Source organism: Bradyrhizobium sp. cir1, from assembly GCF_014198245.1.
Taxonomy (GTDB): domain Bacteria; phylum Pseudomonadota; class Alphaproteobacteria; order Rhizobiales; family Xanthobacteraceae; genus Bradyrhizobium.
The window spans coordinates 1-55395 of sequence record NZ_JACIHE010000027.1; the positions used below are offsets into that span (position 1 = coordinate 1).

Sequence of the window (55395 nt, forward strand, 5' to 3'; positions counted from 1 at the left end):
CTCCATCTCCGCTGCCGCCAGGCCACGCCTTGACGGCCGCAAGCACGGCGTCATGCTACCCTCAGCGATCGGGCGAATCTAATGGTTGCTACGAGGCCGGTGCCGAGTTGTTAGAGCGGAGCTGCAACCACCGTCATTGCGAGCGCAGCGAAGCAATCCAGAGTCTTTCCGCGGAGGCAGTCTGGATTGCTTCGCTGCGCTCGCAATGACGGGATCATCTACCAGGCTTCATTTATCGCCGTCACCCTGAGGTGCGCGCTCTGCGGCGCATCGCGCCGCGGAGCGCGCCTCGAAGGGCGACGGCCCGACTGCATCTCGGCCGCTCATCCTTCGAGGCTTCGCATGCGCCGCTTCGCGCCGCATGGCGCGCACCTCAGGATGACGGAATCGGCGGCGTTGTCATTGGCTCGGTTACGCTGGCCGCAATCATCATCAGCAACAAAAAACGCGGCGTTGCCGCCGCGTTTTTCGATTTCATCTGCCGCTCCGCGATCAGGCCTGCGGCTGCGGCTCCAGGCCGGGATCCGGATCGGGCCGCGGGCGCGACTTGCCGGCCGGGGGCACGGCGGAGGCGCGGGGCGTGGTCGGCTCGAGCACGGACTCGCGGTTCGGCTTCTTGCCCTTGAGCAGGTCGACGATCTCGTCGCCGGAGAGCGTTTCGAACTCGAGCAGGCCCTTGGCCAGGGCTTCGAGGTCTGCGTGCTTCTCGGTGAGGATGCGGGTCGCTTCCTTGTAGCCTTCCTCGACCAGACGGCGGATCTCGGAGTCGATCTTCTGCACGGTCGCTTCAGAGGCGTTCTGCGTCCGCGACACCGACATGCCGAGGAACACCTCGTCCTGGTTCTCGCCGTAGGAGACCGTGCCGAGCTCTTCCGACAGGCCCCAGCGCGTCACCATCATGCGGGCAAGGCGCGTGGCCTGCTCGATGTCGGAGGCCGCACCCGAGGTCACCTTCTCGCGGCCGAAGATCAGCTCTTCGGCGACGCGGCCGCCCATCATGATGGCGAGGCGCGAGGTCATCTGCTCCAGCGACATCGACAGCTTGTCGCGCTCGGGCAGTTGCATGACCATGCCGAGCGCACGGCCGCGCGGGATGATCGTCGCCTTGTGGATCGGATCGGTCGCGGGCACGTTGAGGCCGACGATGGCGTGGCCGCCCTCGTGATAGGCCGTGAGCAGCTTCTCTTCCTCGGTCATGACGAGCGACTTGCGCTCGGCGCCCATCATCACCTTGTCCTTGGCCTCCTCGAACTCGGCCTGCGTCACCATGCGCTTGTTGCGACGGGCGGCGGTCAGGGCAGCCTCGTTGACGAGATTCATCAGGTCGGCGCCGGAGAAGCCCGGAGTGCCGCGCGCGATGGTCTTGAGGTTGATATCGGGAGCCAGCGGCACCTTGCGGACGTGGACTTTCAGGATCTGCTCGCGGCCGACGACGTCGGGGTTCGGCACCACGACCTGGCGGTCGAAGCGGCCCGGACGCAGCAGCGCGGGATCGAGCACGTCGGGGCGGTTGGTCGCGGCGATCAGGATCACGCCCTCGTTGGCCTCGAAGCCGTCCATCTCGACCAGCAGCTGGTTCAGCGTCTGCTCGCGCTCGTCATTGCCGCCGCCGAGGCCGGCGCCACGGTGACGACCGACCGCATCGATTTCGTCGATGAAGATGATGCAGGGCGCGTTCTTCTTGGCCTGCTCGAACATGTCGCGGACGCGGGAAGCGCCGACGCCGACGAACATCTCGACGAAGTCCGAACCGGAGATGGTGAAGAAGGGCACGTTGGCTTCGCCCGCAACCGCACGCGCGATCAGGGTCTTACCGGTGCCGGGAGGGCCGACCAGCAGCACGCCGCGCGGAATGCGGCCGCCGAGGCGCTGGAATTTGCCGGGGTCGCGGAGGAATTCGACGATCTCCTGCAGGTCCTGCTTGGCCTCGTCGACGCCGGCGACGTCCTCGAAGGTGACGCGGCCATGCGCTTCGGTCAGCATTTTTGCGCGCGACTTGCCAAAACCCATGGCCTTGCCAGCGCCGCCCTGCATCTGCCGCGACAGGAAGATCCACACGCCGATCAGCGCGATGAAGGGGAGCCAGGAGACCAGCAGCGAGACGAACCAGGGCACGTTATCGCCCGGCGGCTTCGCGGAGATCTGGACCTTGCTGTCGTAGAGGCGCTTGACCAGCGTCGGGTCGTTCGGCGCATAGGTCTGGAAGCTCGAGCCGTTGGTGAAGGTGCCGTGGATGTCCGGGCCCTGGATCACGACGTCGCGCACATTGCCGCGGTCAACTTCGCTCAGCAGCTGGGAGAAGGCGATGTCCTGCGAGGAGGCGCGCTGACCCGGATTCTGGAAGAGCGTGAACAACGCCAATAGCAACAAGACAATGATGACCCAGAGGGCGAAGTTGCGCAGATTGGCGTTCATCGATCTTCCTTCGTGGTCGCGCGGATCGCGGCCCTGATCCTTCAGGAGTTACTCGACCCAGTTACTTGGTCAGTTACTTGGGCAATTCGAGGAAATCCCCAAGGAATCCTCATCGTTAGACGCATACAATTTAGGTGCCGCCCCGGTCGCTGCCAAGGGAACGAGATGGGACTATTTAGCCCATCTTAGATCGATTCCCGCTGAAATAATGGCGCCCGAAGCGGGGTTTTTCCTGCCTGGTTAAGGTGTCCTGACGGCTCGCAACGGAAGCGGCCGGTGTCATGATCCGCCCTCATCCGCCCTTCAAGTCCCCTTTCGGGACCGCCGCGCCGGCGCAGGCGCGATGTGGATACGCCCGCCGGCAAGGCTGATCAAGGCTCCCGCAAGGGTCTGCTTCAGGACCGGCCGGCCATTTGCGGCTGCGCGAGGGCTCCGACCCAGGGCCTGATCGAGCACGGACAACAAAGTTTCGACCTTGCCGAGTTCCACCGGCCCTTCATGCCCGAGGGCGTTGATGGCCCGCAGCAGGAGCCGCAGCCGGACCTCCTCCGGCAGGCTGGCGAAGGCGGCCCCGTCGAAACTTCGCACGCCCGGCCCATGCGGCGCATCGTCGCGATCCGTCAAGCGGAGAAAGCGCTCGGCACCGTCAGTCAGCACCTCCACCGCCGCATTGGCGCGCGCCAGCCGGCCCGCGAGCCGCGCCAGGCTCCTGGCATCGCCGCCCTCGGCCGCGAGCTGCGGCAGCAGCGTGCGCAGCCGCGGCCGGGTGAAGGCGGTGTCGCGGTTGGTGGGATCATCGGCAAAGCCGATCTTCGCCCGCCTGAGGGTTGCGATCAGCTGGGACTTCGGGACGTCGAGCAGCGGACGCGCCAGCACGACGCCGTCGCGCGCCGAAAGGCGCGCCATCGCCGACAGCCCGGCCAGCCCGCTGCCGCGAAGCATGCGCATCAACAGTGTCTCGGCCTGGTCGTCGCGGGTATGGGCGGTCAGCACATGGCTGGCGCCCGCCTCGCGCGCGGCCTGCGCCAGCAGGCGGTAACGGGCTTGCCGCGCGGCCGCGGGCAGTCCCGTCTTCGGCTTGGCGCCGCGCCAGCGCAGGGTCCGGTGCGGCAGGCCGAGCTCGGCCGCGAGCCGCTTGACCTCGCGCGCCTCGCGCGCCGCCTCCACCCGCAGCCCGTGATCGACGGTGACGACGGTGAGACGCGGGCCGCGCGAAAGGCTGCGCTGCCAGCGTGCCGCGAGCCACATCAGCGCGACGGAGTCGGGCCCGCCGGAGACCGCGAGCACCAGGGCCGGCGCGCTCCTGAGGTCGGCGAAGAGCTGCTTCGCCGCGCGCGCCGAGATCGGTGAATTGTCGTCGCCTGACATGACGCTGCAAATCGTCCGCGGATGGATCGACTGTTTAGCGCAAAGCCATTCGCTTTGTCAGCGCCTGGACGCTCTGGATCAGATGCCTGCCAATGGTTCACCTCTCCCGTAGGGGAGAGGTGAGCCACCGTCGGCCAGCCAAGTCTCACTCGCTAGCACTTCACCCGCTTCTGCTCGCGGTCGACCGCGGCTTTGACGCCGGCGGAAGCGCGCGGATATTTGCGGCCGATCTCGCCGAAGGCGGCGCAGGCGGCTTCCTTCTCCTTCAGGGCGGCGAGCGACTGGCCGAGCCGCAGCAGCGCATCGGGCGCCTTGGCCGATTTGTCATATTTGGTGGTGACGGCGAGGAAGGCTTCGGCGGAATCGCGATATTGCTGGCGCTGGAAATAGCTCTCGCCGAGCCAGTATTGCGCGTCGCCGAGCAGCGGGTCGTTCGGATATTTCTGCGCAAAATTCTTCATGGTCTGCTCGGCCAGCGCATAGTCCTTGCGCTGCATGTAGCCGATGCCGAGGTCGAACTCGTCGCGCGGCGTCGCCGAGGGCGGCAGCGTCGCAAGGCCAGTCCCGCCGCCTTGCGCCGGATAGCCCTGCTGGGCCGGCGGATAGCCGGGCTGGGCTGCCGGCGGCACGCCTTGCTGATAGCGCGGGGCGGTGTTGGCGAGATCGAGCGGCTCGCCGGCGTTGCGTCCGCCTGGCGCGCCGGCTCCCGACGGCATCGGCTGCTGTCCGCCGCCGAGCGCGCGCGGCGCGCCGGGCGCACTCGGATTCTGGTTCGGATCGAAGGCATCGCCGCGGCGGCGCATGCCGGGGGCGCCTGGCGCCGGCTGCTCCTGCACGATCGGCGCGGGGCTTGCGGTCTGCGGCTGCTCGTAATTCGGCTGTGCGGCCTGCTGCTGCTGGCGATAGGCCGGCGCGACCTGCGCAGGCGGCACGGCCGCGACGCCGGGCTGGACCGGCTGCTGTCCAGGCGCGGTCTGCGCGCCGCCCTCGAGTGCGCGCAGACGCTCCTCGAGCTGGCGGTTGCGGTATTGCAGCTCCTCGTTCTGGCCGGTGAGCTGGCGCAACTGGTTCTCCAGCCGCTCGATCCGCATCTCGGGATCATCATCCGTCTGCGCCAAGGCGGGCGAACTCAGAACGACGGGCGCGCACAAGGAGAGCAGCGCGGCGATCGCCGCGGTGCCGGTAAAAACCTTAAATCTGGATGACATCTTGCCCTGACGACGAAAGCGAAATGGCCTGCGACGGAACATGCGACGCGCCACACATTGAAGCGGAGTACGCCAAAAATGTGACTGGCACCACGGGGATTCTGTCACAGAATGCTGAAACGAAACCGGCGCCCGTAAGGGCGCCGGCATGATCGTTCTCTGAAGATGAACGGCGGCTGACCAATCGTCAGGAGCTCGCGTTCAGCACGGTGACGGCGCGGCGGTTCTGCGACCAGCAGGAGATGTCGTTACAGACGGCGACCGGCCGCTCCTTGCCGTAGGAGATCGTGCGCATGCGGTTCGGATCGATGCCGCGCGAGGCGAGGAACGAACGCACCGACTGGGCGCGGCGCGCGCCGAGCGCGATATTGTATTCGCGGGTGCCGCGCTCGTCGGCATGACCTTCGATGGTGAAGGAGTAGCGCGGATAGGTCTGGAGCCACTGCGCCTGCTTCTCCAGGGTCACGATCGCCTGCGGGGTCAGATCGGTCTGGTCGCTTTCGAAGAACACGCGGTCACCCACGTTCACGACGAAGTCCTGCTGGCTGCCCGGCGTCGCCGCATTGGCCATCGCATCCGTCGCAGCATTCTTGTTGGCGCAGGCGCCCATCGACAGCGCGACGGCAAGCACCGCGGCCAGCTTCAATCCCTGGAGGATACGCATAGGATGTTTCATTCCGGAGCCTCCACGCTCACGTTAGTCCACTGCTGTCCGGTCTACAGGGGGTTGGTTAAGCGAACGTTCCGTCAACCTTGACGGAACCTTGCCTCAGCCGGTCAAATGCCCCCAACCAGCGAAAAGCAACCGTCATGGTTAATGGGTTGTAAATGTGGCGCGAGGGTGAAGGCAAGCCGCGTTAACCGGCAAAATCACTGGCTTTGCTTGAATTTTGGGCCTGAGGCCGGAGTTACAGCAGAGCGTTCAGTCAGGCGTGAACGGCGTCCGCCACCAGCACCCGCCGCTGCGGGACCTGACGCTGGCCGCCGCGCCCGAACAGCATGCGCCGCTCGAAGGCGGTGGAGCGCATGATCGGATAGCGCTCGAACACCTTCTTGCGGAAGGTCGGGAAGTCCGCCGCCATCAGTCCGAACGGCTTGGTGAGACCGGGGACCAGCCTCGGCTCGGCGATGGTCTCGTGCAGGAACACCCGCCGGTAGAAGGCCTGGTGCTCCGGGCGCACGATCGCAAGGCCGAGATCGGCATGGAAATGCTCGCACGCCATGTAGGCGAGCCGGGTCGTCAGATAGGGCAATTCCGGGACGCGCTTGACCTGGTCGGGATCGGCGACGAAGCGGGTCGGATCGATCATGATCTCGCCGCGATCAAGCCGCGGCAGAAGGATATCGGGAAAGACGTCGGCCGAGGTCGACTGGCGCCATTCCGAGTTCAGCACGCTGATGCGCACCGAGCTGCAGAGCTTGCCTCGGAGATAGACGCCGAAGGTCCACGCGTTCGGCAATTCGTCATACTGGTCGGTGACGCGCGCGTCCGGAGATTCCTTGACGGCGCCCTCGCGCAGATAGGCGCGATAGCGGAGATTGTAGATCTCCTCCTTCTCCGCGGCCGTTTCCGCAAGTTGGTAATCGACGTCGGTCAGGAGCTCGGCACCCCGTCCAACAGCCGAAATGATCGCTCTGGCTGAGGACTGCATTCCAACTCCTTACCCGCCACCGCACACCGCATCCGCACGGGACAACTTCCACGCGCGTGATGATTTATTAACAGCTTCTTAACAATGAAGCAAAGCAATCGAAGTGTTAGGGTTAATCCCCCGTAGCACTACGGTACCGGGCAACAGTCTGAAACGACGGGAGATTTCGAGAAGCGGAATCAGCCGAAGGAGCGCGAGCCCACGACCTGGAGCAGGCTCTCGCCGCGCCGCCCGTGCGAGGCGTTAAGGAGCTGGCGCATCCGCACGGCGGGCACCGGACGGCTGAACAGATAGCCCTGCGCCTCGGTCACGGTGCCGTCGGCGCTGATCAGCTCGAGCTGCTCGTTGGTCTCGATGCCCTCGACCACGACCGACATGCCGAGGTCGGCCGACAGGCGCGCCACGCCGCGCAGCAGCGTCAGCGGCCGGTCGGTGTCGATGCCCTCGAGGAAGGAGCGGTCGATCTTCACCTTCTGCATCGGGAAATTGTGCAGGTAGCTGAGGCTGGAATATCCGGTGCCGAAATCGTCGAGCGAGATGCGCACGCCGAGCGCATGCAGCTGCGACAGGATATCGTGGGTGAGCTGGGTGTTGCGCAGCAGCGAGGACTCGGTGATCTCGATCTCGAGCCGATGCGCCGGAAGCCCTGAGACCTCCAGCGCGTAGCGGATCTCGCTCAGGACGTCGCGCTGGTGGAATTGCTGCGGCGAGAAGTTGACGGCGACGCTGACGCTCTCCGGCCACTTCATGCATTCCATGCAGGCGCGGCGCAGGATCCAGCGGCCGAGATCGACGATCAGGCCCATGTCCTCGGCGACCGGGATGATGTCAACTGGCGAAACCGTGCCGCGCACCGGATGATTCCAGCGCAGCAGCGCCTCGCAGGTCGTGATCTTGCCGGACTTCAGATTGACCAGCGGCTGGTAGAACAGCTCGAACTCCTCGTTGGCGAGCGCCTTGCGCAGGTCGAGCTCGAGGATGCGGCGCGCCTCGACGGTCGCCGCCATCTCGTCGCGGAAGAAGCAGAAGGTGCCGCGGCCGTCGGCCTTGGCGCGGTACAGCGCCATGTCGGCGTTCTTGAGCAGGGTGTCGGCGCTGACCTTGCCGTCCGGCGAGGTCAGCGCGATGCCGACGCTGGCGCCGATCTCGACCAGGTGATTGTCGATGCGGTAGCGCTCGCTCAGGCGCTCGACGATACGGCGGGCGAGGCTCGCGGCGTCCTCGGCCGAAGAGATGTTCTGCTGGAACACGACGAACTCGTCGCCGCCGAAGCGGGCGACGAAATCTTCGGGGCGCAGCATCTCGCGCAGGCGATTGGCAACCGCGCACAGGAGCTGGTCGCCGCAGGGATGACCGAGCGTGTCGTTGACCTGCTTGAACTGGTCGAGGTCGACGAACAGCAACGCCGAGAGCCGCTCGGCGTTGTGGGCATTGGCCAGCAGCCGCTCGATCTCGTCGCGGAAAGAGACCCGGTTGGGCAGCGCGGTGAGCTCGTCATAGCGGGCGAGATGGCTGATGCGGGCTTCGGCGCTGGTGCGTTCGGTGATGTCTTCCAGCAGCAGCACGGTGCCGCCGCCGGTCATCGGCTGGAACGTCCAGGCCAGGGTGCGGCCGCGCGAGGAATCCGGATCGGCGGTGACGATCTCGCAGATCCGCGCATGGGCGATCTCGGCCAGGATCTGGTTGCCGCTCTCCGCCGAGATGGAGCCCGCGGAGATGCAGGCCGACACGATGTCGGCCGCGGTGGCGCCGCGCTTGACCAGATCCTCGGGCAGGCCCATCAGATCGCCGAAGCGATGGTTCATGACCGCAAGGCGCCCGTCGGCGCGGAACATGCACAGGCCATGCGGCATGTTGTTGAGCGCGGTGTCGAACTGGCTCGCCAGCGCGGATTCGCGGAAGCTCGAGGTCAGCGCCTTGACGAAGATCGCATGCAGGCTGAGGTTGATGTTCTTCAAGCCGAAGAAGAAGAATATGAGCAGGATCGCAAGACCGATGTGGTAGGAGCCGCCGTGCAGCAGCAGCGCGAGCGACATCGGGCCGCAGGCGAGCACGACGTGCCACTGGATCACCCGGGGCTGGCCGTAATTGCGGGCGGCGCCGCCGGCGGTGTAGCCGATGCCGATGGCGACAGCGAGCATGTCGGCCACCGGATCCTCGTTGTTGTAGATGACGACGAAGGACCACAGGCCGAGCACCGCCGCATAGCTGAGCGCGCCGAGCCAGTAGCGCGGCTCCAGATGCTTGGCCTCTTCGAACGACAGGGGCTGCACACGGTTTTCGTATCCGCGCATCTGGAACGCGCGCGCGGTGCCGATGGCGATCAGCAGAAACGCAATCGGCCACAGCCAGACGTCGCCGGTCTTCAGCGCAGTCATGACCGCGGCCACGGCGGCGGAGGCCGAGCCGAGGAAGATCGCCCAGAAATTCTGCACCATAGAGTTGATGAGAGCGGCGTAGAGTATCGGCTCCAGCTCGTCTCGATCGCTCTGCTTCTGGTCGGCCAGCTGCATTGGCTAATTACGCGTCCTGTTTAGCGCGTACTTTTACCCAGCCCAGGTGAAGCCTTTCTGAGGGAACATCGTTAAAGTCGAGTTGTTTTCGGCAATAGCGAACCGAATTCTGCTGAAATATCAAGCAACTAGGCAAGCCTTGCCCGGCACAAGGTGAAGGAAAGCTTGCTTTCCCCACCGAACGCGAAAAAATCGGCGCGTTTTTTCGATAACATCGCGCGTCTGAAGACGCGGTCTATTGACCTGCCGTCGAGGACAATAGCGGCGACCATGCCGGGTCGGAGGCGAAGCCCGGCGTCGGCACCTTCAGCTCGTTGCGGCCGGAGATGTCGACCGAGTAGAGCGACGGTCCGCCATTGCCGCCGGGATCGCGGAAGAACATCAGCACGCGGCCGTTCGGCGAGAAGGTCGGCCCCTCATTGTGGAAGCCGGAAGTCAGCAGCCGCTCGCCGGAGCCATCCGGCTTCATGACGCCGATCGAGAACTGCCCGCCGCCTTGCCTGGTGAAGGCGATGTAATCGCCCTTCGGCGACCACACCGGTGTCGAATAGCTGGCGTTGGTGTCGTCCTTGGAGAAGGAGATGCGCTGCGCCTGACCTCCGCCCGCCGCCATCACGTAGATCTGCGACCTGCCGCCACGATCGGATTCGAAGCAGATGCGGGTGCCGTCCGGCGAGTAAGACGGAGACGTGTCGATCGCCGGCGTGTCGGTGAGGCGCGTGGTCGAGCGCGAGCGCAGATCCATCACGAACAGGTTGGAGTTGCCGCCCTGCTGCAGGCTCATGATGACGCGCTGGCCGTCCGGCGAGAAGCGCGGCGCAAAGGTCATGCCGGGGAAGTTGCCGACGATCTCGCGCTGGCCGGTCTCGATGTTGAAGAGATAGACCTTCGGATCGCCCTGGCCGAACTCCATGTAGGTGATCTCTTGCGAGTTCGGCGAGAAGCGCGGCGTCAACACGAGGTCGGAGCCGCGGGTCAGGTAGCGCACATTGGCGCCGTCCTGGTCCATCATGGCAAGCCGCTTGACGCGGCGCTCCTTCGGCCCGGTCTCGTCGACAAACACGACGCGGCTGTCGAAATAGCCCTTCTCGCCGGTCATGCGCTCGTAGATCTGGTCGGAGATGATGTGGGCGATCCGGCGCCAATATTCCGGCGAGGTGAAATATTGCTGGCCCGCGAGCTGCTGGCCGGAAATCACGTCCCACAGGCGGAATTCGGCCTTGAGCCTTCCGTCCGGCTGCCGCGTCATGCGGCCGGTTACGAGGGCCTGCGCGTTGAGGGTTTTCCAGTTCTGGAATTGCGGCGCCACGTCGATGTTGCTGATGCGCTCGATGAAGGCGGCCTGGTCGATCGGCGCGAACAGGCCCGAGCGCTTCAGGTTGTTGGTGATGACCTGCGTGACGCCGTTGCCGACGTCGCCGTCGGACGGCGAGCCCGGCACGAAGCCCGTGATCGCGATCGGGATCGGCTGGAATTCGGTGGGATCGATGCGAAGCCGCGGCTGGGCCTGGGCAAAGGCGTGCCCGCCCCCGAGCATGGCAAGCGCCGATCCGGTGACGGTCATGAAGCGGCGGCGGGTGATCGATCGGGCGTCATTCATTGCAAAGTTCTTTTGTTCGGATGTCACAACATATCTTTCAGGCCGAAAGTCATCGGGATGAGCTTCCAGCTCTCGTACTGCTGCTTCGGCATGAACGAATAGACCTGGCACTGCACGATGGCGCGCTTGGCGCTCTCCGCCACCGCCTGTGCAATCGACCGCGACGGTCCCCTCACCGCGACGACGATCGGCTCGGACGCGAGCGATCCATCGATCTTCATGGGAATGTCGATGTCGGCTTCGTATTGATCGGCGTCCTGCCCGTTATAGGTGGGTGTGAAGCAGCGCTTGACCGCGCCTTGGAATGCACCGCGCCAGGTCGCAACATTGTTTGCGGCCGTCCCGGTCGCCGCTCCCAGCGAGGCCGACGCATTCAGCGCCGAGCCTGCGAGCTCATGCCGGGTCGCGGCGCGCTTGTCGAGGTCGCGCTGGATCTGCGCGGGGTCGAAGGTGCGCTCCTTCGGCTTCGGCTGCTGCTGAGGCTGCACCGCCGCGACCTTCTGCTCGACCGGCTTCGGCGGCGGCTTCTTGGTGTCCAGCTTCTTCTGCAGCTCGGCGATCGGATCTTCCTTGGCCGGATCAGGCTTCTTTTCCTGCGGCTTCGGCTCTTCCTTCGGCTTGGTCTCGGCGACGGGCTTCGGCGGCTCGGGCTTCTTCTCGACCGGCTTCTCGGCGGGCTTCGGCGGCGGCTCCGGCTGCGAATTGGTCTTGATCAGCTCTTTCTTCTCGGTGACCTTGCCGACGGCATCTTCCTCGGGCTTGGGCTCGGCGATCTTCTCGACCTTGGGCTTCGGCTCTTCCTTCTTGCCGGTCTTCTGCCCCGCCATCATCTTGGCGAGCTGATCGGTGGAGATGATGTCGACCGGAAGCGACTCCTCCGGAGCGATGTAGGCCTTGCTGCTAAAGGTGACGAGGCCCCATCCCAGCACGAGGACATGGAGGGCAATCGACGCAACGAGTGTCTTGTCGACGTTCACCTTCACCGGCTTACCCCTGATCAGCCTCGGTCACGAGCGCCAGCTTCTTGAAGCCAGCGCCGGACAACAGGCCCATCACCTTGGCCACCGTGCCGTAATCCGCCTTCTTGTCGGCACGCAGATAGATACGCTCCTCAAGCCCGCCGCGGGCATCCGTGATCGCCTTCAGCTTCGGCACGAGCTCGTTGATCGCGACCTCGGCATCGTTGATGAAGACCTTGCCCTTGATGTCGACCGACATCTGCAGCGGCTTCTGGTCGTTGTTTTCGAGGCTCTTGGCCTGGGTCTGCGGCAGGTCGAGCGGCACGCCGACCGTCAGCATCGGCGCCGACACCATGAAGATGATGAGCAGCACCAGCATCACGTCGACCATCGGCGTGACGTTGATCTCGGCCACGACGGGCTTGCGCCGGCCACGGCGCCCGCCGCCTCCGGACGAACTCGCAACGTTCATGGCCATGATCGCGTGCCCAAATTGCCCTTCACACTATACATGCCGTCCCTCAGCCCCGCTCGTCGATCTGACGGGACAAAATGGCTGAAAATTCATCAGCGAAGCCCTCGAGCCGCTGGGCCTGCCGGTTCACCTCGGACGTGAACTTATTGTAGAAAATAGTGGCAGGAATGGCGGCGATGAGGCCGACGGCGGTCGCAAACAGCGCCTCGGCAATACCGGGGGCCACCACCGCCAGGGAGGTATTTTTCGACGCCGCGATCGACTGGAAGCTCGACATGATGCCCCAGACCGTGCCGAACAGGCCGACGAAGGGGCCGGCGGAGCCGACGGTGGCGAGCACCAAAAGGCGGCGTTCCAGCCGCTCGACCTCGCGCGCGATCGAGACGTTCATCACCTTGTCGATCCGCATCTGGAGGCCCGCGACCGAGCGGGCGTGGCTCTCGAACGAGCGCTTCCACTCGCGCATCGCCGCCACGAAACAGGCGGCCATCGAGTGAGTCGGCTTGGCCGAGAGGGTGCGATAGAGCTCCTCGATCGACTCGCCCGACCAGAAGGCCTGCTCGAAACGGTCCATCGAGCGGCGGGTGCGGGCGAACAGGAAGATCTTGTCGATGGCGATCGCCCAGACCCAGACCGAGCAGGACAGAAGTCCCAGCATCACCGCTTTCACGATCCAGTGAGCCTGCCAGAACAGCGCGATCAGCGACACGTCCGCGGAAGCGGCAACCGGGAGGGCTGACTGAGCCACGTCGGCCGGATTCATAAGCGATATCCTCTCAAGGCGATCTTCAACCTCATGTGCCGGCCGGTAAATGACCGCCGGTTCCCCAACCGTCGCGCCAACCGCGCAGCCGGCAAGCCCGCTCAAAGCCTTGTCTTTCTGGGGTGCAGGGCTCGTCCAAAGCCGGCCGCCTGCATTCCCTGCCAAGATGTCAAAACTAAGGGGCCTCGACCCCAGGCCTTGACTTCGGGCTCCGGGCACGCCTGTCCGCCCTTACCAGAGCCCGCCGATGGTTAATGCGGGGTTACCGGCGGCGAATTTGGCTGCGGGAAAGGTAGGCGGTGCAGGGGGATGGCCCGGCGAGCAGGCCCCGGCTCCCCGAGCTCCGCGGCGTCAGGCCGGGAACCCAGAGCCAGCCGCCCCGGGGCCGGAACGCGATTGCAGGCTCCACCTGCCGTGGGACGACCCGGCACTCAGGCCGCATTCGTCGCCGCGCTATTCCGCCTTGCCTCAAGCGCCTGCTGCAACGCAGCAACGAACGCCGCCACGCGCGCTGCGTAATTGGCCGATGCCACGTCGCGGGCCGTGACTGAGAGACAATCGACGGGATGCTTGCCCGCGATCTCCCGCATCTGGCCAAAAACCTGATCACTGCCGGCTCCGCCAAGCGTACAAAAGAAAGCGACCGCAGGAAGCCTCGACTTGTTTGCAAGCAAGTAGGCGCGAACCGGCGAAGACAGCGACCAACCCCAGACTGGTGTCCCGATCACAACGAGATCGTAGAGCGACGGATCCCTGATCGCCTCGGCGATGCGCGACGGAATCTGTCGTCGCGCTTCGATCGCCGAGCGCAGATAGCCGAACATCCCGCTCCGGCTGCCCGCCTCAGTGATCTTCGCAGTCACAGGATAGCGCAGCCGTGAGAGATTGGGCCATTTTGCGCGTCGTGCCGGTCCGGGAATAATAGACCACAAGAATCCTCGCGTTCGCCATTGTCATGCTCCATTGCCTGACGAACTACATCGCGATAGCCGCGTGGACGGATTGATTCACGTCAACTCGCAGCGAGTTTGGTCGCATCGGCGCAACCAGGCAGGATCGATCAAGCCAAATTTCCTGCCGTGCCGCGGCACTGCAGTGCATCCTCGAACGGGGGTCCGGGCACGAGAGTTCCGTCCCCTTCCGAACGCAGCATGAGCAACACGACCCGGCGCTGCCGCACCCGAGGAACCAGCCCTCGCGCAGAAAATTGTCCCGAAAATCACTTTCGGCGAGGCATTGCCATGAGCATCAACCCCAAGACGACCGCCGCCATCGGCGATCACCCGCTTCACCCCATGATCATCCCGTTCCCCGTGGCGTTCCTGGTCGGCGCGCCCATCGCCGATCTCGTCTTCATTGGAACCGGCGACGGCTTCTGGGCCAGGGCCGCCATGTGGCTGATCGGCGCCGGCATCGTCATGGCGCTGGTTGCAGCCATCGCCGGCTTTACCGATTTCCTTAGCGAGCCCCGCATCCGCAACCTCAACGATGCCTGGTACCACATGGTCGGCAATCTTGCGGCGGTCGTGCTGGCACTGGTCAACTTCTATCTGCGCTATGCGCAAGGCAGCGAGGCCGCGATCAAGCCGTGGGGCGTGGTGCTCTCCCTGATCGTGGTCGGCATCCTGCTGTTCACGGGATGGAAGGGCTGGGAGATGGTCCATCGCCATCACGTCGCGGTGCTGGATGCTCCCGGCCAGACCAGCTCGGAGCCGGTCACGCCGCCTCATGGCGGCGAGAGCCAGCGCCACGCCGCCTGATGGCGTGATGACGTCTCAAGCCGCCGAGGCGGGCTCGGGGCAGTTGGTCAATCGCGCGGGATTTCCGACCGCGGTGCAGCCGGCGGGAATGTCCGACGTCACGACCGTGTCGGCGCCGATCTTGGCGAAATCGCCGATGCTGATGTCACCGAGGATGGTCGCGCCGGAGCCGATGAACACGCCGCGACCAATGCGAGGCGAGCGTGTCGGCAGTTCGCTGCTGCGACCGATGCTAACGTTCTGGAGGATGATGGTCTCATCGCCGATCACCACATTGGCGCCGATCACGATGCCGGTGGCGTGGTCGAGATAGACGGACGATCCGATGCTGGCGGACGGATGGATGCTGACCTGCAAGAGGTTCGACGCCTCGTTCTGAAACAGCAGCGCCGCATCGATCTGGCCGCGATGCCAGAGCCAGTGCGAGACGCGCCAGGCTTGCAGCGCGACGTAGCCCTTGAAATGCAGCAGCGGCGGCAGCAGGCCGGCGATGGCGGGATCGCCGCGCACGATGGCCTGCAAGTCGCGGCCGGCTGTCTCGATCAACTCCGGCGTGCCGCGGAAGGCGTCGAGGGAGAAGGCGGTGAAACGCGCATGCTCGGCCGCTTTGGCGCCAAGACGACGGCCGATCAGATCGGCCAGAGCCGCCGAAAAATCGTCATGGGCCAGAATGGCGCCGGCAAAAGCCTTGCCGAAGACGGGATCGGCAGCCGCCGCGCGCAGCGCTTCGCCGCGAACCTCCTGCCAGAGGCTGTCGTTCGCCATGATCGCAGCTTCCGCCATCGCCGCCCCGGTGTTTTGACGCTTCCGTCTTTGTCGAATATAGGCCGTGGGTAGCCCGCGCGCCACGCCGCATCAAGGGCACGCGTGGCACCACAAGCAACATGCCGCAGCTCCCCGTGAGGCTACGAGCTTGCATGCCCGGCGCCCGCGACCATATAGTCAATCGAGTTTTCGGCCGGCGCTGCTTCGGCCGGGGATGTACACGCAAAGCATCTCGTTCCCCGCGGTGGTCCGCCATCCGCGGGTTTTTCGTACCCGGCCGCCGTCGGTGCTGCCGAAACGAATCCCTGATCCCCCTCACCCGAGGTCACGCCAAAATATGTCGCCCATCGCGCCCGCCGACGACCACCACGACGACATCATGTACCCCTCCGCCGTGCCGTTCCTGCTGGTCCATCTCGGCTGCATTGCGGCGATCTGGTCGGGCATTACCTGGGAGGCCGTCGCGATCTGCGGTGCACTCTATATCGTACGCATGTTTGGAATCGGAGCCGGCTACCACCGCTATTTCTCGCACAAGGCTTTTGCGACAGGGCGCGCGTTTCAATTCATCCTGGCCTGCCTCGCGCAGAGCAGCGCACAGAAGAGCGTGTTGTGGTGGGCGGCCAAGCATCGGCACCATCATCTGCATTCCGATACCGAATTGGACGTGCATTCGCCGCGCCAACGCGGCTTCCTGTACAGCCATGTCGGCTGGATTTTCGACCGGCAGCACGATGGGACCGATCTCGTGAAGGTCGGCGATCTCGCAAGCTATCCGGAACTGATGTGGCTGCATCGGCTGGAGCTGTTGCCGGCCTTCGTGCTTGCAGCGCTCTGCTTCGCAGGTGCGGGGTGGTCGGGTCTGGTCGTCGGCTTCCTGTGGAGCACCGTGCTGGTCTATCACGCGACCTTCTGCATCAACTCCCTCGCCCATGTGCATGGACGCAAGCGCTACGTGACGGGCGACGATTCCCGCAACAACTGGCTGCTGGCGTTGTTCACCCTGGGTGAGGGCTGGCACAACAATCACCACGCCTACCAGAGCAGCGTACGGCAAGGCTTTCGCTGGTGGGAAGTGGACGTGACTTATTACATCCTGAAGGCGCTGTCCTGGTTCGGCGTGGTCTGGAACATGAAGGCACCGCCCGAGCTGGTGCTGCGCAACGAGCAGCCGCTCGGCGCGCGCGTGATCAATCGCGCCGCCCGCCAGCTTGCCGGGCGGTTCGATGCTCACGCTCTGGCGCAGGCGATCTCGTCGGCGCTGCACCGGGCCGATCTGGCCCAGCTGCAACTGCCGACCCTGCACGACATCCTCAATCGCGCCCATGACAGCGTCGATGCGCTGACGCATCTGCATCTGCCGAAGATTCCGACCCGCGAGGAGTTTCTCACCGAGGCCAGGGCGATGTTCGCGCGCACGCGATCGCTCAACGAGATCGTGGACCACGCCTACGAGCATTTCCTGACATCGGTTCGCACGCAGCTCGTCACGGTGCGCTGAACTTTTCGGCGATGCTCATGCCTCCGGGACGTGTCCATCGCGCACGCGTGCCGGCTGCGCCCGCTTGCGCAGTCCGAGCGCATAAAGCCAGCCGCCTGCCGCGATGAGGGCCGGCAGGACGAAGAGCATGAAATCGCGGATCAGGATCATGGGGCGAGGTCCGCGCTCGCAAACTTGACGGCGCGCCGCAGCGCGAACGCGGCAAGCTCGTAGAGGGCGCAGCTCAGAAAGATCTTCCAGGCATTGGTGGTCACGAGGTCCTGATAGGACTTGATCTCCGTCGGCCAGTGGTTGAGGAACGCGATCGCGAGCGGCACCGAGACGCCTAAGCGATCGAACAGCGAAGACGCACGCTCGAGAAGCGCGAGCCGCTGTCTGATCTCCTTGCGTTCGGCGCTGATCATGGTCGGCCCTGTTGGCGCGCGGGAGGCGCGCTGTCAGGGCTTGGTCGCGTCGCGCGCGACGTCGGTTCTAGCGGTCCTGCACATGTGCGTGATCAACGCCACAGAGCGAGCGCCCGCCGGCGCAGAGGCGAAAATGGCAGTCGGGATCGAGCGCGCAAACCGCCATAGAGGAAGCTGACATAGCCCAGCGCCGCGAAGGCGGTCAGGCCAAGCAGGAAGCGCGTGGTGAGGTCCATGCGCTTTTAGTGTCGGTGAACCCTGTGACGGTTTGGGAGGCTCGATCTTCTCCCTCTCCCCGTTCTTACGGGGCCGCGACGAGCTTCGCTCGCACTGAGAGGATTGGGGTGAGGGGCCTCTCTCCACACATGAGATCGTCGATGGACCTGTACCCCCTCACCCGGATCGCGCCGGACGATGCTTCGCATCGCCGGGGGCGATCCGACCTCTCCCCGCAAGCGGGGCGAGGTAAAGCTCCCCAAAACCAAACCGCCCGCCTGCGGGTTGCGCAGACGGGCGGCTCGGGGCCATCAGGACTTTGGGGGCATGCGCCTGAAGGCTTTGAGAGGTGCCGGCTAGATCAGCCTTGCGGCTGGTCGGTCGGCGGCGGGGTCGGACGCGTCTTGTGCTGCGCCATGAACTGGTCGAACTCTTCCTTGTCCTTGGCGTGACGCAGACGGGTCAGGAAATCCTTGAACTCGCGCTGCTCTTCCTCGAGGCGTTGCAGCGTCTCGCTGCGATACTCGTCGAAGGCGCGGTTGCCGGAGGACGGCGGGCCGAAGCCAAAGCCGAAGCCACGGCGCTCCATGCGGTCGCGCATGCGGTCCATCTTGTACTGCATCTTTTCCATCTTGTTCTGCCAGCGATCCTGGTGGCTCCAGCACGACATTCTTCTGCTCCCGAGTGTGAAAAAGAGAAGGGCAAGTCCGATCGGCCACCAGATGATGAAGCCGAGAATGGTCACGGCGATCCAGCCGGGATGCCAGGGCGTGTCGAGCATGCGGGGACGCTCGTATTGTTGGTATTGGTCCGAAGGGCCGCGCCATCGATTGACATCAGCGGTGTAGGCCATTTCCCATCTCCATCACGGCACCAGCGCCGTTGTGAATGTAAATAACATTTACATAGCTAGACCATCCCGCGATTTTGTCAAGCTGGCCGCCTGACAGGGCCGCGGAATTATTTGCGCAATTTTATTTCGGCTTGCCCCAAGGACCAGCTGGAGGACCAGCTGGAGCGCCGCCCGGCGGCACGCCTGAACCGGAGGAGGCCTCCGGTGGCACCGGCGGCGGCTCGGCGCCCCTCGGCGGAGGCCGTCGGTCGGTCGGGAAGCCGAGCCCGCGCAGATAGATCAGCACCTCGGCCTCGAGCAACTCGTCCGGCGACATCGGCAGCTTTCGCCGCGCGGCATCGCCCCGCGAGAACAGCGAGGCCACGCCATGCGCCATCGACCAGATGTGCAGCGCCATCATCATCGCCGGCGGCCGCGGCGTGCCGGGCGGGGCCAGCGCGGCAAGCCGCTCGGCCGCGGCGCGGATGATGTTGAAGGCGCGTTCGCTGGCGGCCTGCAGCGCCGGATTGGCATCGACCGGCAGGCCCGATTCGAACATCGCGTTGTAGAAGGCCGGCTCCTCGCGGGCGAAGGCGAGATAGGCCTTGCCGACGCGCTCGAACGCGGTGACCGTATCGGGCCGGCCGTCGTCCCAGGCCGCGGTCAGCCGCGCCTCGAACTGCTCGAAGCCGCGCTGGGCGATCGAGGACAGCAGCTCGTCGCGATCGCGGAAATGCCGGTAGGGCGCCGCCGCACTGACGCCGGCCATGCGCGCGGCGTCGGCGAAAGTGAAGCCGGCCGCCCCCTTCTCGGCGATCAGCCCGAGGGCGGCCTGCAACAGGGCTTCCTTCAGATTGCCGTGGTGATAGCCGCGCTCGGCGCGGCGCTCCTTGCGCCAGCTCATGTGAACGGCTTTTACATGAGCCGGGCGTGAAGGTCACTAGCGGGAATCGCGCGTGATTAACCCCGTATTCTCCGCAGTCATTCCGGGGCGGCTCAAAGAGCCGAACCATGGTGCGCGCTTGCGCACCTGAGAATCTCGAGATTCCGGGTTCGATGCTTCGCATCGCCCCGGAATGACGGCCAACTTACTACCGCCAAGGCTACATCTGCGGAATCGCCAGCACGGGCATGACCTCGATCGCCTCGCCCGGGAAGATCGCAAAATGCGGATGGTTCTCGAACAGCTTTGCAGCATCCTCCTGCGAGGCGGCCCGCACCACCGTGAAGCCGGTCAGCGCGTTGCTGATCTCGGTGATGCCGCTTCCGTCGATCCTGCGGGTCTTGCCGAGCGGGCCCCCCATCTCGACGATGACGTCCTTGTGCTTCTCGACCCAGCCGTGCCAGGCGGCCATGCCCTCGCGCTCCTTCGCCTTGCGCTCGGCCTCGGGAAGCGCGCGCCAGGCCGCCATTTTGGACCCGCTCATGCTGCCGAGATAGACGGCGAGAAATTTGTGTTCGGCGCTCATGGATATCTTCTCCGGTTGATTGATTGGAAAATCGGATGGCGGCAGTCTCGTCTACGTCTTGAGGCCGTCGAAGCCGGCGGCGGCCGCCTGCACCTCCGGCGGAAAGTCGCTCATCTCCTGCACCTGGCGGATCTCGATGATCTCGTTCGGCGAGGCCGGGCACTTCTTGGCCCACGCGATCGCCTCGGCGCGCGAGGCAACCTCGATCATCCAGTAGCCGCCCAGAACTTCCTTGGCCTCCGCGAAGGGACCGTCGGTCACAACAGGCTTGCCGGTCGCGAACGACACGCGCGCGCCCATCGAGGGCGGATGCAGGCCGTCCAGCGTGATCAGCACGCCGGCATCCTTCAGCGCCTCGTTGTAGCGCATCATCGCGGCGACGCGCTCGGGATCGAGTTGGACATCCGCCGGCGCGCTCTCGTAGCCGAGCGGGATCATCAGCATCATGAATCGCATGGTGTTCCCTACTTTCACTGTCGGGAGAGCAGCGGCGGAGCCGCCTGCTCTCACCTCCAAGACGAGCGAGATCCTACGGAACCGACAAGGCGACGAAAATTATTCGCAAGGTTATTGCGCGGCGCTAGCGCGGCTGCGGCAGGAAACGGCCGTCCTGCCGGGCGGCGCCGAAATAGACCTCGATGCGCCGGACCTTGCCGGCGGCGAAGGTGAAGAACTCGGTGTTGCGAAAGCTCCTGCCATCCGTTGCCAGGCAGCAATAGGTGACAAAGGCCTCATCGCCCCGGACGAAAATCCGCTCGATGTCATGCCGCGCGATCCAGCCGCTGTCCCGCCAGCAGCGTTCGAAATAGGCCGCCTTGTCGAGGTCGTCGTCGAACGGACTGGTGAAGCGGAAGTCGTCGGCGAGCGCGTCGCTCACCCGCTGCCGGTCATTGGCGAGATAGGCGGCAAACAGGTTCCGGATCACGCGCTCATGGTCATCAGGCATCGATCTCTCCGTGGCAAGCATCCCTGTGGAAGACGATTGACGACCGCCCGCGCCGACAACGCACACGGGCTGAAGAAGCGGCCGCCTCAGGGTGACGGAGATAGGCTGTCGAGCGCCCTTCTTGCCGGAACGAAAGCGAAGTAAAAGGCGCTGGCCGCACGTAGCGGCTTCCGTTTCCGCCAGAAGGACAGACCAGCCCATGCCGCAGCCCCCGCAAAAAGTCGCCCTCGTCACCGGAGCCGCGCGCGGCATCGGGCTTGCGACCGCGAAGAAGTTCCTGGGCGAGGGCTGGCGCGTGGCGCTGCTCGACATCGAGGGCGAGTTGCTCGGCCGCGCCGTTGCGGAGATCGGCCAAAGCGAGGCGACGCTGGCACTGACCTGCGACGTCTCGGACGGTACCGCGGTCGCCGCCGCGATGACGGCGGTCGAGCGGCGCTTCGGCCGGCTGGACGCGCTGGTCAACAATGCCGGCATCGCCGTGTTCGCGCCGCTGATGGAGACGTCGGATGCCGACTGGCGCCGCGTGCTCGAGGTCAACCTCACCGGCCCGTTCCTCTGCACCAAGGCCGCCGTGCCCCTGATGCGCGACAGCGATGGCGGCGCCATCGTCAACATCACCTCGATCTCGGCGGTGCGCGCCTCGACGCTGCGCTCGGCCTACGGCACCAGCAAGGCCGGCCTTGCCCATCTGACGAAACAGCTGGCGGTCGAGCTCGCCTCGCAGAACATCCGCGTCAACGCGGTCGCGCCCGGACCGGTCGACACCGCGATGGCCAAGCAGGTGCATACAAAGGAGATCCGCGCCGATTATCACGACGCCATTCCGCTCAACCGCTACGGCCTGGAGGAGGAGCTCGCCGAAGCGATCTATTTCCTGTGCTCAGGCAAGGCGAGCTACATCACCGGCCAAATTTTGGCCGTCGATGGCGGCTTCGATGCGGCCGGCATCGGCCTGCCGACGCTGCGCGGGCAAAGGCGAAACGGGTAGAACCTTGTAGGGTGGGTTAGCACTGCGGCTGCGCGAAGCGCGGCCGCCGGGCGTAACCCACCTCTTTTCACGCGGCGAGAAAGATGGTGGGTTACGCAACGGACTGCGCTTCGCGCAGCCGTAGGGCTAACCCACCCTACCAAACCGAATTCGCGGAGAGCGCCATGCGACGCGTCATCCTCCTCACAGTCCTGTTGCTCGCATCCGCGCTCGCCGCCGCCACGCCCGCTGCCGCCGAAATCCGCATCATCCAGTCGCCGGGCGGACAGGTCGGGCCGTTCCTCGATCTGTTCGAGAAGGTGCGCGCGAGCGGCGAGCGTGTGGTGATCGACGGTCCCTGCCTGTCCGCCTGCACGCTGGTGCTGAGCATCGTGCCGGGCGATCGCATCTGCGTCACGAGGCGCGCCGTGCTCGGCTTCCACGCCGCGCGTTCGATCGACGGGCGCGGGCGCATCTATGCCGAGCCGGAAGCATCCGAAGCGGTGCTTGCCGCCTATCCCGGGCCGGTGCGCGACTGGATCAGCCGCCGCGGCGGTCTCAGCTCGCGGTTACTGCTGCTGAAGGGGCGCGATCTCGCCGCAATCTATCCGCGCTGCCGGTGACGCGTGGGCGACGCTGGCGCCGTGTGACTGCGATCGGCCCACCACTGTGCGGCGATTAGGCAGTTCGGCACAATTTCCCGTCCGCGCCCCTCAAATCCGCTCAAGCGCTTTGCAATGGCTGCACAATTTACGCGGTTTGCAGCTTTTCGCCGCGGTCTATGATGAATTTGGCCAGACTGAGGCCGCGGCGGCGTCACAATCTCAGCAGTGGTCACAGACTAGAATGGTTTTGCCTTTTCAAGATTGCTCATTTTCAAGCGGGTCGCGCGTCATGCAACCCATCGATTTTCGCTACCGCCTGTCGGATCAGGGACGGATCGTCCTCGGTCGACTGAGCTCCGAGGAAACCGTCGAGTTCGAATTGCTGTCGCGACGCGACCGCGAGGGCCTGATGGACCTCGCATCCGAGCTGCGGCTGCTCGAGCTCTATGTGAAATATGTCGGCTCGGACGCAGACGCCACGCTCGCGCCATCGCAACCCGAATGGCACGGCATCGCGCCGCCACGACGGGGGAGACCGACGCTCTCCCGCACCGCGCGACCGCGCAACTACATCGTCTCGATGCTTGTCATCGCAAGTGTCAGCTTCACGCTCATCGCACTGCTCGTGAGCTGACGGGCAAGCGCGGCGGCGACATTGCGCCGGTCACACGCTTCGTCGGTTCTAGAAGAACCTCTGGATCATCTGCGCCAGTTCCATGCTCGCGCAGATGAGCATACCCCAGAGTGCAAAGTTGATCTGTAGCGCCGCTGCCATCGGTCGCTCCCCTTCCAAGTCACGCCCATCCCAGTTTGTAGAATTTATGAATAAATGATTAGCGATTCTGACGCGCTGTTCACAGCCTATTATTGCGCCAGTTGTTGTGCGATGCGGGCCGCACCTCTCCACGAAGCGGCCGCACTGCTTTCGCAAAGTGATGTGAGAGCATGATTCCATATTCGGCCATGCCGGCCACATCGTTTCCCTTAAGTTCCATTTAACTGGCGCGATGCAATACTTCCCGAGCGGAATTTGCGTGTCGCGTACCGCTCCAAAGGCCCGGCATGATGCGACACGGCTTCTTCTTGCTCACTTTTTGCGCAGCGCTCATGGGGTGCGCGGTCGCACCGGCGCAGGAGCGTCGTCCGATCGCGTGGGACGGCCTCGGCCGCAATCCGAACCGCACTCACGTCACGAAGCAGCGCGCCGCCAGTCCCGCACTTGCGCAGGACAATCCCAATCAGGAGCGGGAAAGAGTGCTCGCCACCTTGCGTCCGTACTCCGAAGCGTGGTGGGCGGTCCATGACGAGATCGAAGCGGAGAACGACAAGCGGCTCGGCACCAAACTCGTGATCTGCCCCCGCTGCGTTCAGACCTCGCCGCCTGGCGAAGACGTGACCGGATCACTCCGGTGAGGGGCGCATAGGCCGGTCGCGTATGACGTGCCCGGCCTGGGCGCGTCCCTCACCTGCAATCATCGAGAGAGGCGCGCCCGCCGGTATTTCAGCTGATCGTGCCTGTCACATTCCCTCTGCGGGGCAGTTCACCATCCAGGGAATGCCGAACCTGTCGACGCACATGCCGAAGCCCTTGGCCCAGAAGGTCTTGCTGAAGCGCATGGTGACGGTGCCGCCGTCGGCAAGCGCGTTGAACTTGCGCTCGGCGTCCGCGACATCCGTGAACGTCAGCGAGACCGAAAAGCCCTGCGGCTTGTGAAAATGTTCGCCCGGCGCATCGGAGGCCATCAAGACGCTACCGTCGGGCAACGACATCCGCGCATGCATGATCATCTTCTCGCGGCCGGGTGCAGCCGGCATGTCCGGCGGCGCTTCGGATGCTCGCATCATCGCGTCGATCTTGCCGCCGAGAACCTTGGCGTAATAGGTGAACGCTGCTTCGCAGGTGTCCTGATAGAACAGATAGGGATTGAGCATCGTTTCTCTCCTCTTCCTTCCTTGGGCAGTGAGGCTCATTGTTTCTCGGTGAGCTTCTTCAGGCTCGCAAGGCCGGCCTCGAAATCCTTGCCGATCATGCTGTCCATGTTGATGAAGACCTGCATCACCTTGGACAGGAACGGGGCCGGACCGTACATCGCCCAGGTGACCAGAGTGGCATCGCCTTGCGGCACAAAGGTGAACTCGGCGGTGTTGTGGCCTTCGAAGGGCCGCTCGAAATCGAGCTTGATGCGGAGCTTTGACGGCGCGCTCGCCTCGAGGATCTCCATATGGCCGGCGCCGACATTGTTGTTGCCGTCCCAGGCATAGGTCGCGCCCTTGCCTGCCGCAGTTCCGGCAAAGGTTCGCTTCATCGCGGGATCGCGGTTCTCGTAAGGTGACCAGGCGGTCCAACGGTGGAAATCGGCGACTTGTGGGTAGATCGCATCCGCCGGTGCCTTCAGGGCGAGGCTGCGCTCGACGCGGAAGGTGTCGGGTTTTGTCAACGCGAAGACAAGGACTCCGGCGATGCCGACGGCGAGAACGATGGCGATGATGGAAAGGGCTTTCAGCATGAATGGCTCCCTGGATACGGGAATAAGACGAACGGGAACGGCGGGGGCCGACAATTGATGGAAGGTTTTTTGATCGTCACTCCGGGTCTGGTCCTTCGGACCATCCCGGAATGACGAGAATCGCATCACTTCACCTTCGCGCTTTCCTTTGCCTTCGGCTGGCTATCCCGGATCAGCCGGTCGAGATGCATGCGGATGTGGGCGGCTTCCGCGGAGGTGTTGGCCAGCGCGATGGCGCGGTCGAAGGCGACGCGCGCTTCGTCATTGCGGCCGAGCTGCATCAGGAAGGCGCCGCGCACGCCGTAGAAATTGAAGTAATTGGCGAGCTTCGGTGCCAGCGGCTCGATCAGGTCGAGCGCGGCCTGCGGCCCGCGCACCTTGGAGACCGCGACGGCGCGGTTGAGCGTCACCACCGGCGAAGGCTGCGCCAGCTCGAGCGCGCCGTAGAGCAGGTCGATCTGGGCCCAGTCGGTCTCCTCCGGCGTCGACGCACGCGCATGCAGCGCGGCGATCGCGGCCTGGATCTGGTACGGCCCGCTGCGGCGATGGCGCATCGCCTTGTCGATCAGCGCGAGCCCCTCCGCGATCATGGTGCCGTTCCACAGCGAGCGGTCCTGGTCGTCCAGCAGGATCAGCGAGCCGTCCGCGGCAAAGCGCGCGGCGCTGCGTGCATGCTGCAACAGGATGAGCGCAGTGAGCCCCATGATTTCAGGCTCGCTCGGGAATAGCCGCAGCAGCAACCGCGCCAGGCGGATCGCCTCCTCGCACAGCGGTGTGCGGATCGCCGCGGTGTCGCCACTCGCCGAATAGCCCTCGTTGAAGATCAGGTAGATCATCGCTGCGACGCCAGCGAGCCGCTCGGAGCGCTCGATTGCGCCCGGCGTCTCGAACGGCGTCGCCGCCTCAGCGACCTTCGCCTTGGCGCGCGTGATGCGCTGCTCCATCGCCGCCTCCGAGACCAGGAAGGCGCGGGCGATCTGCTTCACGGTGAGGCCCGAGACGATGCGCAAGGCCAGCGCGATCTGCTGCGTCGCCGGCAGCTGCGGATGGCAGCAGATGAACATCAGCCGCAGGATGTCGTCGCGATAATGCGAGCCGTCGAGCCGTTCGGCGAGCGCGCCCTCGGCGTCGTCGAGGTCGGAGATCGCCTGGTCGTCCTCGGGCAGCGGCTGCTGCTTGCGGGTCCGGCGCACCTCGTCGATCGCGACGTTGCGGCCGACCATGATCAGCCAGGCGGCGGGATCGCGCGGCGGCCCGTTCTGCGGCCAGGTTTTCAGCGCACGCAGGCAGGCGTTCTGGAAGGCTTCTTCGGCGGTGTCGAGATCGCGGAAATAGCGCAGCAGCGCGCCCACCGCCTGGGGTCGCGCCGAGGTCAGCGCAGTCTCGATCCAGGCGGTTTCGGTCTCGCTCACGTCAGGTTTCCTCCGGGCCGGAACACGCCGACGGGACGCACCTCATAGGCGCCGCCGGGGTTGGCCGCGCCCAGCTCGCGCGCGACGTCAAGCGCGTCGTCGAGGTTCTTGCAATCGACGATGTAGAAGCCGAGCAATTGCTCCTTGGTCTCGGCATAGGGACCGTCGAGCACGAGCGGAGGGTCCTCCTTGCGCAGGGTCGCCGCCGCCGTGGTCGGCAGCAGCCTCGCCACCGGCCCGAGCCGCCCCTGCCGGGTGAGCTTGTCCTGCACCACGGCGAGCTTCTTCATCACGGCCTCGTCCTGCTCCTTGCTCCAGGAGCCGACGAAGTCCTCATCGTGATAGCAAAGAATCGCATAAAGCATGGGCAGTACCTTCCCTGACCTCTTGTTCTGAAGACGGTCCAATATGCCCTGCTCCGACAGGGCTGCGGAAAAATTTTGCAAGAAAAATCCGGCAGATCGTGCCAAGGAGGGCCTTCAAAAGCGGAACCTTATGAGGCACTTCGAATGACCCTGGGCACACTGGCCGTCTTGATCAACAGCACGCAGCAGAACTGGCTGCCGGAGCGCTGGAAGGCCCGGTTCGATTCGGTCTGCGGCGGCCGCCGCGTGGTGCTGCTGCCCGATGCGGGGCTCGATCCGGCCGAGGTGCACTATGCGGCGGTGTGGAAGCCGGTGCCGGGCGATCTCGGCTCGTTCCCCAATCTTCGGGCCATCTTCAATCTCGGCGCCGGCGTCGATGCGCTGATGGCCGACAAGAGCCTGCCCGACGTGCCGCTGGTCCGCGTCGCCGTGCCCGACCTCACCAACCGCATGACCGAATATGTCGTGCTGCACGTTCTGATGCACCACCGCCAGGAGCTGTACCTGCGGGACTCGCAGCGCGCCAAGCGCTGGGAGCCGAAATATCAGTGGCCGGCAAGCGCCGTCACCGTCGGCATGATGGGCCTGGGTACGCTCGGCGCCGATGCGGCCGACGTGCTGCGGCGGCTCGGCTTCCGTGTCACCGGCTGGAGCCGCAGCCCACGCACGATCGAGGGCGTCGAATGCTTCCATGGCACTGCAGGCATGGACGCGTTCCTGCGCAAGACCGACATTCTGGTGTCATTATTGCCGCTGACACCGGACACGCACGGCATCCTCAACCGCGACGTTTTTGCAAAACTCAACCGCAAGGGCCCGTTCGGTGCACCCGTGCTGATCAATGCCGGCCGCGGCGGCCTGCAGAACGAAGCCGACATTCTCGCCTGCCTCGACGACGGCACGCTCGGCGCCGCCTCGCTCGACGTCTTCGTGCAGGAGCCGCAGCCGAAGGACAGCCGGTTCTGGACTCATCCCAAGGTGCTGCTGACCCCGCACAATGCCGCCGACACCGACGCCGAGGCGATCTCGGCCTATGTCGCCGAGCAGATCGCCAGATTCGAGGCGGGCGGCGCGCTGGAGAACGTGGTGGATCGGGTCAGGGGGTATTGAGGCCCCGCTAGCTCTACACGCTCAGTGTCGTCCCGGCGCAGGCCAGGCCTTCGCCGGGACGACACTGGTATTTGGGCAGCCACCCCGCCCCCACAACCACAGCGCTCCGCCGGTATCCTGTTCACCCTCTCTTAGCGAGAAGTTGATAGGCGTTCTTAACCAACGTTCAAAGAACGAGTCGGACATGCGGGCAAGCCTCGGCCTCAGGATGCGGATCACGGTTGCGCTGGCGGTGACAGCGGCGGCGACGGCGCTGATTGCGGTGCTCGGCGCGATGTGGATCATCGCGGGGATCATCGACCGCGCCGACCAGCGCGAGCTGCGCAGCCACTACGATGCCCTGCAATCGCGCATCGCCGAGGAATCGCATCGCGCCGCCGCGATGAGCGCCGTGGTGGCGGCAATGCCGGCGACGCAGGAGGCGATGGCGAAGCAGGACCGCGAGGCGCTGGTGCGCCTGTTTGGGCCGGTGTTCGCCGCCATCAAGACCGACTATGGCGTCGACCAGTTCCAGTTCCACGTGCCGCCGGCAGCCTCTTTCCTGCGCGTGCACCAGCCGGCGAAATTCGGCGACGACCTCTCCGGCTTCCGCAAGACCGTCGTCACCGCCAACCAGGACCGCAAGGTCGTGGTCGGACTCGAGGGCGGCGTGGCGGGGCTCGGCATCCGCGGCGTGGTGCCGATCGCGCAAGGGACCAAGCATCTCGGCACCGTCGAATTCGGCCTGACCTTCGGCCAGCCCTTCTTCGACGACTTCAGGACCAACCGCCACGTGGACGTCGCCTTCCATCTCGCCGATGGCTCGGGCTTCAAGCTGTTCGGCGGCACGCTGAAGGGCAAGAGCTTCTTCGACGCGGCCGATTACGGCCGCGCCACCGGCGGCGAGTTCACGGTGCGACAGGCCAGGCTCGATGCCACGCCTGTCGCCGCGCTGCTCGGACCGATCAGGGACTTTTCCGGCAAGCCGCTCGGCGCCGTCGAGCTCGTGATGGACAATGCCGATTACGAGGCCTCGGCCGACCGCGCCTGGTGGCTTTCGATCGGCATCGCCGCGCTGGGGCTCGTCCTCGCCGCGATCGTCGGCTATCTCATCGCCCGCAGCATCTCGCGGCCGATCCTGTCGATCACATCAGTGATGCGCGAGCTCGCGGACGGACGTCTCGATGTTGACGTCCCGGTCAGCAAGGCGAATGACGAGGTCGGCGCGATGGTGAAGGCAGTCGCGGTGTTCCGCGACAATGCGGTGAACTTTGGCAAGCTCCAGGCCGAGCAGCTCGAAGCCAAGGCGCAGTCCGAAGCGGAGAAGCGACGCGCCTTTGCCGCGCTGGCCGACAATTTCGAGGCCAGCATCCGCGACGTCGTCACCACGGTGTCCGCCGCGGCGGTCGAGATGGAGCACACCGCGCGCTCGATGTCGGCCATTGTCGCGCAGTCGCGTGAGCAGACCCGCACGGTCTCGTCGGCCTCGGCCCTGGCCTCGGAGAACGTGCAGACGGTGGCGGCGGCCGCGGAAGAATTGTCGTCATCGATGACCGAGATCAGCCGGCGGCTGGCGCATGCGACCGAGGTGGTCGGCAAGGCCGCCAGCGATGGACGGCAGTCGAACGCGCGGGTGCAAAGCCTCGCGGACGCCGCGCAGAAGATCGGCGACGTCGTCTCCTTCATCAACGGCATTGCGGGACAGACCAATCTTCTCGCGCTCAATGCGACGATCGAGGCGGCGCGCGCGGGCGAAGCCGGCCGCGGCTTTGCCGTGGTCGCCTCCGAAGTGAAGGCACTGGCGACCCAGACCGCGAAGGCGACCGAGGAGATCGGCGCACAGGTCACGGCCGTGCAGGGCGAAACGGCCGGCGCGGTTGACGGCATCCAGTCGATCTGCACGACGATTCAGCAGGTCGACGAAATCTCCGCGGCGATTGCCGCCGCCGTCGGGCAGCAGGGCACGGCGACGCAGGAGATCGCGCAGAACGTTCAGCAGGCCGCCGCCCGCACCGGCGAGGTCTCGCAGAACATCGCGGGCGTCACCGACGGCATCGCAGCCACCGGCACGGCCGCCGAGGAGGTGCTGGGTTCGGCGATCGAGCTGGCGAAGCAGTCGCAGCGGCTGCGCGATGAGGTCGACCGTTTCCTGGCGCAGATCCGCGCGGCGTAGCGGGACGACGTCGGGGAGATAGCGTGCCCCACTTACTCACTGTCGTCCCGACAGCTTAGGTCTTAGCGCCCGCCCCCACCATCACATCAATCGCGCCCTTCACGATCGCCTCGAGCTCCTTGCGCGGGACGCGCGCGCGCGAGCGGATGGCGATGGTGTGGACGGTGGCGGAGGCGACCTGCGCCAGCGCGATTGGATCGGCGCTCTCCGGCAACTCGCCTTTCTCCTTGGCGCGGCGGAAGCAGCTTGCAAAAGCCTTGTCGAGGCCAGTGAGGCCGTCGAGCACCATGGCGCGGATCTCGGGATCGCCGACGGCCTCGGAGGCCGCGGTCACGACCGTAAAGCAGCCGCGCGGACCGGTATCGCCCGAGAGATAGATGTCCAGCGCGGACGCGTAGATGCGCTCCAGCCGCTGGCGCAGCGGCATCTCCTGGCGAAAGATCTCGACCATGGAAGCGGCGGCCTCCTCGCGATAGCGCTGATAGCTCTTGATGTAGAGCTCGCGCTTGTCGCCGAAGGCGCCGTAGAGGCTCGGCCGGTTCATGCCGGTCGCTTCGCTGAGATCGTCGAGCGAGGTGGCCGCAAAGCCCTGCTTGCGGAACAGATCGAGCGCCTTGCCGAGCGCGACATCGGGCTCGTAGGCGCGGGGACGGCCGCGGCGCTTAGGTTCGCTGCGGCGCTCGGGTTCGCCGCGGCCCTCCGGCTGATTGGCAGCAACTGGCGGCTTCGATTTTTGTACCATTTCGCAAAATAATCCTTGACCACGGATATATTATGCAAGATGGTACAAAAATCAATCTGGCCAGGTTGAGCGACACCCAAAGAGGAATTGCCCAAGGAGGCTACAGATGGATCTTTATTTCTCGCCGCTCGCCTGTTCGATGGCGACGCGCGTCGCGCTGTATGAAGCCGGTGCCGAGGCGAATTATCTCGAAGTCGATCCGCCGACCAAGACCGTGCTGAACGACGGCTCCGACTTCCGCACCGTCAACCCGATCGGCCTCGTGCCGACGCTGCGCACCGACGAAGGCGTGGTGCTGACCGAGAACGCCGCGATCCTGCAATATGTCGCGGACCGTTTTCCGCAATCCGGCCTCGGCGCCGCGCAGGGCATCGACCGCACGCGCCTGCATCAATGGCTGTGCTTCATCGGCACCGAGCTGCACAAGGGTCTCTTCCTCCCCTTGCTCGACCGCAAGGCGCCGCAGGAAGCCAAGGCCTATGTGCTGGAGAAGAACCTGTCGCGGCTCGACTATCTCGACAATTACCTGAAAGGCCGCGACTTCCTGCTCGACCATTTCAGCGTGGCCGATGCCTATCTCGTTACGGTCATCAACTGGACCATGGCGACGCCGCCGATCGAGCTCGCGAAATGGCCGAACCTGAAGGCGTATTACGAGCGCTTGCGTCAGCGGCCGTCGGTCGCAAAGGCGATCGCGGAGGAGTTCGAGCTGTACAAGGCCGAGCTCGCGCGGAAGAAGGCGGCGGCGTAAGGCCAACGCCATCTCGGTATTTCGCGCGGCAGCGACGCCGTCCGGGCTCGGTCGGAACGGCGTCGTTTCGTCGTGCAGCTCGACTATCTCGGCGCCTGCAGCACGATCCCGTAGCGGCCGTAGATCCGGTCGATCGTGCCGTCGCGTCGCAGCCGCTCCACCGCGCCGTCGATGGCTTCGCGCAACGCATCGTCCGGACGGATCATGCCGACGGCGACGTTCCAGTTGAGATCGACGACGCTCTCGTCGCGATCGAGGATCCGGAGCGGCTTGTCCGGATGCGTCAGATTGAAATAGCTCGCCGCGGTGGGCGTGACAGCGGCGGCATCGATCTCATGGTTCGACACCGCCTCCAGGCTGTCGCTCTCGAAGCCGAAGGTCGACGTCGGCACGCGTCGTTGACCGATGATCATGGCTGCGATCGATCCAACCTGCACGCCCACCCTGGTCGCCCCGTTGAGGCTCCCGAACGAGGTGAGCGTGCTGGATGACGGCACCGCGAGCGCGACGCCCGTGCGATAATACGGTTTCGAGATCCTCAAGCGGGTTTCGCCCTGCGCTTCGCGGTCGGCGATGACGTCCAGAAGAATGTCACAGCCGGCGCTGCGCATCTGATACTGCGTGATGATCCAGTCGAGCCGGAGCGAGACACCGAGCTCGCGTGCCAGCAGCTGGCCCAGCTCGACCTGAAAGCCGGGCGGATCGCCGGCCTTGTGCGCAAAGGGAAGCGAATTGGGATGCGCGCACAGCCCGATCACGCCGCTCGAACGGATTGCGTCCAGGGTTCGCGCCGGCGCCGGTCCCGACAGAGCGATGGCGACAGCGACGATGGCCGGGGCGGATGCCTTCATTCCGTGTTCTCATCTGGATGGTCGGGCCTTGATGGATCAGGTCTTGGCGATTCAGCCCTCGCGCGGTTTCAAGGCGCGGATGTATTTGATGATCTGGTCGATCTGGGCGTCGGTGAAGGCGCCGTCGAATGCCGGCATCGCCCCCGGCTTGCCGTGCTTGATGCGGTCGCGAATGAAGTCGTCGTCGCGCGGCGAGTTCATCAGTTGCGGCCCCTTGCCGGCTGCCCGGCCACCGTCGGAGTGACAAAAGCCGCAAGTCCCCGCGAACACCTGCTCGACCTCGAGCGTCCCATTCTCGGGCGCCGGCGTCGCGGATTGTGCTTGAGCCATCACGGCGCACAGCAACGAGGCGGCCAGCCCCGCCGGAATCGTTTTCAAATGCAATCTCAACACGTCCGCTCCATTCCTGAATCACGCCGCCGCTTCGATCGACCGGGGAGCGGGCTTGCGCCCGCTTCCCGACGAGCGTTTACGGCAGACTATTTCAGGCTGAAGACGACGAGGGCACCGTCGTCACGCGGCATGCTCTTGTAGACGCCGCCGAAGTTCGGCGCATATTCGTCCGCCAGCATGCCGCCGAAGCCTGCGGTCACGGCGATGTATTGCTTGCCGCCAACGGAGTAGCTGACGATGCCGCCCTGGTGGCCGGTGCCGTTGTTGTGCTTCCACAGCTCGGCCCCGGTCTCGGCATCGTAGGCGTGAAGGACGCCGCGGGAATCAGGCACGAATACGAGATTGCCGGCGGTGGACAGCACGCTGCCGAGCGGCGGCTCGGGATAGCGAACTTCCCATTTCTTCGCGCCCGTGATGGGATCGCGCGCGTCGAGGTGTCCGTAGATCTCACCGCCAGGAGGCGGCGCCATCTTGAAATCGGCGCCGATGTTGAGCTGAACCTGCGGCGCGGTGACCGGCGTCGTCTTCTGTATATCGAGCGTCATGCACCATTCCTGGCCGATCTTGTAGTAGAGACCGGTCTTCGGGCTGTACGAGCCGGAATTCCAGCTGATGCCGCCGCCGATGAACGGACACAGCGGCGGTTCGGTAACCTTCCCGACCGGGAAATCGCGACGGCCGATCAACGCGCCGGTCTTGGGATCGATATCCTTGACGAAGTTGATGTTCTCGACCAACCGCCAGACGTTCTTCACGCCGAGATTGCGGTCGTAGACGAAGACGAAGCCGCCCTTGTTCGGATGAACCACGTATTTCTGGCCGTCTCGCTCGAGCATCACGAACTCGCCGACGGCGCTGTCGAAGTCCCAGGCATCGTGCGGCAGTTCCTGATGGTAGGATTTCAGCTTGCCGGTATCGATATCGAGAGCGATCACCGAACTCGTATAGAGGTTGTCGCCGGGACGCGCCCCTTGCGTCTTGTAGTCGGGGCCCGACCAGTCGTAGAGCGGCGCCGGGTTCGCGGTGCCCCACAGGATGGTGTTGGTCTCGGAATCGTAGGTGCCCGGCATCCAGCCGCCACCGCCGCCGGTGCGCCAGGAATCGTTGGCCCAGGTCTTCATGGCCTCATCGGTGCCTGCGACCGTCAGGAACTCCCACTTCTTCTTTCCAGTGGTGGCATCGACCGCGAAGATCGGGCCGCGGCCCGGCCATTCGCCGCCTTGCGAGCCGATAATCACGCTGCCCTTCGCGTAAAGCGGCGCGCCGGTGAAGCCGACCGTGAGCTTCTGCGAATCGATCAGCCTGGTCTCCCAGAGGACCTTGCCGGTCTTCGCATCGAGCCCGAAGAGACGACCATCCATCGTGCCGACGAAGACCTTGCCTTCGCCGAGAGCTACGCCGCGGTTGTAGGGAGAGTGGGTCTGCCGGCTGATGAGCGCCTCATCCAGCTCCGGAAAGAACGACCAGATGACCTCGCCCGTCGCGCCGTTCAGCGCGAAGACACGGCTGTAGGAACCCGAGTAGTACAGCACGCCGTCGGCCGCGAGCGGCATCGACTGCAGGCCGCGCGTCGATCGTCCTGGAACGTGCATCCAGGCGACGCCCAGATTGCCGACGTTGTTCGCATTGATCTGCGCGAGCGGGCTGTAATGATGGGACTTGTATGAACCGTGATAGGTGAGCCAGTCGTTCTGGCCGGCGCCCTCGATCCGGGCCGTATCCACGGTTTGGGCCAACGCCGCCGACGCCGCAAATGCTGCAACGGCGAGAACAGGTAAGCCCGAGTTGAGCCACTGCTTCCTCATGTGCACTTCCTCCCGCTTGGTGTTTATTGATTGCGTCTCGTGAACGCCGCTGCGAGGAATGTTTGCAGTTCAGTACGCGTCGATTGTCCTCCACCGGACATGAGCTGCCAACAAATGCCCCCTCTCCCGGCGCATGTCGCCAAGGAAGCCACGTTCACTGCCGTGATTGCTGTCGCACGTCTGCGCGCACAGCGTACGACGGATCACAGGAGGTGCAAAGACGGAATGCACGAGCGGAGCGAATTGGCGCGGGGAAGCGAATTGAAACGACAGCAGCGCTGACCGTTCGATCTCCATCGGATCGAAACGGCTATCCGTACAGCACCCGCGGCAGGATCGTGACGATGCCCGGCCACAGCGTCAGCAGCAGCACGAAGCCGACCATGATCATCAGGTACGGCATCGTGACGCGCGCGATGTAGCCGAGGCCGTCTTCGGTGAGGCCCTGGATCACGAACAGGTTGAAGCCGACCGGCGGGGTGATCTGCGCCATCTCGACGGCGAGCACGAGGAAGATGCCGAACCAGATCTCGTCGAATCCGGCGCCCTTCACGATCGGCAGCACGATCGGCAGCGTCATCACGATCATCGAGAAGCCGTCGAGGAAGCAGCCGAGGATCAGATAGAAGATGACCAGCACCACGATCAGCATGAACGGCGACAGGCCAAGCCCCTTGACGAAGGCGGCGACGGCCTGAGGAATACCGAGGAACGCCGCCGCATTGCCGAGGATCGAGGCGCCAAGCACGATCAGCGCGATCATCGAGCAGGTCACGACCGAGCCGATCAGCACGTCGCGCATCACCTGCTGCGACATCGAGCCCTGTGCCCAGGCAACCAGGCCCGCGCCGAGCACGCCGACGGCCGCAGCTTCCGAGGGCGTTGCGAGCCCGCCATACATCGAGCCGAGCACGCAGGCGATCAGGAACAGTGCCGGCGCGAGGTCCTTCAGTGCGGCGAAGCGTTCGCCCCACGGCACCTGCGAGAGCTTTGCTTCCGTCTCCGGTACCATCGCGGGATTGAGACTGGTGTGCAGCATCACCCAGCCCATGAAGGTCGCGGCGAGCAGCAGGCCGGGCAGCACGCCGGCCGTGAACAGCTTCAGGATCGAGACATCGCCGAGCACGCCGTAGATGATCATGATGTTGGACGGCGGGATCAGGAAGCCGAGCGTGCCGGCGCCGGCGAGCGAGCCGATCGCGATGTCGCGCGAATAGCCGCGGCGCAGCAGCTCGTTCAGCGACATTCGGCCGATCACCTGCGTGGTCGCGGCCGACGAGCCCGAGATCGCCGCGAAGATGGTGCAGCCGATCACGTTCACATGCAGCAGGCGGCCCGGCAGGAGCCCGGCCCAAGGCGCCAGGCCCTGGAACAGCGAGCGCGACAGGCGGGTGCGGAACAGCAATTCGCCCATCAGGATGAACAGCGGCAGCGCCAGCAGCTCCTGCGTGGTCAGGATGTTCCAGGCATATTGCGGCAGCAGCTTGTCGAGCGGGATCGAGCGGAACATCGCGAGCAGCAGCGTCGCGGTGAGCGCAAGCGTGAGGCCGATCCACAGGCCGCAGGCCAGCAGCGCAAACAGGATTGCGAACAGGGCGAAGACTTCGATGGTCATGCGATCTTGAATCCGGATGCGGGCAAAGCAGTCATTCGACGGGCGAGGCCTTCATGCGGTGATCCTCCAGCGGCAGGCCCAGCACCGCCTGGATCGCACGCGCCAGGAACTGGAGCGTGAGCAGCAGCATGCCGAAGGCGACGACGGCTTGCGGAAGCCACAGCGGCGTATCGCTCGAGGTCGAGACCTGGCCGCGCACGAACGCGCTCCAGGCGAACTTCGCCATGGCCGAGGTCAGGAACGCCATGAAGGCGAAGCCGGCCGCCGCCGAGAGGGTCTCGAGCGCGCGCTGCACCGGCGCTGGCACGTTCTTCAGCAGCAACACGACGCGGATGTGTCCGCCGACGCGCAGGGTCATGGCGGCGCCGAATGTGAAGGACGCCGCCATCAGGTAAGAAGAGTATTCCCACGCGATCGAGATGCTCGGCGGGAAGAACGGCAGGAAGTTCGACAGGAAGCGGGTTGCGACCTCGCACAGCATCAGCAGCGTCAGCATCAGGAGACAGCCGCCGCCGATCCAGCCGTCGAGCCGGCCGAGACGGTCGATGCCGTCGAGGATGATGCGCAGCGGCGCGGGCGCCGCGGCATTGAGGCTCTGCGGTGCTTCGGGCGAGACGCTCACCACTATCCCGCCCTCAGCCGCGCTTCATTTCGGCGAGATAGGCCCGCACCGGCTTGTCGGCCGCCGGCACGCGCTTGAGGAAGGCATCCAGCTGCGGCGCGGTCTTGGCCCGGATGTCCGTGATCATGGCCTCCGAGACCGGCACCACCTCCATGCCGCCTTCCTTGAGCCGGTTGAGACTGTCGACGTCGGCCTTGAGCGAGTTCGCCCAGAAGCCCGGCTCCATCTTCGCCGCGATATCAGAGACGAGCTTCTGTTGATCGGCGCTGAGTGCCTTCCAGGAGTCGAGATTGACGGTGAGCATCTGCGACGACCAGACATGGTTAGTCGGGTAGATGTATTTCAGGAATTCCCAGAACTTGCCGTCGACGCCCGACACAGCCGAGGTGGAGACGCCCGAGACGGCGCCCGATGCCAAAGCCGGGATCGTCTCGCCCCAGGGAATCATCACCGGCGCCATGCCGACCACGGCCAGCATGTCGACGGCGTTCTTGTCGGGCACGCGGATCTTGATGTTCTTGAGACCCTCGACGTCGGCGACCTTGACCTTGAGGTGCAGATACTGCGTCGGCCACGGCACGACGTAGAGGATCTTCTGGTTGTTGCGCGCGGCGACCTTCTCGTATTCGGGCCGCACATATTTGTGCAGCACCTTGAGCTCGTCCATCGAGCCGCACAGGAAGGGGATGCTCTCGACGCCCATGAAGGGCTCGTCGCCGACCTGCTGGATGTTGAGGACGTCGGCGAGCGGCACGAGGCCGTCGCGCACGGCGCGCAGGTGCTCGGGCCCCTTGAAGCCGAGCTGGCCGCCGGCCTTCACGGTGATGGCGACGGAGCCGCCGCTCTGCTTCTTCACCTCTTCCGCGAAGGCCATCGCGTTCTGGGTATGGAAGTTGCCGTCGGGCCAGACCGTCGACAGGTCCCAGCTTGTCGTCGCCGCCCGTGCGCGGGTGGAGATGTGGCCAGCGGCCAGCAGCGTCGCTGCGCCCGCAGTGAAATTACGTCGCGTGATCATGAACCCCCTCCGTTTGTTACCAGGCGCGCTGATGCATCAACGCGCGTACCCATAAACCGCAACTGCATTGTCCGAGGACACGAGACCGCTCGCGACGTCGTCGTTGACGGCCGCACGATCGCGCTCCCTGGGATCGCCGATGCCGGCGCCGCCGGGCGTCATCACGACCAGCCGGTCGTCCGGCGGCACCTGCTGAAAACCTTTGCCACGCAGCTTCTTGCCGGACTTGAGGCCGACATAGCCGGCCTCGCCGTTCTGGCCGCCATCGCGGCCACGGGGCGGATGATCGATGCGGTCGAACGCCGCAAGAATGTCGAACGGCGCATCGACGCCGCTGCCGACCTCGATGATCTGACCGAGGCCGCCGCGGGTGCGCCCTGCTCCGCCGGAATCCGGACGCAGCTCCTTGCGCCAGAAGATCAGCGGCGTCTGCGTCTCCGCGATCTCGACCGGCGTGCCGCGCACGCCGCTGGGATAGGCGGTCGCGGACAATCCGTCCTTGCCGAAGCGCGCGCCGGTGCCGCCATTGGAGGTCACCGCCATCGAGAACCCGTAATTGCCGCCAACGCCCGAGCGGGTCTGGCCGCGCACGTTGAGATTCCAGAGGCAGGACGTGCCTTCCGCCGGAACGCGCTCGGGAATGATCTGGCGCAGGCAGCCGAACACGACGTCGGGCAGCATCTGGCCGATGATGTGGCGCGAGGCCACCGGCGCCGGCTTCGGCGCATTGAGGATCGCGCCTGCGGGCGCCGACACCGTCAGTGGCGAGAGCGAGCCGGCATTGTTGGGAATCTGCGAGGCGACGACGCAGCCGAGGCCGAACACGGTGTAGGCCGTGGTGTAGGACAGGGGCACGTTGATGCCGAATTTTGACGCGACCGAAGTGCCGTCGAAATCGACGTGAATGCCCGTATCCGAGATCGTCAGCGTCGCCGCCAGCGTCACCGGCGCGTCATAGCCGTCGACCACCATGGTGTTGCGCCAACTGCCCTTCGGCAGCTTGGCGATCTCGGCGAGCACGGCCTCGCGCGAGCGGTCGCAGATGTAGTCGCCGAGCTCGTCGAGCGTATCGATGCCGAACTCGGTCATCATCTCGGCCAGGCGCTCGCAGCCGACGTCGTTGCAGCCGGCGAGCGAATAGGTGTCGCCCTCGGTGTCGATGGGCAGCCGCGTGTTGGTGCGGATCATCGCCATCAGCGTCTCGTTGACGACGCCCTGGTCGATCAGCTTCAGCATCGGGATGTAGAGCCCCTCCATGAACACGTCGGTGGCGTCAGGCCCGAAGCCGATGCCGCCGATGTCCATGAGGTGGCTGGTGCAGGAGAACAGCGCCACCGGCTTGCCGTCCTTGAAGCAGGGCGTGGTGACGACGAAGTCGTTGAGATGGCCGGTGCCCATCCAGGGATCGTTGGTGATGTAGGCATCGCCCTCCTTCATCGTCTCGATCGGAAAGTGGTCGATGAAGTGCTTGACCGATTCCGCCATCGAGTTGACGTGGCCGGGCGTGCCGGTCACCGCCTGCGCCAGCATGCGGCCCCCGAGGTCGAACACGCCGGCCGAGAGGTCGCCGCATTCGCGCACGATCGGGCTGAACGCGGTGCGCAAAAGCACCTGCGCCTGCTCCTCGACCACGGCAATCAGCCGGTGCCACATGATCTGAAGGTCGATCAGGCTCGCGCCATTTGCCTTGCTCATGATCAGGCCGCCTTTCGTTCCATGACGATGCTGCCGGCACCGTCGATATGCGCGTCAAAACTGGTCGAGACAAAAGTGGACGTCTCGTCTTCCGCGATCACGGCCGGGCCGGCGATGGTCGCCCCGGGCGCCATGTCCTCACGGCGATAGAGCGGGATCTCGATCACCTCGCCTGCGCGGCCGTCGAAGAATTTGCGGCTGCCAGACGCCTTGGCCGTGGGCTTGCGCGCGACCGCCGCAACGGCGGGCGGATTGCGCGCCTCGGTGGTGGCGAGCACCGACCAGCTCAACACCTCGATCGCCGCGCCCGGGATCGGACGCTCGAACATCGCGGAATAATCCGCCTCGAACTTCTGGCGCAGGCCGGCGAGATCGGCTGAGGTCAGCGGCCGGTTCGGCAGCTCGACGGTGATCTCGTGGCCCTGGCCGACATAGCGCATGAAGGCCGCGCGGCGCTCGCGCACCGGCGCGCCGGCAGCACCGGGCTCGACCAGCGCACGCGCCTCGGTCGCCATCTCCTGCAAGAGATCGGAGACGGCCTTGGTGTCGAAATCGTCGAGCCGGACGTGACGGCTGCGCACCAGCTCATAGGCGATGGGCGCCGCCAAGAATCCGACCGCCGAGCCGACGCCGGCATTCGACGGCACGATCACGCGGGAGACGCCGATCTTCTCGGCAACGCGCGCCGCGTGCAGCGGCGCAGCGCCGCCGAAGGCGATGAGCGTGTGCTGGCCGACGACGGCGCCGCGCTCGACCGCATGCACGCGCGCCGCGCTCGCCATGTTCTCGCAGACGACCTCATGCACGGCATAGGCCGCCGTCTCCGCCGACAGGCCGAGTGCCTCACCGACATCGCGCAGCAGCGCCTGTTTCGACAGCTCCGGGTCGAGCTTGATCGTGCCGCCTGCAAAGGCATCGGGATCGATCATGCCGAGCGCGACGTCCGCATCTGTCACGGCCGGACGCTGGCCGCCGCGACCGTAACAGGCGGGGCCAGGCTCCGACGAGGCGCTCTCCGGGCCGACGGTGACGCGCTTCATCGCGTCGACATGGGCAATCGAGCCGCCGCCCGCGCCGATCTCGACCATCTCGATCACGGGGATACGCACCGGCAGGCCGGAGCCCTTGAGGAAGCGCGCGGCGCGATCGACCTCGAACACGCGCGAGGTCTCCGGCTGGTATTTTTCGATCAGGCAGATCTTTGCCGTGGTGCCGCCCATGTCGAAGGAGAGCACCTTGCTCTCCCCTAACCGTGCCGCGATCTGCGCCGCGAAGATCGCCCCGCCCGCAGGACCGGATTCGACGAGACGCACCGGAAAGCGCCGCGCCGTCTCGATCGAGGTGACGCCGCCGCCCGACGTGACGAGGTAGATCGCGCCGCGAAACTGCTCGACCTGCAGGGCATCGGCCATGCGGGCGAGATAGCCGTCGATCAGGGGTTGCACATAGGCGTTCGCAACCGCCGTGGAGGTGCGCTCATATTCGCGGATCTCCGGACACACGGCCGACGACACCGTCACCGAAATGCCAGGCATCTCCTCACCGATGATCGCGGCCGCGCGGCGCTCATGTTCGGGATTCGCGTAGGAGTGCAGGAAGGCGATCGCGACGCTCTCGACGCCCAGCTCGCGCAATTTCGGCGCGAGTGCGCGCACCGAGGCTTCGTCCAGCGGGAGGCGGACGGCGCCATGGGCGTCGATACGCTCGGGCACGGTGAAGCGGAGGCTGCGCGGCGCCAGCGGCTTCGGCTTGTCGATGGTGAGATCGTACTGGTCGTAGCGGCTCTCGGTGCCGATATCGAGCACGTCGCGAAAGCCGTCGGTCGCGATCAGCGCCGTCCTGGCGCCGCGGCGCTCGATGATCGCGTTGGTCGCGAGCGTCGTGCCGTGAATGAAGACGTCGATATCGCTGATATGGGCGCGAGCATCGGCGAGGATGAGGCGCATGCCGTCCAGCACCGCCTGCTCGGGGCGCTGCGGCGTGGTCAGCACCTTGCGCGTCTTGCGGTCCAAACCCACGTCCAGCACGATGTCGGTGAACGTGCCACCGATATCCACGGCAAGCCGCACCTCGGCTCCCTCAAGCATTCCAAATTCTCCGCGCTGATCGTCAAGACTGGGTCCAAAAACGCAGCAATTTCCGTGCCATGAGGCATGCCGGCAATGCTGCGCCCAGCCATTCTGCGCGGCACCTATGCAATAGGCAAGGCGTGTTCGCCGCCTGCGCGATCAGAGCAGGAATGCAAGCGCCGCTTCGCAGCGCTCCTCGACCTTCAGTGTCAGGAGATCGTCGGCACGGGTGCGTCGAAACTTCAGTCCGTCACTGTCATGACCGGTTTGGCAACGCGCGGATGAAATCGACGAGCGCGGCGCTCACCTCGCCAGGCCGCTCCTGCTGGGTCCAATGGCCGCAGCCGGGCAGCATCTGAATCTTGCGCAAGCCTGGAACGAAATTCTTCTGGTTTGCCAGCAACTGGTCCGTTCCGGGGAACGAAAGCAGGAAGTCACGATCTCCAGCGATGTACAGTGCCGGTATCGACACCTGCAGGCCGGCCAATGCGCCCGTGATTTCCCAGTTGCGATCGATGTTGCGGTAATAGTTGAGCGCGCCACGAAAGCCGGTTCGCTTGAATTCCTCGCTGTAATAATCGATGTCGCTCTCGCTGATCCAGGACGGCAGAGTCGCCGGCGCGCCGGGCCCTTGCAGGAAGCCGCCGCCCTTCGGCACCATCCCAAGATTCGGCGCAGGCCCACCAGCAGCAGCCGCGGCGCGCGCCGCAGCCACGCCATCGCCGGATGCGCCAAACAACATGTTGCGAATAGTCGCTCGCGGATCGCGTCCAAGTTCCGCGTCCGCAGGACCCGGCTCCTGGAAATAGAGCTGATAGAATTGCGCAGTCTCGGTGCGCGGCATCAGACTGGTCGGCACGGCCTTGGCGCGCGGACGGAACGGCACGCTGAGCGCTACGATCGCCCTGAAGCGGTCCGGCCGCGTGAGCGCTGCCTGCCAGGCGACGCTGGCGCCCCAGTCGTGACCGACAATGACGGCGGTCGGCGCACCCAACGCATCGAGAATGCCGACCATGTCGCCGACGAGATGCAGGATCGTATATTGGTCGATCGCCTGCGGCGCGTCGCTCTTGCCGTAGCCGCGCATGTCGGGCGCGACGACACGGAATCCGGCGGCAGCAAGGTCCTCGATCTGATGCCGCCAGGAGTACCAGGTCTCGGGGAAACCGTGGACCAGCAGGACCAGCGGCCCTTCGCCCCGTTCGGCAATGTTGATGCGGATTCCGTTGGCTTCGATGATTCGTTGCGTCGTCCTGGTCATCTTTTCATCCCGTTCCGCAGTCGCTGCAAAGGCGCTTGATGACACTGCGCGCGGCGCCGCTTGCAGTGCGAGCGGGGCCAGGGTCGCAGCCAGAAATCGTCGTCTGTCCATGAGGATTCCTCCCGGTCAGGCGGTGGCCTTCCCGGCGGGCGCCAGCAACTCGGACTGCCGCTCGCGAACAAATTGCTCGAACGTCTTCGGCTCAGCGCCGCCGATCTTCTCGATCGTGTCGGTGACGGCGAAACGCGCGTTCTCGGCCGAGAGCCGGGCGGACCGCAGCGACTTCCAGAGCGAGGAGAGATGCTCGACCGCGTGCGCGTTCCAGCCGCGCGAGTGAACCTCGTCGCGCCACGCCTCGTCGCTGATCTCTTCGTAGTGGACGTCCCTGTCGAAGACGTGCGCGAACGCTCGGACGATGTCGCCCACGGAATTGACGCTCCCGATGATGGGATACGCGGATCCCGCAGCTTGCTCGGGACCTGCGAGCAGACCGACGGCGACCCGCGCCACGTCCTCGGCCGAGATCAACGGCAGAATGGTGCCTTCGTCGCCGAGCGGCAGGCGGATGGCACCGCGTTCCGGCAGGTTGGCGCCGACAAGACGCGCCACGTTCTCGTAGAACACCGTGGCCCGCAGATGCAGCGGCCCGCCGCCGGCCCATTCGAAGACCTGTTCGGACAGATAGTTCTGCCGCATGCGCGGTGTCGGCGCATCGATCGACGACTGGTACATCACGAGATTGACGAGCCGGGAAACGCCATGCCGGCGCGCCGCGAACGCCATCGCGGCGGTTGCTTCCGCCAGTCCATCCTGGACCGGGTAGGCAAAATAGATCGATGAGACGCCTTTCGCTGCCTGTTCAACGGAGCGGACGTCGAGAAAATCGCCGACGAATATCTCCGCGCCGAGCGACTTCAGCCGATCGGAACGGCTATCGATTTGACGCACGAACGCACGGACGTGATGACCGCGGCGAAGCAGCATTTCGGACACGTGCCGGCCGGTCTGGCCTTGGGTACCCCCTGCCGCGGAGGTCACGAGGATTGTCTCTGTCATCGTCTCGATCCTTTCCCGTTTCACTTCTTTCTGGTACGATACGGTACCACGCAAAGATCGATATGGTACCGCATGGTACCGAGTCAAGGGGAAGCAAGGAGAAGATTGCGTCCATGAGTCCGAAGACAGAGCCGCCCGGGGAAGACGCTGAAGGCCTTGAAGTCCGGAAGCGGATCCTGGGCGCAGCGCTTTCCGCGTTCATGGAGGGCGGCTATGCGCAGACCAGCACCCTGGAGATCGCGACGCGCGCACGCGTGTCAAAGCGCGAGCTCTACTCCCTGTTCGGCAACAAGGAGGCCATGCTGGTCGCCTGCATCACCGAGCGCGCTCAGCGGATCAAGGCTCCGGCAGACCTGCCGGCGATCCACGACAGAGAGATGCTGGCGAAAGTGCTCAGCGCGTTCGGGACGAAGCTTCTGACGGAAACAACCGACCCGGTCGTCGTCGCCGTGTTCCGGCTGGCGGTATCCGAAGCCGTCAATGCACCAAAGGTCGCGCATGCGCTGGACAGCATCGCCCGCAAGCCAACCCGCGACTCGCTCCGGACAATCATGGCCAACGCCAGATCGACGGGTCTCCTTGCCGGTGAGCCCGATGCGATGACCCAGACCTTCCTGGGACTGTTGTGGGGAGACTTGATGACGGGTCTGCTGTTGCAAGCCATCAATCGCCCAAGCACCAGCGAGATCGCGCGGCGCGCGAGCGAGGCGTCAACGGCGTTCTTGAGACTCTATCCGAAGCCCGGCTAACCGCCCTGCTTCAGAGCAGGAATGCAAGCGCCGCTTCGCAGCGCTCCTCGACCTTCAGTGTCAGGAGATCGTCGGCGCGGGTGCGTCCGAGATTGACCGCGGCGATCGGAATCTGCCGTTTCGCGGCCGCCTGCACGAAGCGAAATCCGGAATAGACCATCAACGACGAGCCGACGATCAGCATGGCGTCAGCCTGCGCCAGGTGATCCTGCGCCGTGGCGACCACGTCGCGCGGCACGTTCTCGCCGAAGAACACCACGTCGGGCTTGAGGATGCCGCCGCAGGCTTCGCAAGGAGGCACGTTGAACGACGAGAACTCCGCGTGCTCCAGATCGGCGTCGCCATCCGGCGCATCGGCGGCATCGAGCGTCAGCCACGCCGCGTTCACGCGGGCGAGCCTATCCTGGAATTCGCTCCGCGGGGTCTTCGCCCCGCAGCCCATGCAGCGGACGAGATCGAGCCGGCCATGCAGATCGATCACCTGCCGGTGGCCGGCGGATTGATGCAGCCGGTCGACGTTCTGGGTCAGCAGCATCTCGCAGCGGCCGCCCGCTTCGAGCCGGGCCAGCGCACGGTGCGCATCATTCGGCTTCGCCTGACCGAACCGCCGCCAGCCGATCAGGCTGCGAGCCCAATAGCGCTGGCGCGTAGGCGCATCCGACATGAAGGCCTGGAAATTGACCGGCTGGGTCCGCTTCCAGTTGCCCTGGCTGTCGCGATAGTCGGGAATGCCTGAATTGGTGCTGCAACCGGCGCCGGTCAGCACGAACAGCTTTTCGTGCCGGCCGACGAAATCCTGGAGCGGGTGGCTTGTCATGGCGCATGATGTAGTCTGCGCGGGCGAGTTTTGCCAGATCACCCCTCTAGCTTGCCCAGTTCTCGCGAAACTCCGGAAACAGCGTCACACCTCCGCAGGCGTAGATGGTCTGCCCGGTGATGTAGCTGGCATCATCCGATGCCAGGAAGGCGAACACGGCGGCGATCTCCTCCGGCGTGCCGACACGGCCCATAGGAATGTGGCTGGTGACGACACCGCGCTTGTCGGGATCGCCGGTCCAGGCCGCGTTGATCGGCGTGTCGATCGCACCGGGACCGACCGCATTGACGCGGATGCCGTGCCGCGCGAATTCGAGCGCCAGCGTGCGAGTCAGACCGGCCATACCACTCTTGCTGATGGAATAAGCGAGATAGCCGGGCTTCGGGATACTCTGATGGACGCTTGAGCAGTTGATGATGCTGCCGCCTCCGCCGCGCGCGACGAAGTGCGCCAGCGCTTTCTGGGCACAGAGGACGGCGCCGTTCAGATTGACGTCGATGATGCGGCGATAGGTTTCGACATCGAGCGCATCGCTCGGCGATTCCCGCTGGAAGCCGGCATTGTTGACGAGGCAGTCGAGACGCTTGAAGCGCGCAAGAATCGTCTCGAACATCGCGGCGATCTCCTGCTCATTGCCGACATCGGCCTTGACGATGATGTGATCGAGCCCGCTGTGGCCACGGTCGCTCGATGCGGTTCGTGCAAGGGCGAGTGTCTCCTCGGCCTTTCCAGCGTGATCGAAATAGTTGATGGCGACAGTCGCGCCTTCCTGCGCCAGCCGGATGGCGACGGCGCGGCCGATGCCTTGCGAAGCGCCTGTCACCAGCGCGTATTGGCCGACGAGGCGCGAGGGAAAGGAGGTCGAGCGTTCGGTTTGCGGCATGTGTTCTCTCCGGGATGCATCATCATGGATGGAACCGGCGTTTTGTTCCATCCCTTCGGCGCATTGCTGGGATTCACTCCGCGCGCCGCGCCAGCGGCGAGGTCAGGATCTGATACAGGATGATGGCGCCGAAGGTCGCGGTGCCGATGCCGCCGATCGTGAATGCTCCGAATTTGAGCGTGAGGTCGCCCGCGCCCGCGGTCAGCGCCACGGCGACGGTGATGAGGTTCGCAGGATTCGCGAAGTCGACCTTGTTCTCGACCCAGATCCGGCCCGCCATCGCGGCGATCAATCCGAACAGCACGATCGAGAGGCCGCCGATGACGGGACCTGGGATCGACAGGATCAGCGCGCCGAATTTCGGCGAGAAGCCGAGCAGGATCGACACCGTGGCTGCGAACGCAAACAGCAGGGTCGAATAGACTTTCGTTGCCGCCATGACGCCGATGTTCTCGGCATAGGTGGTGACGCCAGTGCCGCCGCCGCAGGCCGCGACGATCGTCGCGAGGCTGTCGGCGAACAGGGCGCGGCCGAGATAGGCATCGAGGCTGCGGCCTGTCATCGCGCCGACGGCCTTGATGTGCCCGAGATTCTCGGCGACGAGAATGACCGCAACCGGTGCGATCAGAAAGATTGCATCGGCCTGAAAGGTCGGCGTGGTGAATTTCGGCAGGCCGAGCCACGGCGCGGCCGAAAGCTGGTCGAAGTCGACCGGCTTGCCGAAGCCGAGGCCGTTCGCGAACAGCAGGTACAGGAGATATCCGCCGATCGCGCCGAGGATGATCGGCAGGCGGCGCCATAGCCCCGGCGCAGCAACGGCAACCACGCCGATGATCAGGACGGTCGCAAGCCCGATCCAGGTGTCGAACGCGTTGGCGCTCACGGCCTTGACCGCCACGGGCGCGAGGTTGAGGCCGATCGCGGCGACGACGGCACCGGTGACCGCCGGCGGCAGCAGCCTCTCGATCCAGCCAACGCCGGACCACATCACGATCAGCGAGATCAGGCCGTACAGCACCCCGGCGCCAACGATGCCGCCGAGCGCAACCGACAGGTTCGGGTTCGGTCCCTGCCCGGCATAGCCAGTTGCGGCGATGACGACGGCGATGAAGGCGAAGCTCGAGCCGAGATAGCTCGGCACGCGTCCGGCGACGATGACGAAGAAGATCAGCGTGCCGACGCCGGAGAACAGGACCGCGACATTGGGATCGAATCCCATCAACAGCGGCGCGATGATCGTCGAGCCGGACATCGCGACGCAATGCTGAAGACCGGAGACGACGGTCTGGCCCCATGACAGCCGCTCCTCCGGCATGATCACGCCCGAGGTCTTGAGTGTCCAACGCGGAAAATAGCCGCGCGCCTGCTCGTCCGAGCCTGTTGCGATCGTCATGTTCCCCCCGATTGCGGTGCAGCGCTCGATGTTCGTGCGATCCGACAAAAATGTGATTGTCGCTTCTGCGGCGTCCATCACATGATGCAAATCATGCAAGATCAATACGTTCCCGGGCTCACTTTATGACACAGATTGCGATTCAGCCAGCCGTCCACCGCCGGCACCAGCCCTGGTACAAGATCCTTTACGTCCAGGTACTGATCGCGATCGTGCTCGGCGTGCTCATCGGCTACTTCTATCCCGATCTCGGCAAGGCCTTGAAGCCGCTCGGCGACGGCTTCATCGCGCTGATCAAGATGATGATCGCGCCGGTGATCTTCTGCACCGTGGTGCACGGCATCTCCTCGATGGGCGATCTCAAGCGGGTCGGCCGGGTCGGGCTGAAGTCGCTGATCTATTTCGAGACGGTCTCGACCGTCGCGCTCGCGGTCGGGCTGCTGGTCGGCGAGATTCTTCAGCCCGGACACGGCTTCAACATCGATCCGGCCACGATCGATCCGAAGTCGGTCGCGACCTACGTCACCAAGGCCAAGGAAGAAGGCATCGTCGCCCATCTGATGGCGATCATTCCCGACAGCTATGTTGGCGCGATTGCGCGCGGCGACCTGCTCCAGGTGCTGCTGATCTCGATCCTGTCCGGCTTCGCCATCGCCTTTCTCGGCAAGGCCGGTGAGCCCATTGCGGACGCGATCGACAAGGCGGCGAAGATGTTCTTCGGCATCATCCGCATCATCGTACGCGTCGCGCCGATCGGTGCCTTCGGCGCGATGGCGTTCACCGTCGGCGCCTATGGCCTCGGCTCGCTGCTCAATCTCGCCGCCCTGATCGGCACGTTCTATCTCACCAGCATCCTGTTCGTGCTGATCGTGCTGGGTGCGATCGCCCGGCTCGCCGGCTTCTCGATCCTGCGCTTCATCGCTTACATCAAGGACGAGCTCCTGATCGTGCTCGGCACCTCATCGTCGGAGACGGTGCTGCCGCAGATGATCCAGAAGATGGAGCATCTCGGCGCCTCGCGCTCGGTGGTCGGCCTCGTGATTCCGACCGGCTACAGCTTCAATCTCGACGGCACCAACATCTACATGACGCTGGCGACGCTGTTCCTGGCGCAGGCAACCAACACCCATCTCACCATCTGGCAGGAGCTCGGCATTTTGGGCATCGCCATGATCACCTCGAAGGGCGCCTCAGGCGTGACCGGCGCCGGCTTCATCACGCTCGCCGCGACGCTCTCGATCGTCCCTGACATCCCGATCCAGTCGATCGCGATCCTGGTCGGCATCGACAAGTTCATGAGCGAATGCCGCGCGCTGACGAATCTGATCGGCAATGGTGTCGCCTGCGTCGTCATCAGCATCTCCGAAGGCGAGCTCGACCGCGACGCGCTGCACGAGACCATGGCGCATCCGCTGGAGATCGGTGAGGCGCTGGAGCCGAGCGGCGGCGCGTGAGCCCACGCGCGCTCCGACGCGGTAGTTTCCCGGAGTAGAAATTTGGCGCGGCACGAGTCACAACAGCGGCGTTGGGATCACTGATTGATACTCATTCATTCCACCCGACGCGCTGGGGGCAGGGCGTCGGGTTTTTGAAAATCACTAACGCGCCAGGATCGAGAGGCGGGATCAAACGATCCCGCCATCGTCGCGCTGGATCCTGGCGGCCAGATCAATCCGCCGCGTAATCCCGATCTCCTGCAGGAATGCATCGTCATGACTGACGACAAGCAACGCACCGTCATAAGCTCTCAAGCCTGATTCAACGGCCTCGATGGACTCGATGTCCAGATGGTTGGTCGGCTCGTCCAGGATCAGCAGAGACGGCGGCGCTGGCCCGCCCAGCACACAGGCAAGGCCGGCGCGAAACATCTGCCCGCCGCTGAGATATCCGACTTCTTGCAAGGCAGCATCGGCGCGAAACATGAACCGCGCCAGCGCGGCATGGCATTCATTCGCACCCGCCTTCGGATTGAGACGCCCAAAATTCTCCAGGATGGAGATCGCGGGATCGAGCAGGCTGACCTTCTGGTCGAACAACGCGAAGTCCGGTCTGACCCTCACGATACCTGAGAAGGGGCGCAACTCGCCGGCGATGAGTCTTAGCAGCGTCGTCTTGCCGGAGCCGTTCGGGCCGACCAGCGCGACCCGTTCCGGTCCGACGATCGTAAGCGAAAAATCGCGCAGGACCGGCCGTTCCGGCCGATAGCCGGCGCTGATCCGGTCGAGCGAAAGCACCTCCCTGCCCGCCGGCAGGCCAGTCGCGGGCAGCTTGACCGACAGCGGCTGGAGAATCTCGACGCGCCGGCGCGCCGTGTCGAGGGCCTCGAGTGCCTCCGCACGCCGCCGCGCGGCAATCAATGCGGCCTTGCCGCCGGTATCCTCGCTGCGAACCTTGCGCGCGCCGGCGAGGATGCGCGGCATGTCGCCCTTCGCACGCTTCTTCCGGCCGCCACTGTCCTTGCGCGCTTTCCTCTCCGCGGTCGCCTGCGCCCTGCCGTCGATCTCGGACAGGCGCCTCTCGGCATGCGCGAGATCGTGCCTCACGGCCGCGAGCTCGACGGCCTTCTGTGCGCGAAAACTGCTCCAGTTGCCGCCGTATCTGATGGCGCCGAGCGACGTCAGCTCGACGATCGCATCCATCGTATCGAGCAGATCCCGATCGTGGCTGACCAGGATCGCCCCGCCGCGCCAGGCGGCGAGGAGATCGGTCACGGCCCTGCGTCCGTCCCGGTCGAGATTGTTGGTGGGCTCGTCCAGCAGGAGGAAGTCGGGCTCGGCGAACACCAGCGCGGCAAGGCGAACCCGCGTGATCTGGCCGCCGGACAGGCAGGAGAGCTCCGTATCGGGAGCAAGATCGAACCCGACGCCCGCCAGCGCCGCCTCCAGTCGCGCTTCGAGCGTCCAGTCGATCGCAGCGATCTCGTCGGCTGAGGCATCGCCGCGCTCGGCACGGCGCAGCAACTCCAGCGCCTGCCGCACACCGAACAGATCGGCCACGGTCGCGCCCACGAGCACCTGCACGTCCTGGCGCAGCAGGCCGATGGTGCCGTTGATCAGAACGCGTCCGGATCGGGGGGCGTGTTCCCCTAGAATGGACGCAAGCAACGTCGTCTTCCCGATGCCGTTACGGCCGACGAGACCGGTGCGCTCGGACGCGAATGTCAGATCGATATTGGAAAGAAGAGGACGGCCGTCAGGCGTGGACAGCGACAGGTTCGACAAAATGATTGAAGCAGGCATGGAATTCCCCGGGGGCAAGGCGGATGAGCGTTGCGGTCGGGGTAAAATCCATGGCTGCGAATATCCTGAATGAGGAACCCTCTAAGTAGTCCCATCGAAGGGCAAGATCAAGGCGCGTCGCGAGGAGACGACAGCGCGAGAGGCGCTGTCGTCCTTCATCGCCATCCGCCATCAGCCCTTGAGCGCGGTGACCACCACCTCGATCAGCGCGCCGCCGCCGAGATCGGCGACGCCGACGGTGGCGCGGGTCGGCAGATTCTCGCCGAAGAACTCGGTCCAGGCCGCATCCATCTCCTTCTTCCTGGAGAGATCCGTGACGAAGATCGAGGCGCTGACGACGCGGCTCTTGTCGGTGCCGGCCTCCTTCAGATAGCCGGCGATCTTGCCGAGGATGTTGCGGGTCTGATCGCCCATCGAGACCGAGGTGTCGTCGGCGATGGTGCCGCCGACGAAGACGAAGCCGTTGGCTTCGACCGCGCGGTGCATGATGGGCGTGCGGATGCTGCGGGTGATGCTCATGATGTCCTCTTGTTCCTTTGTTTGAGCATGATCTTTTCGGAAAACCGCTACGCACTTTTCCGGATCATGCTAGAGCGTGGAGGGATGGAAGCGGTCGATGCCGAGATCACTGATGCGGGTCTGGGTGCCGCCATTGACGATCAGCTCCGCCATGACGGCGCCGGCGCCGGGGCCGAGCTGGAAACCGTGCAGCGAGAAGCCGAACTGGTGATAGAGGCCCTTGTGACGGGAGCTCGGCCCAAACACGGGAATATCGTCCTTCATCTTCGCCTCGATGCCGGCCCAGGCGCGGACGATGGTCGCGCTGCGCATCACCGGGAACAGCTCGAACACGGTCTGCGCGCTGGTCGCAAGGCTCTTCCAGTCCAGCACCGTCTCGTTGCGATCCTGGTAGGGCGTCGCGAGATGCCCGCCGCCGATCAGCACGGTGCCGTTCTTGAACTGCTTGAAGGAGAGCTTTCGCCCGCGCAGGATCACGACCGGATCGATGAAGTGCGGCACGCGCGAGGTGATCATCAGCATCGGCGCCACGGTCTCGACCGGAACGGGCTCGCCGAGATCAGCCGCGATCTTGCCGGCCCAGGCGCCGGCCGCATTGACCAGCACCGGCGCGGCAAAACTCTCCGAACCCGCATCGACGTGCCAGAGACCGTCACGGTGCCGGATGTTGCCGGCGGCGACGCCCTCGCGCACGGTGGCGCCGAGCCGCTCGGCCTTGCGGCGGAACGCTGTCGTCGTCTGCGCCGGATTGGCCGCGCCATCGCGGCGCGAGACCACGCCGCCGGGACAGGTCTCGGCCACCGCAGGCACCAGCCGGCGCAGCTCGGCCGCGTCGATCAGCTCCTCATGGGCGAAGCCTAGCGCATTGAGCTCAGCGACGCGCGCGCGGCAGACGGCGAGCTCGTCCTCGTTCTCGGCGACCAGCACCTGGCCGTAGCTCTCGAAGCTGCAATCGTCGTCGAGGAGATCCGAAATCCTCTCCCAGATTCCCATCGAGCGGATCGAGAGCGGAATCTCCGGAATGTGCCGAGCGAGCTGACGGACCCCACCGGCATTGACGCCGGAGGCGTGGCGGCCGGCATAGTCCTTTTCGATCAGCACCGGCTTCAGGCCGGCGAGACACAGATGCAGCGTGGTCGAGCATCCGTGGATGCCGCCGCCAATGACGATCGCATCCACGTTTCGGGTCATCCGCGCACCACGGCCTTGATGTCGGCCTCGGACTTCGGGACGGCGGCGAGCTCGGCGAGCGTGATCGGCTTCACCGGCGCTCGCAGACGGTAGTAACCGATCTCCTGCGGGGTCTTGCCGCGTGCCTGCGCCATCAGCTCGGTGACGGTGAGGCCGCAGAGCCGGCCCTGGCACGGACCCATGCCGGTGCGGCGATAGGCCTTGAGCTGGTTCGGCCCGGTCGCGCCGATCGCGACGGAATCCAGAACATCCTTTGCCGTGACCTCCTCGCAGCGGCAGACGATGGTGTCGCCCGAGGGGATCCGGAACTGCGGCGCCGGACGGAACAGCGTGTCGAGGAACAAGCGGCCACGCTCGGCCTTGGCGAGATCGGAACGGAGCGTTGCCATGGCGGGAAGTTTTGCCGCAGCCGCGGGCGCCAGCGCCTCCACCGCCGCGCGCGCGGCAATGCGACCGCGCACCACGGCAGCATTGGCGCCACCGATGCCCGCGCCATCGCCGGCGATCGCAATGCCGGAAACAGACGAATTGCCGCTCGCGTCGAGCACCGGCGACCAGCACAATTGCAGATCGTCCCAGCGATGCTCGACGCCGGCTGCCATCGCGAGGTTGACGTTGGGCACGACACCCTGATGCAGCAACAGGAGATCCGCAGGGATAATCTCGCGCTTGCCGCCGGCGACATAGCTGACGCTAGCAAGCTGGCCGTCGCCTGCCGCCGCAAGCTCGGTGACGCCGGAGACAACCTGAACTTTCGCCTTCACCTCGCGCATCATGGAGAGGCCCTTGGTGAAATAGGGCGAAGTCAGGAACGCGAAGGCGTGGGGCAGCGCGGCGAAATAATTGCCGCGCTCGGTGGTGTCGAGAATGCGATCGAGGCGGCCACCGAGACGCAGGATCTGCGCGGCGAGCAGCCAGAGCAATGGCCCCTGCCCCGCGATCACGGTGCGGCCATCGGGCACCAGCGCCGAGGACTTCAGCATGGTCTGCGCCGCGCCTGCGGTCATCACGCCCGGCAGCGTCCAGCCGGGAATCGGAAACGGCCGCTCCAGCGCGCCGGTCGCAAGGATCACGCGCCTCGCCTTGACGAAGGCCGAGGCACCGCCGATCGAGACGGCGATGTCGAGATTGCGATCGAGGCTCCAGACGGTCGCGCGATGGATCACCTCGGCGTTGCTTGCGCGCAGCGACTGCACCAGATCGGCACCGACCCAATAATCCGCGCCGAGCTGGTTGCGGTCGGTCACCGGCGTCGAGGAAATCGCGCGAAACACCTGACCGCCGGGGCCGATGTTCTCGTCGAGCAGCAGTGTCGACAGGCCGGCTTCGGCGGAGGTCGCGGCGGCGGCGAGGCCGGCAGGCCCGGCACCGATCACCACGACGTCGTAGTCTTCGCGCTTGGGAGCCACAGTCATTTTCCGATCTCCCGCTTGCCTTTCTGAATCTCGATCTGCATGCCCTCGGCGACAGGCACGAGGCAGCCCTGCCGATTGCCGACGCCGTCGATGGTGACGAGGCAGTCGAAGCACACGCCCATCATGCAATAGGGCAGACGCGGCGCGCCGCTCACCGCGGTGGAACGACGAGCGTCCTGACCGGATGCCAATAGCGCGGCGGAAACGGTGTCGCCCTGGCGCGCCGCGACGGCAACGCCGTCGACGAAGATCTGCACCTGTGGCCGCTTGTCCTGTTCGGATCGTTTAAACATGGGGATGCCTCTTGGCTCCTTCTCAGAAACTTCAATAGCCGCTGCTGTTGGCAGCGCCCGCGCCACCAAAACGGCTGGCCGAGAACGCGCCGACCAGCTCCGGCTCGAGCGCGCCCTGCGCCACCATGCGCGCGATCTCGAAGGCGTGGTTGGAGGCGAGCGTCACGCCGGAATGGCAGCAGGCGACGAAGGCGCCGGGATGCGTCTCCGACTGGTCGTAAATCGGAAAGCCGTCCTGCGGCATGACGCGGATGCCGGACCAGCTCCTGATCACGTTGAGCCGCGACAGATGCGGGAACATGCGCTGCGCCCGATCGGCCATGACGCCGCTGATCGAAGGCTTCAGCGTCCGATCATCCAGCTCATCCTCCTTGCTGTCGCCGATCATCACCGTGCCCTCGTCGGTCTGGCGGATCGTGGTCAGCGGATGCGGCAGGAACGGCACGGTGCGCTCGGTCACGACGACCTGGCCGCGGGTCGGCCCCATCGGCGCGTAGAGGCCGACCATCGGCGCCAGCGTCTGGTTGGCATTGCCGGCGGCAAGCACGATCTTGGCAGCACGCAGCTCGCCTTTCGGCGTGGTCAGACGAAACTCGCCGCCGCTCTTGCTGATCGCCGAGACCGGACGCTCCGGAAAATAGTCGATACCGAACGCTCTGAAGCCGGTGTGGAAGGCGCGGAACGTGCGCAGCGAATTGACATGGCCGTCGAGCGGGCAATAGCTGCCGCCGGAGACCTCGGGCCCGATCAGCGGCAGCGCCTTCTTGACCTCGGAGGGCCGCAGCATCTCCATCTTGTAGTCGGCGGCACCGACCTGGTTGTGCATGCGCTTGACGAGCTCGGCGCGCTGGCCGAATTCGTCCTCGCCGAGCGTGAGGTGAAAGCCGCCGTTCTGCTGCAAGGCAACGTCAAGGCCGGTCTGCTGCTTCAGCTCGGAAGCAAGCCGGCCCCACGCCTGCGACGCCTGCACGGTCCACACCGTGTAGGCCGGCATGCCGAGCCCCTTGCTCTGCACCCACACCAGCGCGAAATTCGCGCGCGAGGCGCGCTTGGTGAT

The 55395-nt window shown here is 65.2% G+C and carries 55 protein-coding genes (1 of these 55 only partly in view); 11 read left to right on the forward strand and 44 right to left on the reverse strand.

All coding sequences use genetic code 11. From position 1 onward, the window contains the following. Positions 1 to 492: 492 nt before the first annotated feature. The 11 genes from ftsH to GGD63_RS33925 all read right to left on the reverse strand — a co-directional run bounded on the left by ftsH (position 493) and on the right by GGD63_RS33925 (position 13777). Complete coding sequence (gene ftsH, locus GGD63_RS33875; RefSeq protein ID WP_183248685.1) at positions 493 to 2415, reverse strand: ATP-dependent zinc metalloprotease FtsH; 1923 nt, start codon at positions 2413 to 2415, stop codon at positions 493 to 495. A gap of 303 nt (positions 2416 to 2718) precedes the next feature. Further along, positions 2719 to 3783 (reverse strand): tRNA lysidine(34) synthetase TilS, encoded by a 1065-nt coding sequence (gene tilS / locus GGD63_RS33880; RefSeq protein WP_183248688.1) that lies wholly within the window; start codon positions 3781 to 3783, stop codon positions 2719 to 2721. 152 nt (positions 3784 to 3935) lie between these two features. Beyond that, entirely contained in the window at positions 3936 to 4991 is a 1056-nt protein-coding gene (gene ybgF, locus GGD63_RS33885; RefSeq protein ID WP_183248689.1) for a tol-pal system protein YbgF, read from the reverse strand. A 187-nt stretch (positions 4992 to 5178) separates the two neighbouring features. Further along, entirely contained in the window at positions 5179 to 5667 is a 489-nt protein-coding gene (gene pal, locus GGD63_RS33890) for a peptidoglycan-associated lipoprotein Pal (protein WP_018641585.1), read from the reverse strand. Between the two features lie 250 nt (positions 5668 to 5917). Continuing rightward, the gene (locus GGD63_RS33895; protein ID WP_183248691.1) at positions 5918 to 6643 is read right to left on the reverse strand and encodes an N-acyl amino acid synthase FeeM domain-containing protein; all 726 of its coding nucleotides are present in this window, start codon (positions 6641 to 6643) and stop codon (positions 5918 to 5920) included. Positions 6644 to 6822: 179 nt separating this feature from the next. Beyond that, positions 6823 to 9156, reverse strand: coding sequence for a bifunctional diguanylate cyclase/phosphodiesterase (locus GGD63_RS33900; protein WP_183248692.1), 2334 nt, complete (start codon positions 9154 to 9156; stop codon positions 6823 to 6825). A 235-nt stretch (positions 9157 to 9391) separates the two neighbouring features. After that, on the reverse strand, positions 9392 to 10756 hold the full coding sequence (tolB, locus tag GGD63_RS33905) for a Tol-Pal system beta propeller repeat protein TolB (RefSeq protein WP_183248694.1): 1365 nt from the start codon (positions 10754 to 10756) through the stop codon (positions 9392 to 9394). 23 nt (positions 10757 to 10779) lie between these two features. Then, a complete protein-coding gene (locus tag GGD63_RS33910; RefSeq protein ID WP_183248701.1) occupies positions 10780 to 11739 on the reverse strand; it encodes a protein TolA in 960 nt (319 codons plus the stop codon). 4 nt (positions 11740 to 11743) lie between these two features. Beyond that, on the reverse strand, positions 11744 to 12193 hold the full coding sequence (gene tolR, locus GGD63_RS33915) for a protein TolR (protein ID WP_183248703.1): 450 nt from the start codon (positions 12191 to 12193) through the stop codon (positions 11744 to 11746). Between the two features lie 43 nt (positions 12194 to 12236). Next, complete coding sequence (tolQ, locus tag GGD63_RS33920; RefSeq protein ID WP_018641591.1) at positions 12237 to 12953, reverse strand: protein TolQ; 717 nt, start codon at positions 12951 to 12953, stop codon at positions 12237 to 12239. Positions 12954 to 13384: 431 nt separating this feature from the next. Beyond that, a complete protein-coding gene (locus GGD63_RS33925) occupies positions 13385 to 13777 on the reverse strand; it encodes a flavodoxin (RefSeq protein ID WP_183248705.1) in 393 nt (130 codons plus the stop codon). Positions 13778 to 14194: 417 nt separating this feature from the next. On the opposite strand from GGD63_RS33925, the gene GGD63_RS33930 reads away from it, so the two are divergent. Then, positions 14195 to 14713 (forward strand): DUF2231 domain-containing protein, encoded by a 519-nt coding sequence (locus GGD63_RS33930; RefSeq protein WP_183248707.1) that lies wholly within the window; start codon positions 14195 to 14197, stop codon positions 14711 to 14713. A 15-nt stretch (positions 14714 to 14728) separates the two neighbouring features. Here the strand turns inward: GGD63_RS33930 and GGD63_RS33935 are convergent, their stop codons facing one another. Then, entirely contained in the window at positions 14729 to 15496 is a 768-nt protein-coding gene (locus tag GGD63_RS33935) for a serine acetyltransferase (RefSeq protein WP_183248714.1), read from the reverse strand. 319 nt (positions 15497 to 15815) lie between these two features. Here GGD63_RS33935 and GGD63_RS33940 point away from each other — a divergent pair, with 319 nt between their 5' ends. Then, positions 15816 to 16979, forward strand: coding sequence for a fatty acid desaturase (locus GGD63_RS33940; RefSeq protein ID WP_183248716.1), 1164 nt, complete (start codon positions 15816 to 15818; stop codon positions 16977 to 16979). A gap of 15 nt (positions 16980 to 16994) precedes the next feature. On the opposite strand, the gene GGD63_RS40665 is transcribed toward GGD63_RS33940, so the two are convergent. From GGD63_RS40665 to GGD63_RS33975, 8 genes are all read right to left on the reverse strand, one after another. After that, positions 16995 to 17129, reverse strand: coding sequence for a hypothetical protein (locus GGD63_RS40665; RefSeq protein ID WP_283812013.1), 135 nt, complete (start codon positions 17127 to 17129; stop codon positions 16995 to 16997). Next, the gene (locus GGD63_RS33945; RefSeq protein WP_183248718.1) at positions 17126 to 17383 is read right to left on the reverse strand and encodes a hypothetical protein; all 258 of its coding nucleotides are present in this window, start codon (positions 17381 to 17383) and stop codon (positions 17126 to 17128) included. The genes GGD63_RS40665 and GGD63_RS33945 overlap by 4 nt, the downstream gene beginning before the upstream one ends. 92 nt (positions 17384 to 17475) lie before the next feature. Continuing rightward, entirely contained in the window at positions 17476 to 17619 is a 144-nt protein-coding gene (locus GGD63_RS33950; RefSeq protein ID WP_183248852.1) for a hypothetical protein, read from the reverse strand. A gap of 341 nt (positions 17620 to 17960) precedes the next feature. After that, on the reverse strand, positions 17961 to 18452 hold the full coding sequence (locus GGD63_RS33955; protein WP_183248720.1) for a DUF2852 domain-containing protein: 492 nt from the start codon (positions 18450 to 18452) through the stop codon (positions 17961 to 17963). Between the two features lie 121 nt (positions 18453 to 18573). Continuing rightward, the gene (locus tag GGD63_RS33960) at positions 18574 to 19335 is read right to left on the reverse strand and encodes a TetR/AcrR family transcriptional regulator (RefSeq protein ID WP_183248722.1); all 762 of its coding nucleotides are present in this window, start codon (positions 19333 to 19335) and stop codon (positions 18574 to 18576) included. A 199-nt stretch (positions 19336 to 19534) separates the two neighbouring features. Further along, on the reverse strand, positions 19535 to 19900 hold the full coding sequence (locus GGD63_RS33965) for a YciI family protein (RefSeq protein WP_183248724.1): 366 nt from the start codon (positions 19898 to 19900) through the stop codon (positions 19535 to 19537). A gap of 51 nt (positions 19901 to 19951) precedes the next feature. Next, positions 19952 to 20356 (reverse strand): YciI family protein, encoded by a 405-nt coding sequence (locus GGD63_RS33970; RefSeq protein WP_183248726.1) that lies wholly within the window; start codon positions 20354 to 20356, stop codon positions 19952 to 19954. Between the two features lie 124 nt (positions 20357 to 20480). Beyond that, entirely contained in the window at positions 20481 to 20846 is a 366-nt protein-coding gene (locus GGD63_RS33975; protein WP_183248728.1) for a nuclear transport factor 2 family protein, read from the reverse strand. A gap of 199 nt (positions 20847 to 21045) precedes the next feature. Here GGD63_RS33975 and GGD63_RS33980 point away from each other — a divergent pair, with 199 nt between their 5' ends. The 4 genes from GGD63_RS33980 to GGD63_RS33995 all read left to right on the forward strand — a co-directional run bounded on the left by GGD63_RS33980 (position 21046) and on the right by GGD63_RS33995 (position 23831). Beyond that, positions 21046 to 21834: an SDR family NAD(P)-dependent oxidoreductase gene (locus GGD63_RS33980; RefSeq protein WP_183248729.1), complete on the forward strand. Its 789-nt coding sequence runs from the start codon at positions 21046 to 21048 to the stop codon at positions 21832 to 21834. Positions 21835 to 21998: 164 nt separating this feature from the next. Continuing rightward, positions 21999 to 22436: a hypothetical protein gene (locus tag GGD63_RS33985; protein WP_183248731.1), complete on the forward strand. Its 438-nt coding sequence runs from the start codon at positions 21999 to 22001 to the stop codon at positions 22434 to 22436. A gap of 271 nt (positions 22437 to 22707) precedes the next feature. Beyond that, entirely contained in the window at positions 22708 to 23052 is a 345-nt protein-coding gene (locus tag GGD63_RS33990) for a hypothetical protein (protein ID WP_183248733.1), read from the forward strand. 428 nt (positions 23053 to 23480) lie between these two features. Then, a complete protein-coding gene (locus GGD63_RS33995; RefSeq protein ID WP_183248735.1) occupies positions 23481 to 23831 on the forward strand; it encodes a hypothetical protein in 351 nt (116 codons plus the stop codon). 105 nt (positions 23832 to 23936) lie between these two features. Here GGD63_RS33995 and GGD63_RS34000 read toward each other — a convergent pair whose 3' ends face one another. The 4 genes from GGD63_RS34000 to GGD63_RS34015 all read right to left on the reverse strand — a co-directional run bounded on the left by GGD63_RS34000 (position 23937) and on the right by GGD63_RS34015 (position 26702). Beyond that, positions 23937 to 24350 (reverse strand): VOC family protein, encoded by a 414-nt coding sequence (locus tag GGD63_RS34000; RefSeq protein WP_183248737.1) that lies wholly within the window; start codon positions 24348 to 24350, stop codon positions 23937 to 23939. Between the two features lie 35 nt (positions 24351 to 24385). Then, positions 24386 to 24925: an SRPBCC family protein gene (locus GGD63_RS34005; RefSeq protein ID WP_183248739.1), complete on the reverse strand. Its 540-nt coding sequence runs from the start codon at positions 24923 to 24925 to the stop codon at positions 24386 to 24388. Between the two features lie 125 nt (positions 24926 to 25050). Next, on the reverse strand, positions 25051 to 26337 hold the full coding sequence (locus GGD63_RS34010; RefSeq protein ID WP_183248741.1) for an RNA polymerase sigma factor: 1287 nt from the start codon (positions 26335 to 26337) through the stop codon (positions 25051 to 25053). Continuing rightward, a complete protein-coding gene (locus tag GGD63_RS34015; protein ID WP_157283793.1) occupies positions 26334 to 26702 on the reverse strand; it encodes a YciI family protein in 369 nt (122 codons plus the stop codon). Before GGD63_RS34015 ends, GGD63_RS34010 begins: the two co-directional genes overlap by 4 nt. Positions 26703 to 26846: 144 nt before the next feature. Here GGD63_RS34015 and GGD63_RS34020 point away from each other — a divergent pair, with 144 nt between their 5' ends. Together GGD63_RS34020 and GGD63_RS34025 are read left to right on the forward strand one after the other, a co-directional pair. Continuing rightward, positions 26847 to 27812: a glyoxylate/hydroxypyruvate reductase A gene (locus tag GGD63_RS34020; RefSeq protein WP_183248743.1), complete on the forward strand. Its 966-nt coding sequence runs from the start codon at positions 26847 to 26849 to the stop codon at positions 27810 to 27812. A gap of 184 nt (positions 27813 to 27996) precedes the next feature. Next, positions 27997 to 29964 (forward strand): methyl-accepting chemotaxis protein, encoded by a 1968-nt coding sequence (locus GGD63_RS34025; RefSeq protein WP_183248745.1) that lies wholly within the window; start codon positions 27997 to 27999, stop codon positions 29962 to 29964. Between the two features lie 55 nt (positions 29965 to 30019). On the opposite strand, the gene GGD63_RS34030 is transcribed toward GGD63_RS34025, so the two are convergent. Then, positions 30020 to 30706 carry a TetR/AcrR family transcriptional regulator gene (locus GGD63_RS34030; protein ID WP_183248747.1) on the reverse strand — a complete coding sequence of 229 codons (687 nt, stop codon included), beginning with the start codon at positions 30704 to 30706 and terminating at the stop codon, positions 30020 to 30022. 106 nt (positions 30707 to 30812) lie between these two features. On the opposite strand from GGD63_RS34030, the gene GGD63_RS34035 reads away from it, so the two are divergent. Next, positions 30813 to 31457, forward strand: coding sequence for a glutathione binding-like protein (locus GGD63_RS34035; RefSeq protein WP_183248749.1), 645 nt, complete (start codon positions 30813 to 30815; stop codon positions 31455 to 31457). Positions 31458 to 31540: 83 nt separating this feature from the next. On the opposite strand, the gene GGD63_RS34040 is transcribed toward GGD63_RS34035, so the two are convergent. From GGD63_RS34040 to GGD63_RS34085, 10 genes are all read right to left on the reverse strand, one after another. Further along, positions 31541 to 32308 (reverse strand): ABC transporter substrate-binding protein, encoded by a 768-nt coding sequence (locus GGD63_RS34040; RefSeq protein ID WP_183248751.1) that lies wholly within the window; start codon positions 32306 to 32308, stop codon positions 31541 to 31543. A gap of 51 nt (positions 32309 to 32359) precedes the next feature. Next, the gene (locus GGD63_RS34045; protein WP_246785768.1) at positions 32360 to 32686 is read right to left on the reverse strand and encodes a cytochrome c; all 327 of its coding nucleotides are present in this window, start codon (positions 32684 to 32686) and stop codon (positions 32360 to 32362) included. 101 nt (positions 32687 to 32787) lie between these two features. Continuing rightward, positions 32788 to 34506 (reverse strand): PQQ-binding-like beta-propeller repeat protein, encoded by a 1719-nt coding sequence (locus GGD63_RS34050; RefSeq protein ID WP_183248755.1) that lies wholly within the window; start codon positions 34504 to 34506, stop codon positions 32788 to 32790. A 310-nt stretch (positions 34507 to 34816) separates the two neighbouring features. After that, a complete protein-coding gene (locus GGD63_RS34055) occupies positions 34817 to 36121 on the reverse strand; it encodes a TRAP transporter large permease (protein ID WP_183248757.1) in 1305 nt (434 codons plus the stop codon). Between the two features lie 31 nt (positions 36122 to 36152). Then, a complete protein-coding gene (locus GGD63_RS34060; RefSeq protein WP_183248759.1) occupies positions 36153 to 36746 on the reverse strand; it encodes a TRAP transporter small permease subunit in 594 nt (197 codons plus the stop codon). A gap of 10 nt (positions 36747 to 36756) precedes the next feature. Next, positions 36757 to 37758 (reverse strand): TRAP transporter substrate-binding protein, encoded by a 1002-nt coding sequence (locus GGD63_RS34065; protein ID WP_183248761.1) that lies wholly within the window; start codon positions 37756 to 37758, stop codon positions 36757 to 36759. A 36-nt stretch (positions 37759 to 37794) separates the two neighbouring features. Then, positions 37795 to 39453 (reverse strand): hydantoinase B/oxoprolinase family protein, encoded by a 1659-nt coding sequence (locus tag GGD63_RS34070; RefSeq protein WP_183248763.1) that lies wholly within the window; start codon positions 39451 to 39453, stop codon positions 37795 to 37797. A gap of 2 nt (positions 39454 to 39455) precedes the next feature. Then, a complete protein-coding gene (locus GGD63_RS34075) occupies positions 39456 to 41540 on the reverse strand; it encodes a hydantoinase/oxoprolinase family protein (protein WP_183248765.1) in 2085 nt (694 codons plus the stop codon). Positions 41541 to 41778: 238 nt separating this feature from the next. After that, complete coding sequence (locus GGD63_RS34080) at positions 41779 to 42783, reverse strand: alpha/beta fold hydrolase (protein ID WP_183248767.1); 1005 nt, start codon at positions 42781 to 42783, stop codon at positions 41779 to 41781. A 126-nt stretch (positions 42784 to 42909) separates the two neighbouring features. Beyond that, positions 42910 to 43839 (reverse strand): NAD(P)H-binding protein, encoded by a 930-nt coding sequence (locus tag GGD63_RS34085; protein WP_183248769.1) that lies wholly within the window; start codon positions 43837 to 43839, stop codon positions 42910 to 42912. Positions 43840 to 43952: 113 nt separating this feature from the next. Between GGD63_RS34085 and GGD63_RS34090 the strand changes: the two genes are divergently transcribed. Then, positions 43953 to 44588, forward strand: a complete 636-nt coding sequence (locus GGD63_RS34090) for a TetR/AcrR family transcriptional regulator (protein ID WP_183248770.1) — start codon at positions 43953 to 43955, stop codon at positions 44586 to 44588. Positions 44589 to 44598: 10 nt separating this feature from the next. Here the strand turns inward: GGD63_RS34090 and GGD63_RS34095 are convergent, their stop codons facing one another. From GGD63_RS34095 to GGD63_RS34105, 3 genes are all read right to left on the reverse strand, one after another. After that, positions 44599 to 45405 carry an NAD-dependent protein deacetylase gene (locus GGD63_RS34095; RefSeq protein ID WP_183248772.1) on the reverse strand — a complete coding sequence of 269 codons (807 nt, stop codon included), beginning with the start codon at positions 45403 to 45405 and terminating at the stop codon, positions 44599 to 44601. Positions 45406 to 45451: 46 nt separating this feature from the next. Then, positions 45452 to 46288 carry an SDR family oxidoreductase gene (locus GGD63_RS34100; RefSeq protein ID WP_183248775.1) on the reverse strand — a complete coding sequence of 279 codons (837 nt, stop codon included), beginning with the start codon at positions 46286 to 46288 and terminating at the stop codon, positions 45452 to 45454. A gap of 73 nt (positions 46289 to 46361) precedes the next feature. Continuing rightward, complete coding sequence (locus GGD63_RS34105; protein WP_183248777.1) at positions 46362 to 47681, reverse strand: solute carrier family 23 protein; 1320 nt, start codon at positions 47679 to 47681, stop codon at positions 46362 to 46364. Positions 47682 to 47806: 125 nt separating this feature from the next. Here GGD63_RS34105 and GGD63_RS34110 point away from each other — a divergent pair, with 125 nt between their 5' ends. Beyond that, positions 47807 to 49135 (forward strand): dicarboxylate/amino acid:cation symporter, encoded by a 1329-nt coding sequence (locus tag GGD63_RS34110; RefSeq protein ID WP_183248779.1) that lies wholly within the window; start codon positions 47807 to 47809, stop codon positions 49133 to 49135. A 171-nt stretch (positions 49136 to 49306) separates the two neighbouring features. Here the strand turns inward: GGD63_RS34110 and GGD63_RS34115 are convergent, their stop codons facing one another. The 6 genes from GGD63_RS34115 to GGD63_RS34140 all read right to left on the reverse strand — a co-directional run. Next, positions 49307 to 50920: an ABC-F family ATP-binding cassette domain-containing protein gene (locus GGD63_RS34115; RefSeq protein WP_183248781.1), complete on the reverse strand. Its 1614-nt coding sequence runs from the start codon at positions 50918 to 50920 to the stop codon at positions 49307 to 49309. A gap of 171 nt (positions 50921 to 51091) precedes the next feature. After that, entirely contained in the window at positions 51092 to 51439 is a 348-nt protein-coding gene (locus tag GGD63_RS34120) for a RidA family protein (RefSeq protein WP_183248784.1), read from the reverse strand. 69 nt (positions 51440 to 51508) lie between these two features. Further along, positions 51509 to 52630 carry an FAD-binding oxidoreductase gene (locus GGD63_RS34125; RefSeq protein ID WP_183248786.1) on the reverse strand — a complete coding sequence of 374 codons (1122 nt, stop codon included), beginning with the start codon at positions 52628 to 52630 and terminating at the stop codon, positions 51509 to 51511. Continuing rightward, complete coding sequence (locus GGD63_RS34130; RefSeq protein WP_183248788.1) at positions 52627 to 54045, reverse strand: NAD(P)/FAD-dependent oxidoreductase; 1419 nt, start codon at positions 54043 to 54045, stop codon at positions 52627 to 52629. Before GGD63_RS34130 ends, GGD63_RS34125 begins: the two co-directional genes overlap by 4 nt. Further along, the gene (locus GGD63_RS34135; protein ID WP_183248789.1) at positions 54042 to 54338 is read right to left on the reverse strand and encodes a (2Fe-2S)-binding protein; all 297 of its coding nucleotides are present in this window, start codon (positions 54336 to 54338) and stop codon (positions 54042 to 54044) included. Before GGD63_RS34135 ends, GGD63_RS34130 begins: the two co-directional genes overlap by 4 nt. 31 nt (positions 54339 to 54369) lie before the next feature. Then, positions 54370 to 55395: the 3' portion of an FAD-binding oxidoreductase gene (locus GGD63_RS34140; RefSeq protein ID WP_183248791.1), read on the reverse strand. The gene runs 111 nt beyond the window's last position; 1026 of the gene's 1137 nt are visible here — the last part of the coding sequence; its start codon lies off the right edge, out of view; its stop codon occupies positions 54370 to 54372.

Excerpts from the sequence above, each read along its gene's own strand:
- GGD63_RS33965 (WP_183248724.1), bottom strand. The coding sequence starts at position 19,900 with ATGAGCGCCGAACACAAATTTCTCGCCGTCTATCTCGGCAGCATGAGC.
- GGD63_RS34095 (WP_183248772.1), bottom strand. The coding sequence starts at position 45,405 with ATGACAAGCCACCCGCTCCAGGATTTCGTCGGCCGGCACGAAAAGCTG.
- tolQ (WP_018641591.1), bottom strand. The coding sequence starts at position 12,953 with ATGAATCCGGCCGACGTGGCTCAGTCAGCCCTCCCGGTTGCCGCTTCC.
- GGD63_RS34040 (WP_183248751.1), bottom strand. The coding sequence starts at position 32,308 with ATGAAGGCATCCGCCCCGGCCATCGTCGCTGTCGCCATCGCTCTGTCG.
- GGD63_RS34080 (WP_183248767.1), bottom strand. The coding sequence starts at position 42,783 with ATGACCAGGACGACGCAACGAATCATCGAAGCCAACGGAATCCGCATC.
- GGD63_RS34085 (WP_183248769.1), bottom strand. The coding sequence starts at position 43,839 with ATGACAGAGACAATCCTCGTGACCTCCGCGGCAGGGGGTACCCAAGGC.
- GGD63_RS34110 (WP_183248779.1), top strand. The coding sequence starts at position 47,807 with ATGACACAGATTGCGATTCAGCCAGCCGTCCACCGCCGGCACCAGCCC.
- GGD63_RS33940 (WP_183248716.1), top strand. The coding sequence starts at position 15,816 with ATGTCGCCCATCGCGCCCGCCGACGACCACCACGACGACATCATGTAC.
- GGD63_RS33970 (WP_183248726.1), bottom strand. The coding sequence starts at position 20,356 with ATGCGATTCATGATGCTGATGATCCCGCTCGGCTACGAGAGCGCGCCG.
- GGD63_RS34115 (WP_183248781.1), bottom strand. The coding sequence starts at position 50,920 with ATGCCTGCTTCAATCATTTTGTCGAACCTGTCGCTGTCCACGCCTGAC.
- GGD63_RS33955 (WP_183248720.1), bottom strand. The coding sequence starts at position 18,452 with ATGGCCTACACCGCTGATGTCAATCGATGGCGCGGCCCTTCGGACCAA.
- GGD63_RS33935 (WP_183248714.1), bottom strand. The coding sequence starts at position 15,496 with ATGGCGGAAGCTGCGATCATGGCGAACGACAGCCTCTGGCAGGAGGTT.
- GGD63_RS33975 (WP_183248728.1), bottom strand. The coding sequence starts at position 20,846 with ATGCCTGATGACCATGAGCGCGTGATCCGGAACCTGTTTGCCGCCTAT.
- GGD63_RS33930 (WP_183248707.1), top strand. The coding sequence starts at position 14,195 with ATGAGCATCAACCCCAAGACGACCGCCGCCATCGGCGATCACCCGCTT.
- GGD63_RS34005 (WP_183248739.1), bottom strand. The coding sequence starts at position 24,925 with ATGCTGAAAGCCCTTTCCATCATCGCCATCGTTCTCGCCGTCGGCATC.
- GGD63_RS33895 (WP_183248691.1), bottom strand. The coding sequence starts at position 6,643 with ATGCAGTCCTCAGCCAGAGCGATCATTTCGGCTGTTGGACGGGGTGCC.
- GGD63_RS34065 (WP_183248761.1), bottom strand. The coding sequence starts at position 37,758 with ATGATCACGCGACGTAATTTCACTGCGGGCGCAGCGACGCTGCTGGCC.
- GGD63_RS34055 (WP_183248757.1), bottom strand. The coding sequence starts at position 36,121 with ATGACCATCGAAGTCTTCGCCCTGTTCGCAATCCTGTTTGCGCTGCTG.
- GGD63_RS33980 (WP_183248729.1), top strand. The coding sequence starts at position 21,046 with ATGCCGCAGCCCCCGCAAAAAGTCGCCCTCGTCACCGGAGCCGCGCGC.
- GGD63_RS33995 (WP_183248735.1), top strand. The coding sequence starts at position 23,481 with ATGATGCGACACGGCTTCTTCTTGCTCACTTTTTGCGCAGCGCTCATG.
- GGD63_RS33960 (WP_183248722.1), bottom strand. The coding sequence starts at position 19,335 with ATGAGCTGGCGCAAGGAGCGCCGCGCCGAGCGCGGCTATCACCACGGC.
- tolR (WP_183248703.1), bottom strand. The coding sequence starts at position 12,193 with ATGGCCATGAACGTTGCGAGTTCGTCCGGAGGCGGCGGGCGCCGTGGC.
- tilS (WP_183248688.1), bottom strand. The coding sequence starts at position 3,783 with ATGTCAGGCGACGACAATTCACCGATCTCGGCGCGCGCGGCGAAGCAG.
- ftsH (WP_183248685.1), bottom strand. The coding sequence starts at position 2,415 with ATGAACGCCAATCTGCGCAACTTCGCCCTCTGGGTCATCATTGTCTTG.
- GGD63_RS34030 (WP_183248747.1), bottom strand. The coding sequence starts at position 30,706 with ATGGTACAAAAATCGAAGCCGCCAGTTGCTGCCAATCAGCCGGAGGGC.
- GGD63_RS34105 (WP_183248777.1), bottom strand. The coding sequence starts at position 47,681 with ATGACGATCGCAACAGGCTCGGACGAGCAGGCGCGCGGCTATTTTCCG.
- GGD63_RS34070 (WP_183248763.1), bottom strand. The coding sequence starts at position 39,453 with ATGAGCAAGGCAAATGGCGCGAGCCTGATCGACCTTCAGATCATGTGG.
- GGD63_RS34035 (WP_183248749.1), top strand. The coding sequence starts at position 30,813 with ATGGATCTTTATTTCTCGCCGCTCGCCTGTTCGATGGCGACGCGCGTC.
- GGD63_RS33900 (WP_183248692.1), bottom strand. The coding sequence starts at position 9,156 with ATGCAGCTGGCCGACCAGAAGCAGAGCGATCGAGACGAGCTGGAGCCG.
- GGD63_RS34000 (WP_183248737.1), bottom strand. The coding sequence starts at position 24,350 with ATGCTCAATCCCTATCTGTTCTATCAGGACACCTGCGAAGCAGCGTTC.
- pal (WP_018641585.1), bottom strand. The coding sequence starts at position 5,667 with ATGAAACATCCTATGCGTATCCTCCAGGGATTGAAGCTGGCCGCGGTG.
- GGD63_RS34130 (WP_183248788.1), bottom strand. The coding sequence starts at position 54,045 with ATGACTGTGGCTCCCAAGCGCGAAGACTACGACGTCGTGGTGATCGGT.
- GGD63_RS34025 (WP_183248745.1), top strand. The coding sequence starts at position 27,997 with ATGCGGGCAAGCCTCGGCCTCAGGATGCGGATCACGGTTGCGCTGGCG.
- GGD63_RS33945 (WP_183248718.1), bottom strand. The coding sequence starts at position 17,383 with ATGATCAGCGCCGAACGCAAGGAGATCAGACAGCGGCTCGCGCTTCTC.
- GGD63_RS34090 (WP_183248770.1), top strand. The coding sequence starts at position 43,953 with ATGAGTCCGAAGACAGAGCCGCCCGGGGAAGACGCTGAAGGCCTTGAA.
- GGD63_RS34125 (WP_183248786.1), bottom strand. The coding sequence starts at position 52,630 with ATGACCCGAAACGTGGATGCGATCGTCATTGGCGGCGGCATCCACGGA.
- GGD63_RS34100 (WP_183248775.1), bottom strand. The coding sequence starts at position 46,288 with ATGCCGCAAACCGAACGCTCGACCTCCTTTCCCTCGCGCCTCGTCGGC.
- GGD63_RS34050 (WP_183248755.1), bottom strand. The coding sequence starts at position 34,506 with ATGAGGAAGCAGTGGCTCAACTCGGGCTTACCTGTTCTCGCCGTTGCA.
- GGD63_RS34015 (WP_157283793.1), bottom strand. The coding sequence starts at position 26,702 with ATGCTTTATGCGATTCTTTGCTATCACGATGAGGACTTCGTCGGCTCC.
- GGD63_RS34120 (WP_183248784.1), bottom strand. The coding sequence starts at position 51,439 with ATGAGCATCACCCGCAGCATCCGCACGCCCATCATGCACCGCGCGGTC.
- GGD63_RS34135 (WP_183248789.1), bottom strand. The coding sequence starts at position 54,338 with ATGTTTAAACGATCCGAACAGGACAAGCGGCCACAGGTGCAGATCTTC.
- GGD63_RS34075 (WP_183248765.1), bottom strand. The coding sequence starts at position 41,540 with ATGCTTGAGGGAGCCGAGGTGCGGCTTGCCGTGGATATCGGTGGCACG.
- GGD63_RS34020 (WP_183248743.1), top strand. The coding sequence starts at position 26,847 with ATGACCCTGGGCACACTGGCCGTCTTGATCAACAGCACGCAGCAGAAC.
- ybgF (WP_183248689.1), bottom strand. The coding sequence starts at position 4,991 with ATGTCATCCAGATTTAAGGTTTTTACCGGCACCGCGGCGATCGCCGCG.
- GGD63_RS33990 (WP_183248733.1), top strand. The coding sequence starts at position 22,708 with ATGCAACCCATCGATTTTCGCTACCGCCTGTCGGATCAGGGACGGATC.
- tolB (WP_183248694.1), bottom strand. The coding sequence starts at position 10,756 with ATGAATGACGCCCGATCGATCACCCGCCGCCGCTTCATGACCGTCACC.
- GGD63_RS40665 (WP_283812013.1), bottom strand. The coding sequence starts at position 17,129 with ATGATCCTGATCCGCGATTTCATGCTCTTCGTCCTGCCGGCCCTCATC.
- GGD63_RS33925 (WP_183248705.1), bottom strand. The coding sequence starts at position 13,777 with ATGTTCGGCTATCTGCGCTCGGCGATCGAAGCGCGACGACAGATTCCG.
- GGD63_RS33950 (WP_183248852.1), bottom strand. The coding sequence starts at position 17,619 with ATGGACCTCACCACGCGCTTCCTGCTTGGCCTGACCGCCTTCGCGGCG.
- GGD63_RS33985 (WP_183248731.1), top strand. The coding sequence starts at position 21,999 with ATGCGACGCGTCATCCTCCTCACAGTCCTGTTGCTCGCATCCGCGCTC.